This is a genomic window from Nesterenkonia aurantiaca, assembly GCF_004364585.1.
GTDB classification, from domain to species: domain Bacteria; phylum Actinomycetota; class Actinomycetes; order Actinomycetales; family Micrococcaceae; genus Nesterenkonia; species Nesterenkonia aurantiaca.
This window is the reverse complement of sequence record NZ_SOAN01000012.1, coordinates 1-51,006: the sequence shown is the minus strand read 5'-3', so window position 1 is coordinate 51,006 and position 51,006 is coordinate 1. Positions and strand designations below refer to the sequence as shown.

The 51,006-nt window shown below is 66.6% G+C and carries 54 protein-coding genes; 24 read left to right on the top strand and 30 right to left on the bottom strand.

The window, feature by feature from the left end:
• Positions 1 to 117 precede the first annotated feature (117 nt).
• From EV640_RS12840 to EV640_RS12830, 3 genes are all read right to left on the bottom strand, one after another.
• Positions 118 to 420, bottom strand: a complete 303-nt coding sequence (locus EV640_RS12840) for a histone-like nucleoid-structuring protein Lsr2 (protein ID WP_036476036.1) — start codon at positions 418 to 420, stop codon at positions 118 to 120.
• Between the two features lie 487 nt (positions 421 to 907).
• The gene (locus EV640_RS12835; protein ID WP_036476037.1) at positions 908 to 1,555 is read right to left on the bottom strand and encodes a response regulator; all 648 of its coding nucleotides are present in this window, start codon (positions 1,553 to 1,555) and stop codon (positions 908 to 910) included.
• Positions 1,552 to 2,709: a sensor histidine kinase gene (locus EV640_RS12830; RefSeq protein ID WP_036476038.1), complete on the bottom strand. Its 1,158-nt coding sequence runs from the start codon at positions 2,707 to 2,709 to the stop codon at positions 1,552 to 1,554. Before EV640_RS12830 ends, EV640_RS12835 begins: the two co-directional genes overlap by 4 nt.
• A gap of 161 nt (positions 2,710 to 2,870) precedes the next feature.
• Here EV640_RS12830 and EV640_RS12825 point away from each other — a divergent pair, with 161 nt between their 5' ends.
• Together EV640_RS12825 and EV640_RS12820 are read left to right on the top strand one after the other, a co-directional pair.
• Positions 2,871 to 3,395 (top strand): DUF6326 family protein, encoded by a 525-nt coding sequence (locus EV640_RS12825; protein WP_036476039.1) that lies wholly within the window; start codon positions 2,871 to 2,873, stop codon positions 3,393 to 3,395.
• A gap of 457 nt (positions 3,396 to 3,852) precedes the next feature.
• Positions 3,853 to 4,914, top strand: coding sequence for an NAD(P)-dependent alcohol dehydrogenase (locus tag EV640_RS12820; protein ID WP_243832326.1), 1,062 nt, complete (start codon positions 3,853 to 3,855; stop codon positions 4,912 to 4,914).
• 235 nt (positions 4,915 to 5,149) lie between these two features.
• Here EV640_RS12820 and EV640_RS13985 read toward each other — a convergent pair whose 3' ends face one another.
• Complete coding sequence (locus EV640_RS13985) at positions 5,150 to 5,935, bottom strand: LysM peptidoglycan-binding domain-containing protein (protein WP_133726630.1); 786 nt, start codon at positions 5,933 to 5,935, stop codon at positions 5,150 to 5,152.
• A gap of 475 nt (positions 5,936 to 6,410) precedes the next feature.
• Here EV640_RS13985 and EV640_RS12810 point away from each other — a divergent pair, with 475 nt between their 5' ends.
• Positions 6,411 to 6,884 (top strand): Lrp/AsnC family transcriptional regulator, encoded by a 474-nt coding sequence (locus EV640_RS12810; RefSeq protein WP_036476173.1) that lies wholly within the window; start codon positions 6,411 to 6,413, stop codon positions 6,882 to 6,884.
• 7 nt (positions 6,885 to 6,891) lie between these two features.
• Positions 6,892 to 8,124: a CynX/NimT family MFS transporter gene (locus EV640_RS12805; RefSeq protein ID WP_036476045.1), complete on the top strand. Its 1,233-nt coding sequence runs from the start codon at positions 6,892 to 6,894 to the stop codon at positions 8,122 to 8,124.
• A 4-nt stretch (positions 8,125 to 8,128) separates the two neighbouring features.
• Here EV640_RS12805 and EV640_RS12800 read toward each other — a convergent pair whose 3' ends face one another.
• The 6 genes from EV640_RS12800 to EV640_RS12775 form a co-directional block, all read right to left on the bottom strand.
• Positions 8,129 to 8,929 carry an ABC transporter ATP-binding protein gene (locus EV640_RS12800; RefSeq protein ID WP_084479607.1) on the bottom strand — a complete coding sequence of 267 codons (801 nt, stop codon included), beginning with the start codon at positions 8,927 to 8,929 and terminating at the stop codon, positions 8,129 to 8,131.
• Entirely contained in the window at positions 8,926 to 9,699 is a 774-nt protein-coding gene (locus tag EV640_RS12795; protein ID WP_200869320.1) for an ABC transporter permease, read from the bottom strand. The genes EV640_RS12800 and EV640_RS12795 overlap by 4 nt, the downstream gene beginning before the upstream one ends.
• Before the next feature lie 124 nt (positions 9,700 to 9,823).
• Positions 9,824 to 10,765: an ABC transporter substrate-binding protein gene (locus EV640_RS12790; RefSeq protein ID WP_036476050.1), complete on the bottom strand. Its 942-nt coding sequence runs from the start codon at positions 10,763 to 10,765 to the stop codon at positions 9,824 to 9,826.
• Positions 10,766 to 10,973: 208 nt separating this feature from the next.
• A complete protein-coding gene (locus EV640_RS12785; protein ID WP_036476052.1) occupies positions 10,974 to 12,620 on the bottom strand; it encodes a SulP family inorganic anion transporter in 1,647 nt (548 codons plus the stop codon).
• Complete coding sequence (locus EV640_RS12780; protein WP_036476058.1) at positions 12,617 to 13,003, bottom strand: ArsR/SmtB family transcription factor; 387 nt, start codon at positions 13,001 to 13,003, stop codon at positions 12,617 to 12,619. The genes EV640_RS12785 and EV640_RS12780 overlap by 4 nt, the downstream gene beginning before the upstream one ends.
• Positions 13,004 to 13,144: 141 nt before the next feature.
• The gene (locus EV640_RS12775) at positions 13,145 to 14,719 is read right to left on the bottom strand and encodes a CitMHS family transporter (protein ID WP_133726629.1); all 1,575 of its coding nucleotides are present in this window, start codon (positions 14,717 to 14,719) and stop codon (positions 13,145 to 13,147) included.
• Positions 14,720 to 14,923: 204 nt separating this feature from the next.
• Here EV640_RS12775 and EV640_RS12770 point away from each other — a divergent pair, with 204 nt between their 5' ends.
• The 3 genes from EV640_RS12770 to EV640_RS12760 all read left to right on the top strand — a co-directional run bounded on the left by EV640_RS12770 (position 14,924) and on the right by EV640_RS12760 (position 18,260).
• Positions 14,924 to 16,549 (top strand): ATP-binding protein, encoded by a 1,626-nt coding sequence (locus tag EV640_RS12770; RefSeq protein ID WP_133726628.1) that lies wholly within the window; start codon positions 14,924 to 14,926, stop codon positions 16,547 to 16,549.
• The gene (locus EV640_RS12765) at positions 16,546 to 17,280 is read left to right on the top strand and encodes a response regulator (RefSeq protein WP_133726627.1); all 735 of its coding nucleotides are present in this window, start codon (positions 16,546 to 16,548) and stop codon (positions 17,278 to 17,280) included. Before EV640_RS12770 ends, EV640_RS12765 begins: the two co-directional genes overlap by 4 nt.
• A 68-nt stretch (positions 17,281 to 17,348) precedes the next feature.
• Positions 17,349 to 18,260 (top strand): oxidoreductase, encoded by a 912-nt coding sequence (locus EV640_RS12760; RefSeq protein WP_036476063.1) that lies wholly within the window; start codon positions 17,349 to 17,351, stop codon positions 18,258 to 18,260.
• A gap of 58 nt (positions 18,261 to 18,318) precedes the next feature.
• Here the strand turns inward: EV640_RS12760 and EV640_RS12755 are convergent, their stop codons facing one another.
• The 3 genes from EV640_RS12755 to EV640_RS12745 all read right to left on the bottom strand — a co-directional run bounded on the left by EV640_RS12755 (position 18,319) and on the right by EV640_RS12745 (position 21,148).
• Positions 18,319 to 18,981, bottom strand: coding sequence for a class I SAM-dependent methyltransferase (locus tag EV640_RS12755; protein ID WP_133726626.1), 663 nt, complete (start codon positions 18,979 to 18,981; stop codon positions 18,319 to 18,321).
• 25 nt (positions 18,982 to 19,006) lie between these two features.
• On the bottom strand, positions 19,007 to 19,540 hold the full coding sequence (locus EV640_RS12750; protein WP_133726625.1) for a DUF805 domain-containing protein: 534 nt from the start codon (positions 19,538 to 19,540) through the stop codon (positions 19,007 to 19,009).
• A gap of 342 nt (positions 19,541 to 19,882) precedes the next feature.
• A complete protein-coding gene (locus EV640_RS12745; protein WP_133726624.1) occupies positions 19,883 to 21,148 on the bottom strand; it encodes a phospholipase D-like domain-containing protein in 1,266 nt (421 codons plus the stop codon).
• Positions 21,149 to 21,343: 195 nt separating this feature from the next.
• Between EV640_RS12745 and EV640_RS12740 the strand changes: the two genes are divergently transcribed.
• From EV640_RS12740 to EV640_RS12720, 5 genes are all read left to right on the top strand, one after another.
• A complete protein-coding gene (locus EV640_RS12740) occupies positions 21,344 to 21,757 on the top strand; it encodes a phage holin family protein (protein WP_166645925.1) in 414 nt (137 codons plus the stop codon).
• A 68-nt stretch (positions 21,758 to 21,825) separates the two neighbouring features.
• A complete protein-coding gene (locus tag EV640_RS12735) occupies positions 21,826 to 23,076 on the top strand; it encodes an ion channel protein (protein ID WP_243832325.1) in 1,251 nt (416 codons plus the stop codon).
• Between the two features lie 79 nt (positions 23,077 to 23,155).
• On the top strand, positions 23,156 to 24,646 hold the full coding sequence (locus EV640_RS12730; protein WP_133726621.1) for an NCS2 family permease: 1,491 nt from the start codon (positions 23,156 to 23,158) through the stop codon (positions 24,644 to 24,646).
• 101 nt (positions 24,647 to 24,747) lie between these two features.
• Entirely contained in the window at positions 24,748 to 25,260 is a 513-nt protein-coding gene (locus tag EV640_RS12725) for a flavodoxin family protein (protein ID WP_133726620.1), read from the top strand.
• A 115-nt stretch (positions 25,261 to 25,375) separates the two neighbouring features.
• Positions 25,376 to 25,795, top strand: a complete 420-nt coding sequence (locus EV640_RS12720) for a hypothetical protein (RefSeq protein WP_133726619.1) — start codon at positions 25,376 to 25,378, stop codon at positions 25,793 to 25,795.
• A 2-nt stretch (positions 25,796 to 25,797) separates the two neighbouring features.
• Here the strand turns inward: EV640_RS12720 and EV640_RS12715 are convergent, their stop codons facing one another.
• Positions 25,798 to 26,307, bottom strand: a complete 510-nt coding sequence (locus EV640_RS12715) for a DUF805 domain-containing protein (protein WP_036476092.1) — start codon at positions 26,305 to 26,307, stop codon at positions 25,798 to 25,800.
• 278 nt (positions 26,308 to 26,585) lie between these two features.
• On the opposite strand from EV640_RS12715, the gene EV640_RS12710 reads away from it, so the two are divergent.
• Both EV640_RS12710 and EV640_RS12705 read left to right on the top strand, forming a co-directional pair.
• Positions 26,586 to 26,936, top strand: a complete 351-nt coding sequence (locus EV640_RS12710; RefSeq protein WP_051501257.1) for a hypothetical protein — start codon at positions 26,586 to 26,588, stop codon at positions 26,934 to 26,936.
• A complete protein-coding gene (locus EV640_RS12705) occupies positions 26,912 to 30,316 on the top strand; it encodes a DNA polymerase III subunit alpha (RefSeq protein ID WP_133726618.1) in 3,405 nt (1,134 codons plus the stop codon). The genes EV640_RS12710 and EV640_RS12705 overlap by 25 nt, the downstream gene beginning before the upstream one ends.
• Here the strand turns inward: EV640_RS12705 and EV640_RS12700 are convergent.
• From EV640_RS12700 to EV640_RS12680, 5 genes are all read right to left on the bottom strand, one after another.
• Positions 30,234 to 30,815, bottom strand: a complete 582-nt coding sequence (locus EV640_RS12700; RefSeq protein WP_133726617.1) for a methylated-DNA--[protein]-cysteine S-methyltransferase — start codon at positions 30,813 to 30,815, stop codon at positions 30,234 to 30,236. The genes EV640_RS12705 and EV640_RS12700 overlap by 83 nt on opposite strands.
• Positions 30,812 to 32,458 carry a DNA-3-methyladenine glycosylase 2 family protein gene (locus tag EV640_RS12695; protein ID WP_133726616.1) on the bottom strand — a complete coding sequence of 549 codons (1,647 nt, stop codon included), beginning with the start codon at positions 32,456 to 32,458 and terminating at the stop codon, positions 30,812 to 30,814. Before EV640_RS12695 ends, EV640_RS12700 begins: the two co-directional genes overlap by 4 nt.
• Before the next feature lie 113 nt (positions 32,459 to 32,571).
• A complete protein-coding gene (locus tag EV640_RS12690; protein WP_051501260.1) occupies positions 32,572 to 33,519 on the bottom strand; it encodes a DMT family transporter in 948 nt (315 codons plus the stop codon).
• A gap of 77 nt (positions 33,520 to 33,596) precedes the next feature.
• Positions 33,597 to 34,064 carry a hypothetical protein gene (locus EV640_RS12685; protein WP_133726615.1) on the bottom strand — a complete coding sequence of 156 codons (468 nt, stop codon included), beginning with the start codon at positions 34,062 to 34,064 and terminating at the stop codon, positions 33,597 to 33,599.
• A gap of 90 nt (positions 34,065 to 34,154) precedes the next feature.
• Positions 34,155 to 35,303, bottom strand: a complete 1,149-nt coding sequence (locus EV640_RS12680) for an ATP-grasp fold amidoligase family protein (RefSeq protein WP_133726614.1) — start codon at positions 35,301 to 35,303, stop codon at positions 34,155 to 34,157.
• Between the two features lie 826 nt (positions 35,304 to 36,129).
• Here EV640_RS12680 and EV640_RS12675 point away from each other — a divergent pair.
• On the top strand, positions 36,130 to 36,906 hold the full coding sequence (locus EV640_RS12675) for an SOS response-associated peptidase (RefSeq protein WP_036476103.1): 777 nt from the start codon (positions 36,130 to 36,132) through the stop codon (positions 36,904 to 36,906).
• Complete coding sequence (locus EV640_RS12670) at positions 36,903 to 37,421, top strand: YybH family protein (RefSeq protein ID WP_036476105.1); 519 nt, start codon at positions 36,903 to 36,905, stop codon at positions 37,419 to 37,421. Before EV640_RS12675 ends, EV640_RS12670 begins: the two co-directional genes overlap by 4 nt.
• Here the strand turns inward: EV640_RS12670 and EV640_RS12665 are convergent.
• Complete coding sequence (locus tag EV640_RS12665; protein WP_051501261.1) at positions 37,399 to 38,151, bottom strand: ion transporter; 753 nt, start codon at positions 38,149 to 38,151, stop codon at positions 37,399 to 37,401. The genes EV640_RS12670 and EV640_RS12665 overlap by 23 nt on opposite strands.
• 121 nt (positions 38,152 to 38,272) lie before the next feature.
• On the opposite strand from EV640_RS12665, the gene EV640_RS12660 reads away from it, so the two are divergent.
• Both EV640_RS12660 and map read left to right on the top strand, forming a co-directional pair.
• The gene (locus EV640_RS12660; protein ID WP_036476109.1) at positions 38,273 to 38,584 is read left to right on the top strand and encodes a hypothetical protein; all 312 of its coding nucleotides are present in this window, start codon (positions 38,273 to 38,275) and stop codon (positions 38,582 to 38,584) included.
• The gene (map, locus tag EV640_RS12655) at positions 38,581 to 39,357 is read left to right on the top strand and encodes a type I methionyl aminopeptidase (RefSeq protein WP_036476111.1); all 777 of its coding nucleotides are present in this window, start codon (positions 38,581 to 38,583) and stop codon (positions 39,355 to 39,357) included. The genes EV640_RS12660 and map overlap by 4 nt, the downstream gene beginning before the upstream one ends.
• A gap of 85 nt (positions 39,358 to 39,442) precedes the next feature.
• Here the strand turns inward: map and EV640_RS13620 are convergent, their stop codons facing one another.
• The 6 genes from EV640_RS13620 to EV640_RS12630 all read right to left on the bottom strand — a co-directional run bounded on the left by EV640_RS13620 (position 39,443) and on the right by EV640_RS12630 (position 43,668).
• Positions 39,443 to 39,784 carry an SdpI family protein gene (locus EV640_RS13620; protein ID WP_036476113.1) on the bottom strand — a complete coding sequence of 114 codons (342 nt, stop codon included), beginning with the start codon at positions 39,782 to 39,784 and terminating at the stop codon, positions 39,443 to 39,445.
• Positions 39,781 to 40,014, bottom strand: a complete 234-nt coding sequence (locus EV640_RS13615; protein WP_036476114.1) for a hypothetical protein — start codon at positions 40,012 to 40,014, stop codon at positions 39,781 to 39,783. The genes EV640_RS13620 and EV640_RS13615 overlap by 4 nt, the downstream gene beginning before the upstream one ends.
• Positions 40,015 to 40,076: 62 nt before the next feature.
• Positions 40,077 to 40,706 carry a class I SAM-dependent methyltransferase gene (locus tag EV640_RS12645; protein ID WP_036476115.1) on the bottom strand — a complete coding sequence of 210 codons (630 nt, stop codon included), beginning with the start codon at positions 40,704 to 40,706 and terminating at the stop codon, positions 40,077 to 40,079.
• Between the two features lie 27 nt (positions 40,707 to 40,733).
• A complete protein-coding gene (locus tag EV640_RS12640) occupies positions 40,734 to 41,999 on the bottom strand; it encodes a WD40 repeat domain-containing protein (protein ID WP_133726613.1) in 1,266 nt (421 codons plus the stop codon).
• Entirely contained in the window at positions 41,996 to 42,868 is an 873-nt protein-coding gene (locus tag EV640_RS12635) for a cytochrome c biogenesis CcdA family protein (RefSeq protein WP_036476117.1), read from the bottom strand. The genes EV640_RS12640 and EV640_RS12635 overlap by 4 nt, the downstream gene beginning before the upstream one ends.
• Complete coding sequence (locus EV640_RS12630) at positions 42,868 to 43,668, bottom strand: DsbA family protein (RefSeq protein WP_036476118.1); 801 nt, start codon at positions 43,666 to 43,668, stop codon at positions 42,868 to 42,870. Before EV640_RS12630 ends, EV640_RS12635 begins: the two co-directional genes overlap by 1 nt.
• A 96-nt stretch (positions 43,669 to 43,764) precedes the next feature.
• Here EV640_RS12630 and EV640_RS12625 point away from each other — a divergent pair, with 96 nt between their 5' ends.
• The 4 genes from EV640_RS12625 to EV640_RS12610 are packed head-to-tail and all read left to right on the top strand — an operon-like array spanning position 43,765 to position 46,205.
• On the top strand, positions 43,765 to 44,352 hold the full coding sequence (locus tag EV640_RS12625) for a hypothetical protein (protein WP_036476119.1): 588 nt from the start codon (positions 43,765 to 43,767) through the stop codon (positions 44,350 to 44,352).
• Positions 44,349 to 44,726, top strand: coding sequence for a BlaI/MecI/CopY family transcriptional regulator (locus EV640_RS12620; protein WP_036476120.1), 378 nt, complete (start codon positions 44,349 to 44,351; stop codon positions 44,724 to 44,726). Before EV640_RS12625 ends, EV640_RS12620 begins: the two co-directional genes overlap by 4 nt.
• A 2-nt stretch (positions 44,727 to 44,728) precedes the next feature.
• Positions 44,729 to 45,730: a M56 family metallopeptidase gene (locus EV640_RS12615; protein ID WP_036476121.1), complete on the top strand. Its 1,002-nt coding sequence runs from the start codon at positions 44,729 to 44,731 to the stop codon at positions 45,728 to 45,730.
• A 52-nt stretch (positions 45,731 to 45,782) separates the two neighbouring features.
• Entirely contained in the window at positions 45,783 to 46,205 is a 423-nt protein-coding gene (locus EV640_RS12610; protein WP_036476123.1) for a DUF302 domain-containing protein, read from the top strand.
• Between the two features lie 12 nt (positions 46,206 to 46,217).
• Here EV640_RS12610 and EV640_RS12605 read toward each other — a convergent pair whose 3' ends face one another.
• Positions 46,218 to 47,042: a cytochrome c oxidase assembly protein gene (locus EV640_RS12605; RefSeq protein ID WP_084479614.1), complete on the bottom strand. Its 825-nt coding sequence runs from the start codon at positions 47,040 to 47,042 to the stop codon at positions 46,218 to 46,220.
• A 31-nt stretch (positions 47,043 to 47,073) separates the two neighbouring features.
• Positions 47,074 to 47,538 carry a DUF2243 domain-containing protein gene (locus EV640_RS12600; RefSeq protein WP_036476125.1) on the bottom strand — a complete coding sequence of 155 codons (465 nt, stop codon included), beginning with the start codon at positions 47,536 to 47,538 and terminating at the stop codon, positions 47,074 to 47,076.
• 78 nt (positions 47,539 to 47,616) lie between these two features.
• Here EV640_RS12600 and heR point away from each other — a divergent pair, with 78 nt between their 5' ends.
• Positions 47,617 to 48,462: a heliorhodopsin HeR gene (heR, locus tag EV640_RS12595; protein ID WP_051501263.1), complete on the top strand. Its 846-nt coding sequence runs from the start codon at positions 47,617 to 47,619 to the stop codon at positions 48,460 to 48,462.
• 38 nt (positions 48,463 to 48,500) lie between these two features.
• Here heR and EV640_RS12590 read toward each other — a convergent pair whose 3' ends face one another.
• Together EV640_RS12590 and EV640_RS12585 are read right to left on the bottom strand one after the other, a co-directional pair.
• Positions 48,501 to 48,785 carry a DUF1540 domain-containing protein gene (locus EV640_RS12590; RefSeq protein ID WP_036476126.1) on the bottom strand — a complete coding sequence of 95 codons (285 nt, stop codon included), beginning with the start codon at positions 48,783 to 48,785 and terminating at the stop codon, positions 48,501 to 48,503.
• A gap of 250 nt (positions 48,786 to 49,035) precedes the next feature.
• The gene (locus EV640_RS12585; RefSeq protein WP_036476128.1) at positions 49,036 to 49,290 is read right to left on the bottom strand and encodes a hypothetical protein; all 255 of its coding nucleotides are present in this window, start codon (positions 49,288 to 49,290) and stop codon (positions 49,036 to 49,038) included.
• Positions 49,291 to 49,524: 234 nt separating this feature from the next.
• On the opposite strand from EV640_RS12585, the gene EV640_RS12580 reads away from it, so the two are divergent.
• Positions 49,525 to 50,556 (top strand): aldo/keto reductase, encoded by a 1,032-nt coding sequence (locus EV640_RS12580; RefSeq protein ID WP_133726631.1) that lies wholly within the window; start codon positions 49,525 to 49,527, stop codon positions 50,554 to 50,556.
• The last annotated feature ends 450 nt before the right edge of the window (positions 50,557 to 51,006 follow it).

Here is a 51,006-nt window from a genome sequence, read left to right as displayed (position 1 = left end):
GTTCGTCATGATCTGACCAGTCTTCCCGCCCGAGGACTCGGGCAACAAGACGACTCTCACAACGACTGGATCTAAAAAACGGGGTCAGCCCACACTCACCGACGCGCTTGTCGCTGGCTAGCGCTTCTTGGCGTTGCGATAGGCCTCCACGACTTCCCGATGCAGCCGGCCTCTCGAAGAGACCTTGAAACCGTTGTTCACCGCCCACTCACGAATCTGACGAGCCTCGTTCTGCGGTGACGGAGGGGCAATGACCCGACTCTTGCTGATGTACTGCTTCAACGACTCACGCAGCTCCTTAGCGTGCTGATCGCTGAGATCAATTTCGTAATACCGAGCATCCAGACCAAAAGTCACCGTCTCCTTTGCTTCACTGCCGTCAAGATCATCGACAAGCACCACTTCGATTCTCTGAGCCATATCCAAACACCTCATTGCCTCACCGACGATGAGGAAGCAACTGCCTCACCTGTCGTACCGACTTCTGCAAGTGAAAGTCATGCAGAAGGTATAGCTGATAGTGATTACGCCGGGGATGCGTCCAGCGTTCAATCGTGTTGCGAATAAAAATACGTTTCTGAAAAACAAGGGGATGGCCGGCCCTGCGTAACCCGGTGCGAGCTGTGGTTCCGTGGGAGCCGAACAAGGACGCTGACGAACCTGTGGAATCAGCTATACGCCCGTTGTATCGGCGAGGCGGACTGCCCGACCTGTGGCTGTAAGGAACTGGTCAGCGACCCGCTGACGGAGCTTCACCCTAGGCAGCGCTGGAGACAGCCCAGCGATTCGGACAGGTCTTATGCATTCCCGCAGGATTGTTATCGCCTTTCTGGAGTGGGTATTCGCTCCCTCCGCGGCGCCTGGGGGCGCGGGCTCAGGGCCAACCCTGGCGGGGCCCTTCACAGGCTCAGATGCGGCCGGTCTCGTGGGCCCACATGGCGACCTCGACACGATTGCGGGCGCCGAGCTTGCGCATCAGGCTGGCGAGGTGGGCTTTGACGGTGCTCGGGGTGATGTAGAGCTCGCGGGCGATCTCATTATTGGTCCGGCCTTGGGCTACCGGCAGCAGGACCTCCTCCTCGCGGGCGGTGAGCGGTTCTATCGGCTGCCTCGGTGGCGTGGTCTGTGCATCGGCGAAAGCTGCGAGCAGTCGGACCGTCACGCTGGGTGCGATCAGCGCGTCTCCATCGGCGGCGGCATGGATGGCCTGGGTCAACAGGGCGGGTCCGGCATCCTTGAGCAGGAACCCGCGGGCGCCGGCCTTGAGAGCCCCGTGCACGTACTCGTCGAGGTCGAAGGTGGTGATGACGACGATCGGCAGGGGGTCCGTGACGTCGGGGCCAGCGAGGCGCCGGGTGGCTTCGATGCCGTCCATCAGCGGCATGCGGATGTCGAACAGGCCGACGTCGGGGCGCAGCTGGCGCGCCAGGCGGACTGCCTCGCGCCCGTCTGCGGCCGCGCCGACCACTTCGATCCCGGGTTGCGCCTCGAGCAGCATGCTCAGCCCGGTGCGCACGATGGGCTGGTCGTCGGCGATCAGGACCCTGATGCTCATCCGGGAGCCCCGTTTCGGGGCAGAACCGCCTCGACCCGCCAGCCCCTCGCCGCGGGGCCTGCCTGGAAGCTGCCGCCGAGCAGTGAGGCGCGTTCCCGCATGCCGATCAGCCCGTAGCCCACCAGACCGTAGCCTGCTGGGGCGCGGCCGCTGACGGGGGCGCCGTCGTCGTCGATGGTCAGCCGCACCTGGTCGGCCTCGCCCGTGACGGCGACGATGACCCGGGTCGCGTGGCGGGCATGCCGTCGGGCGTTGGTGACGGACTCCTGGGCCAGGCGGTAGATCGCGGCCCTGACCGCTGGGCTGAGGTCGTCGAACTCTCCGGAGAGGGTCACCGTGACACTGGGCCGTGTCTGCGCGTCGGTGGCCAGCTGCTGGATCTCAGCCATGCCGGGCTGCGGCGCGAACTCGGTGTCCTGCGAGGCGCGAAGCACGCCGACGATGTCGCGCAGCTCGGTGAGCGTCCGGGTCGCTGCGTCCTCGATGGTGACCAGGGCCTCGATGGCACGTTCGGGGTGGGAGGCTGCGATGGCGCGTCCTGCTTGGGCCTGGATGGCGATGCCCGAGACGTGGTGGGCCACGGTGTCGTGGAGTTCACGAGCGAGCTGTTCGCGTTCCCGGGCCTTGGCCTGGTCGACGTCGCGGATGTGAATCTTCGTGCGATACCGGATCGCGGCGCCCAGCGCGGCGGCGAACAGGAAGAACCCATATCCGGCGACTGCTCCCCAGAGGCTGACGGGGTCGGCGACGTTGGTGATGGGCAGCCAGAGCAGGATGATGCCGAGGCCGCTTGCGGCCTCTCGACCGGAGCCCCACCGGAACAGCGCATATGCCAGGATCAGCGCCGCCGACATGCTGTTCAGCATGCCGCCTTCGGATCCGGTGAGAATTCTGACGGAGTCGACCACGGTCCACGTGCCGAAGCAGGCGGCGACTGCGAGGAGCGGGTGCGCGCGTCTCCACAGCAGCGGGCCGAGGACTGCGAGCACCGCGAGCAGCAGCAGCGCCAGTGGCGCCAGGTCCTCGCGAAGCGCGACTTCCACCACGGACCAGCAGAACAGCGCGGCGACCAAGGCCCAGTCCCGCGACCCCCGGGCCGGGGCGTTCGTGGGTCGAGGTTCGGCCCACAGCGAGCGGAGCGCGTTGGTCGCCATCTGATCAGCCTAGACAGCCCGTGGGCTCGGTGCATCCGCCGAAAGTACCAGAGCCCGACTGTGCCAACGGCCAGGTCGATTCAGGCTCCACGGCTGATGTGCCCGACGCAGGTATCCGAGACGCTGGAAGCCCCCACCCGATCCAGCCAAGGAGCATGGTGATGAGAACACCTCAATCCCCCGCCACGATGAAGAATCCGTCGTCCGAGAGCCCGCTGGAACATCTGCGCATGCCGGTGCAGGCCACACTCGCAGCGGCATGGACCAGCGTCATGTTCCTCTACATCTACGTCGACTACCTCGCCCTGTACAAGCCGGGCGTCGTCGACGACATCCTGGCCGGCGTCGTCCACGAGTTCGACACCGGCCCCGCCTTTCTCGCCCTTGGGCTTACGCTCATGGCCATCCCGAGCCTCATGATCCTGCTCTCCATGACACTGCCCGCGCGGACCAACCGCACCCTGAACCTGGTCGTCGCAACGCTCTTCATCCCCGTCTCGATCTATAACGCGGATGGGGAGTCCTGGGCCTACTCCTACTTCTACGGCCTCTCGATCGGCCTCGAGGTCTTGATCCTGGCCTTCATCCTGCGCATCGCCTGGACCTGGCCCCGCCGCACCGCCTCACCGGCGCCCCTGGCGGTCAGCGTCGAGGGCGAGCCGGTCCGCACGCCCCGGCAGGCATGACGGTGCGCACTGCGCAGCAGCCTTCGCCCACACCGCCTCCAGGCACGGTCAAGGGTTGTCCGGTCCGCGGTCCTAGCGGTCCCGCACCGGAGACAAGTACGTTTGCAGGAGTCCCCTCGGGCAGCGCATCCACTCACGAAGAAGAGCCGGACTGTTGCGCCGATCAGGAATGTTGGCGGTTATCGGGACCCACGGCATGTAAGCGGGCTCGAGCACACCTGCACGCTCAACCAACCCATCCAACGCGCACACCGCGGGGCACATCCGAAGCCGCAGGGCATCGTGGTCACCGCCCATGCACTGCACGCCGGCGCGGCGAGCCCGTCGCTGGAGACCGCGCCCCGAGGTCATCCAGCACCCAGCATTCAGCAACCCCGCCACCCGGCTCTGGCGGGTCAGGGCCAAGTCGGTCAGACCACCCCAGCGATCGTCCCACTACCAGTGATGGGAGAACGGCATGACATCGCAGAGGCACCACGCCACCACGAGCGGCGAGCCGCACGCTTCGCACCGGGAAGGCGTCTTGATGCAAGCCATGGTGCAGAAGGGGTACGGCTCCACGGAAGTCTTCGACCTCGCAGAGATCGAGCGCCCCAGGATCGCCGAGGACGAAGTACTGGTGCGCGTTCGCGCAGCGGGCCTCGACCGCGGAACCTGGCACATGATGGCTGGCCGACCATACTTGCTCCGGGTGATCGGTTTCGGCTTTCGCAGACCAAAGAACCCCGTGCCGGGAATCGACGTCGCCGGAACAGTGGCTGAGGTGGGTTCCGCGGTGACCAGGTTCGCTGTCGGTCAACCGGTCTACGGGATGTCCCGAGGCTCCTTCGCCGAATATGCTGCCGTTCTGGAGACCAAGCTGGCCGAAAAGCCGGCGAACCTGACTTTCGAACAGGCCGCCGTCGTTCCCATCTCCGCCGGCACAGCCCTCCAGGCGCTGAGCGACTCTGGCCGGGTGGAGCAGGGCGAGAGGGTGCTGGTACTGGGTGCCTCCGGCGGTGTCGGCAGTTTCGCCGTGCAACTGGCCAAGGCATTCGGCGCGGAGGTGACGGGCGTCTGCAGCCCCGGCAAGCAGGACTTCGTGCGATCCCTCGGCGCTGATCATGTCATCGACTACACCCGGGAGGACTTCGCGGACGGTTCGAACCACTACGACCTGATCCTCGACATCGCCGGCAATCCCCCTCTCGCTCGGCTGCGGCGCGCCCTGGCGCCCAACGGGACCGCCGTCGTCGTCGGCGGTGAGGAAGGCGGTGACTGGACCGGTGGGTTCGGGAGAAGCCTGCGGGCGCCGCTGCTCGCGCGATTCGTGAGGCAGCGGCTCACAATGCTTGCGTCCAAGGAACGCGGAAGTGACCTGGAACGGCTCGCGGAGCACTTCAAGAACGGCACGGTCACGCCGCGTGTGGACCGTACCTTTCCCCTGGCGCAGGTTCCAGAGGCGATGCGGCATCTCGAAGCCGGAGACGTGCGCGGCAAGATCGTGATCACCGTGGTCACCGACGAAGCACGCTCATAGCCGCTTCTGGCCCAGGACAGGAACGAGCGATATCGCCATCGAGAAGCTTCAGGATTGCTGCCATCGCACGGCTGGGGCAAGTGTCGTGACGCCGCGAGAGCGCCGTCGCGCTCTGGTCTCGAGGGCAGATCTGCGGTTCTTGCGTGATGAATCTGGTGCCAGTGGACACACTACTAGGGGGCGTCAGCTATGCGCTGACGCCCCCTAATGGTGTGCCTGCTGGCACAAAGTTGAATCAGCCTGCTGCGGGCAGCTTCAGCTGATCGCCGACGAAGATCAGGTTGGGATCCTGGACGGTGTCGGTGTTGGCGTTCCAGATGTCTTTCCAGTCCAGGCCGAGAGCGTTGGCGATGCTGGAGAGCGAGTCGCCTGCCTGCACGGAGTAGGTCTCGCCGGAGGTCTGAACCTCAACCTGCTGCGGTGCCTGCTCGACCGGAGCCTGCTCCACGGGTGCTGGCTCAGGGGCGGGTGCCGGTGCTGGCTCAGGGGCCGGTGCAGGCTCAGGGGCCGGTGCAGGCTCGGGTGCCGGTGCGGGCTCAGGAGCGGGTGCTGGCTCAGGGGCGGGGGCCGGTGCAGGCTCGGGGGCCGGTGCGGGCTCAGGAGCGGGTGCTGGCTCGGGGGCCGGTGCCTGCTCCTGGGGAGCGGACTGCGCGGGAGTGGTGGAGCCGCCGCCGCCCGGGTTGCCGGAGAGGCCAAGCTGCGAGGTGCAGGAAGGCCATGCGCCCCAGCCCTGGATCTCCCAGAGCTGGTGTGCGCGGCTGATCTGCTCGGACTTGCTGGCGTCGCTGGGGAGACCGGAGCCGCCCACTGCCTGCCAGGACTGCTGGGAGAACTGCAGGCCGCCGTAGTAGCCGTTTCCGGTGTTGATCGACCAGTTGCCGTTGGACTCGCACTCGGCGAGCTGGTCCCACTGGCCGGAGGCGCTTGCGGCAGGAGCCTGTGCGACGACGGCTGCGCCGGCGAGCGTGGCAGCTGCGAGGCTTCCGCCGAGAACCTTTTTGAAAGTCTGCTTGGTCTGCATGAGAGTTGAGTCCCGAAGTCCCTGCACTCGTGACCCTCCCGGGCCGTCCTCGTGTCACCGTCCGCCTTCATGTATGTGTAGCGGTCAAGTTTCACCTGGGTCAGCGTGGACGGTGGTGGGTGGCTGACTCGGGTGCTTCCTGAATGCCGTGTGTGGGTCTGGGAACGGAGACCCAGTCGTCACAGCGGAATCACGGAAGATGTCCGTTAACCAGTAAAAGGTCTCGATTTGATTGCGTCAACCGGGGTTCGGGTGACTTCGAACACCCAAAAACCCCGGAATCGCGCGGAAATTGCTTCGTTACCTGGCCGTTATCAACGTTCCTGTGAATAACATGTGAGTGATGTAACCGTGATGCGCCAAGGGTGTGGAATTGCGACTGAGCCCTGGCTCGGCCCAGAGGAGCGGCTTCCACCATGTGGGAATTTTGGTGCGCGAACCGCCAAAGTATCGAATCCGGTGCAAGAATCAGATGATGGACGGTGTGGATCGCGCAATCATTTCTGCGCTGCGAGAAGACGGACGGATTCCCAACGCGGCGTTGGCCCAGAAGGTCGGACTCACCGCCGGGCCCTGCCTGCGCCGAGTCCAGCGGCTCGAGGCTGAGGGTGTCATCTTGGGTTATACCGCTGACATCAACCCCGAAGCCCTGGGACAGTCCTTCGAGGTCGGTCTGGACATCGAGCTCAAATGGGGCGACCGGGAGACCGTGGAGCGGTTTGAGGACACCATGGCGAGCTACGAGGAGGTCCTCGAGCTGCTCCGGCTCTTCGGCTCGCCGGACTATTTCGCTCGCGTCGCGGTGGCGGATCTGCATGCCTACGAGCGGTTCCTCACCAAGAAGGTGCTGACCATTCCCGGGGTTCAGGGCACAGACTCCGCCTTCCCGATGAAGATCATCAAGAGCCAGCGCCCGCATCTGAACACCGGGAAGTCCTTCGACGAGTGAGTCGCGCATGAGCGCGGCCGAGGAGTCCTCGCCTCGGGGTCTGCCGCAGCTGCTGATGATCGTCACGGTCCTGATCGTGGCGGCGAATCTGCGTCCGGCGATCACCGCCGTAGGTCCGCTCATCGAACGGATCGGTGAGGACACCGGTCTCGGTCCGGCAGCCCTTGGACTCCTCGGCGCCATCCCGGCCCTGGGATTCGGCGTTGTCGCGCTCTTCATCGCGGCGCTTGGGCGTCGCTGGGGGCTCGAGCGGACCATCTTCATCTCGCTGCTGCTGCTGGGACTCGGCACGCTGCTGCGGTCCATGCCCTTGGGGGCCTTCTCGCTCTTCGCCGGCACGATCATCCTCAGCGCCGCCATCGGGGTGGGCAATGTGCTGGTCCCTGCGGTGGTCAAACGTGACTTTCCCGCCCGGGTCCCGGTCATGACCGGGCTCTACACAGCGGTGCTCGTCGGCTGCGCCGCGGTGGCCTCCGGCACAGCGGTGCCGGTGGCCGCGGCCAAGGGCTGGGAGTTCACACTCGGGGTCTCGGCGATCTTCGCGCTGCTCTCCGCCGCCCTCTGGGGAGTCCGGCTCAAGGGGAGCCGGCGGACCGGCTCCGCCACGGCCTCCCGCGGGCTCGGCACGATGGTCCCCGACCCAGCGCCGCCCGCTTCGGGCTCCCACGGTGGCACGATGTGGCGCTCCGCGGTCGCCTGGCAGGTCACCGCCTACTTCGCACTGCAATCGGGCATCTTCTACCTGATGCTCACCTGGTTCCCCGCCATCCAGACCTCCCATGGCGTGACCGAGGCCGCCGCCGGCTTCTGGCTCGGCGCCTATCAGGCCATCGGGATCCTCGCGAGCCTGGTGGTGGGACCGATCATGCAGCGTGCCCAGGACCAGCGCGCGGTCATCGTCGTGCTGGCGGGCATCATGTTCCTCGGGGTGCTCGGGATCCTGTTCTTCCCCGTCGCCATGCCCGCCTGGGCGCTGATCGTGGGCTTCGCCTCCGGCGGCAACCTCCTGGCCGGACTGACCCTGATCAGCATGCGCGCCAGGACCTCCGGGGAAGCAAGTCGTCTCTCCGGAATGGCCCAGGGCGTGGGGTACCTGCTGGCCGCCGTGGGTCCGCTGCTGGCCGGCACGCTGTTCGAGTTCACGGGCTCCTGGTCCCCGGTGCTGTGCATCATCGCGGTCGCCGTCGTCGTGATGGCGGTGGTGGGACTCTTTGCCGGACGCAGGGTCGACGTGCTCTGATCAATCACGCCTGCGCGTGGACCTCCTGTGAGATCAGGCGCTCCAGATCGGTGAACTCGACGCTGGTCGGGTCGCGATCTGTTCCGAGGGTGACATCGAAGATGCGTCGGATGTGACCAGGAATCCCATGGGACAAGCCGCCGGTCATGATGACCACGCGATCAGCGAGTCGCACCGCCTCTTCGATGCTGTGCGTCACGAACAGGACGGTGGTCCCCACGGAGCGTCTGATCCGGGACAGGTCCGACTGCATCTGTTCCCGAGTGAGCGCGTCCAAGGCCCCGAAAGGCTCGTCCATGAGCATCACCGTGGGCCTGTTCGCCAGGACTCGAGCGATCGCCACCCGCTGCTGCATGCCGCCGGAGAGCTGATGCGGGTACTTGTCCCTGACTCGGCCCAGCCCCACCAGATCCAGGTACTGCTCGACCAGACCGCGCCTCTCGACACGGGGAAGTCCCTTCTCCTTCGGTCCCAGCTCGACGTTCTCCGCGACCGTGAGCCACGGAAACAGGCCATAGTCCTGGAAGACGAATCCACGGTCAGGGCCGGGGGAGGAGACGTGCTTGCCGTCGAGCGTGATCTCGCCCTCGGAATGCGACTCGAACCCGGCGATCATCCGGAGCACGGTGCTCTTTCCACAGCCGCTCGCACCCACGATGGCGACCAGCTCACCGGGACTGACCTCCAGGTCGAATCCCTGCATGGCGAAGGGTCCTTCGCCGTATCTCTTGCCGACATTGGCGAATGACAGTGCGCCGGTGGTGGTCTGGTTCGCGCTCGATGTCGATTCAGCTGTCGTGCTCATGAGATCTCCTGGAGGACGGGGCGGTTGCGGGAGATGACCTTCAGTGCAAGGACCAGGAACCGGTCGGAGAGGAACCCGAGAATTCCGATGATGATCATTCCGGACATGATCAGGTCGATCTGTGACACGACTCGGCCTTCCATGATCATCGCGCCCAGTCCGATGTTGACGCCGGTCATCTCACCGACCACCAGCAGTGCCCACGCCAGACCGAGGCCCACCCTGAGTCCACTGAAGATGCCCGGAACCGAGGCGGGCGCGACGACGTAGATGAGCCGCTTCCAGGGCTTCATGCCCAACATGGCGGCGGCCTCCAGAAGCCGCGGGGGCACCTGGGCAGCGGCGGCCGATGTGCTGATCAGCATGGGGAAGAAGGCCGCGAGGAAGACCAGGAAGATCGCCGAGCGGTCGCCGATCCCGATGACGATCAGCGCCAGCGGCGCCCAGGCGGTCACGGGTATGGGGCGCACGATGTTGATCAACGGTTCAAAGAGCTGAGTGACGGTCCTGGATCGTCCCAGCAGGATCCCAAAGGGCACGGCGAACGCGGCCGCGAGGGCGAATCCGCTCCCTGCACGAACAAGTGAGGCCCAGATGTGTCTCCAGATGTCCCCGCTGTAGGGTCCGGGGACCAGACCGCCGAAGAAGAGGTCCGCGAGTCGAATACCCACCTGAGACGGAGTGGGCAGCTGTGCCATGCGAATGCCGAAGGGCAGATTCCAACCGAACTGGACTCCCAGGCTCCAGAACACGAGCACTGCGAGCGGCACCGGGAGAGCCAGCAGAAGCGCCCTCGGTGACCACCGCCGACGTCTGGGAGTCGCCGGCTCGTGTCTCGGCGGAGCTTCTCGTACATCTGGGGAGGTCGTGGGTGCGATGGCTGTCATGACGGCCTCACTCCATCTCGGTGACGACGTCATCGGCCACGGGTGCCTCAGAGATGATCTCGAGCTCTTGCATCTGCAGAGCCAGCTCGTCGATGTTGCCGCGATACTCCTCGTCGATGTCTGAACGCAGCCAGATGTTCTCCACCGCCTGCTCCAGCACCTCGTTCTCGAAGGAGAACTGCCCCTGGACGGCTTCTATCCACTCGCTGGGGTTGGCCTCGAGGTGAGCCGTCGCCTCCTCATGGATGCCGAGCAGCTCATTGACCAGCTCGGGATTCTCTTCGGCAAGCGTTCCGGTGGTCGCCAGGCCGATGTTCACCGGACCAAGGGGCGTGGTGTAGATGTCCTCGACCGGTTCGGCTCCATCCAGGAGCGAGAGCGAGACGCCGACCTCGGCTCCCGCGAAGGCGTCGATGTCGCCGCTGCTCAGGGCTTCGTGCATATCGGCGTACCCCAGGTTGACCATGTTGATGTCGGTGTCAGGGTCCAGTCCGGCTTCTTCTGCGAGGAGCCGGAACGCCATCTCCTGTGAGGAACCGGGGACATACCCCACAGTTCTGCCTTCGAGGTCGGGGACCCCCTCGATCTCGGCATCACCGATCAGACCGCTGCCGCCGTCGGCGCCGGAGGCGATCAATGTGATGTCGGACCCCTCCGAGACCCCCGTGATCACCGTCGGGACACCCATGAGGGCGAAGTCCACGTCACCGGAGAGCAAAGCGGTCATCTGGTCGGTGGAGGTGTCCATCGGCACTACTTCGATGGTCGTGCCTTCGGGTGCGAAGTCTTCGTAGGCGTAGGGGGCATACAGGTGTGGCTGACGCTGGGTGGCGATGCTGATGACGTCGTCATCTTCTCGGTCGGGTTCGCCGGTGCATCCGGTCAGGGCCAGAGCGGAGGTCATGACGACGGCGGTGAACGTAGTCGTCCGCAGAGCAGTGATGTTCATGGTCCCATTTCCTGAGGCTGAATCTTCTGAACGTGAATGGAGTGGTCTGCGCAGGACGGAGAGCACCCGGAGACGTGTGTATCCGCAGTTGTGGACGCGGTCGTATACACGTTTTGAAGCCTAGGGAGCCGGTGTTTCAGCGGCATTACTCAGCGGTGAAGGGGTCGTGTCCGCGAGCTCACCACGCCGCGTGTGGGCCAGGCGAGGCTTACTCGGGAGTCGGTTCGTGGTCACGCCGCACGTGACTGCGGGCATGCTCCACCGCAGGTGCCAGCTCGGCGAAGAGGTGCTTGTGGTGTCGCAGGGACTCGAGCACTCCGACCCGTGTGACCAGCGCGAGGTGCCGGTCCTGGATGCCTTTGATCAGCACCGTGATGCCACGCCGTTCCAGCGCGGTGACCATCTCAGACACCACGCGGGCACCGGTGGCGTCGAGAACCTGCAGCTGAGACATCCGGATGATCACCACATCGACGTTCTGGATCTCGGTGACCTTCTCCAGAACCCGCTCGGCGGCGCCGAAGAAGAGCGCCCCGTCCAGACGAAACACCGCGATATGGCCATCCCCGGAGTGCGCCGGTCCGGGAATCACCTCCCGGTGCACCCCACTGGTGGCGACCATCGAGCGCAGCGCGAAGAACGCAGCGACGAGGACGCCGATCTGCACCGCCTCGATCAGATCCAGCGATACTGTGATCACGGCGGTGACCAGGAAGACCAGGGCGTCTGCCCGGGTGGAGCCCACGATCGCGCGGACAGTGGCCCGCGAGACCATGCGCACCGCGGTGACCATCAGCACCCCGGCAAGGGCTGCCAGCGGGATCTGGGACACCGGGCCGGTGGCCAGGTAGACGACGCCGAGCAGCACCGCTGCGTGGACGATGGCGGCCAGCCGGGTGCGCGCGCCGGAACGGATGTTCACCGCCGTGCGGGCGATCGCTCCGGTGGCCGGCATGCCGCCGAAGAAGCCCGAGGCCACTGATGCCAGGCCTTGCCCGACGAGCTCGCGGTCCGCGTCATAAGGGCCGGTGTCGGAGATCGAGGTCGCCACTCGCGCCGAGAGCAGCGACTCGATCGCTGCCAATGCGGCGATGGTGGCCGCCGGAGCGGCCAGCGCCAGGAGGGTGGCGCTGTCGAACTCGGGCAGCATCGGGGCCGGAAGCGAGTCCGGCAGTGCGCCGATCCGGGCAGTGGGCAGGTCCAGCAGCGCCGCCAGTACGGTGGCGGCGATGATCGCCAGGATCGAACCGGGCATCTGCGGGTGGATTCGAGGCGCCCCGATCATGATCACCGCGACCAGCACGACCAGTCCCACGGGTGCGGCGATCTCCGGCCACGGGACCGTGGCAAGACTCTGGGCGGCGGATACCGCGGCGTTCGCGCTGGGGCCCGCGAGCACTCCGAAGGCGGCGGGCACCTGTTGCAGGAAGATGATGACCGCGATGCCGAGGGTGAAGCCCTCGATCACCGGCCAGGGCAGGAAGGTCACCACCCGGCCCAGCTTCAGCGCCCCCGCGGTGATCACCAGGAGCCCGGCCAGCACGGTCACCACGGCCAGGGCGGCGATGCCGTGGGCGGCGATCACCGGGCCCAGGACGACCACCATGGCGCCGGTGGGGCCCGAGACCTGCACGTTGGACCCGCCGAACACCGCGGCGATGAACCCGGCCACCACGGCAGTGATCAGACCGCTCGCCGCCCCGGCCCCTGAGCTGACCCCGAAGGCCAGCGCCAGCGGAAGCGCCACGATGCCTACGGTGACCCCGGCGACCAGGTCGCCTTTCCAGGTGCGCGGGATCGCGGCGTAGTCAGACCGCCTGGGCAGCAGCGCCCGGATGGACGCCACGGCCTTCATCGGTTGCCAGTGACAGTGGCGGAATCCGCCGGTGACTCTGCGGCCAGCGCGTTGGCGAGATTCCGCTCGGTGCTGCGCAGGATCTCCTGGAGCAGCGCCTTGGCCACCGCCAGCAGCTCGGCCACCTGAGGGTGGGCCAGTGAGTAGAACATCTGCAGTCCGCGTCGATGGGACACGACCAGATCGTAGCGTCGCAGCACTGCCAGATGCTGGGAGAGATGTGAGGCCTCCAGCGAGGTCTCGGCGAGCAGATCGGTCACCGAGACCTCCGGCTGCTCGGCGAGCAGCTCCAGCACCCGGATCCTCACCGGGTGGGAGAGGCCCTTGAAGAGGTTCGCTTTGACCTGGTTCAGGGGGCCTCGTCCATCGACATGATCGTCCACGATCGTCTCCTCAGAGCTGCCAGATAATTTATTGATTTATAAACTCATCATATAGCGCTGGGGGAGGAGGGTCCACGGCCGCTCTCCTTCCACCTGTACGGCCGGGTCGATGGATGGGTTCGTCACCGCTGCCTGGCCAGGTCAGCTCCAGGGGATCAGCCCCAGCACCAGAGCCAGCACCAGGGCGACCACGGAGAAGATCCACATCGGCACGAAGGAGTAACGGATGTGTTTGCCGATGTCACAGCCGGCCAGTCCGAGTGCCAGCCACAGGGCCGCGGAGAAGGGGCTGATGAAGGTGCCGATGATGTTGCCCACCAGCACCGCGTAGACCACCGCGAGGGTGCTCACTCCGGCCTGGGTGGAGACGCCCTCCACCACGGGCAGCAGCGCGAAGTAGTGGGCGTCGGTGCTCAGCAGCAGCTCCAGCGGAAGTCCGAAGACCCCGACGATCAGGTGCAGGTAGGGGATCAGTGCGGCAGGCAGGATCGATACGGCGTCGGTGGCGAGGGATTCCAGCATGCCGGATTCCTCCAGAATGCCCAGGAAGCAACCGGCGGCGAGCACGATCGCGCCGGTGGTGACGGCGGCGCCCCCGTTGATCTTCAGCGCCTCCATCTGGTCGCTGACCTTGGGATAGTTGATCACCAGGGCGCCGCTGAGGCCGAGCATGAAGGCCAGTGGGGAAGGCAGGATGTCCGAGATCAGCAGGGCAAGCATGCCGAGGACCAGGATGGTGTTCACGATCATCTTCCACCGCGGGGTTGCCACGGCGTTCTCCGTCCCGCCCCAGAGATCATCGGCCTCGCCGCTGTAGGCGTCCGTCTTGGCCGCGCTCTGGCCGTCCCGGTCAGAGCCGGTGGAGGTGGTGGAGCTTCCGCCGGTGCCGGTGCCGGTGCCGGTGGCGTTGGCGGTGGCGGTGCTGCCCGTGGTGGCGCCTGCGGTGGTGCGGCTGGTGACGCCGCGGTTCGCAGAGGTGGCGGAGACGAGCTCGCGCTCCTGGACCCGATCCCCTGCGGGGCCCTCGACCTGCGCGTCGACCTGTTCGTCGAGCTGCTCACCGGACTGCGCCTCAAGCTCGGCAGCTGCCCTGGTGCGGGCAGCGATCCGGCGCTGCTCGCGCAGACCCAGCAGGACCGCGGTGATCACGAGCATCGCCAGGCACAGGATCTGCACCGGGATCAGGCCGCGCCAGAGGTCGATCGGATCCATTCCGACGACGGCGGCCGAGCGGGCCACGGGTCCGCCCCATGGCAGCATGTTCAACACGCCCATGCTCATGCCTGCCAGCAGCAGCAGCAGGTACGGGCTCATGCCCAGGTGCCGGTACAGCGGGAGCAGGGCTGGAATCACGATCAGGAATGTGGAGGCGCCGGCGCCGTCGAGGTGGCAGACCGCCGCCAGCAGCACCGTTCCCACGCAGATCGCGATCACGTTGCCGCGGGTCAGCCGCACGGTGAGTCTCACCAGCGGGTCGAAGAGTCCTGCGTGGTTCATGATCCCGAAGAACAGGATGGCGAAGATCAGCATCACCGCGACGTCGAGCACCGAGCCGATGCCCTCGCCGAAGAAGTCGCCGATCTCGGTGAAGGTGAAGCCGGCCAGCAGTGCTCCCGCAAAGGGAATCACGGTCAGTCCGACGATGGGGGCGATGCGCCCCATGATCAGCAGCGTCGTCATGGTGACGATCACTGCCAGGCCGATTAGGCTGAGCATGATTTTTCTCCTCGATGCGGGTGTGGGGATCGATCAGCGGCAAAAATGTGAGCCACGTGACAGCATGGAACGCATGTGACCGGGCCCACAGTTTTGTGCATCTGCGCGCAATATTGGTCATATTGGTCTCGATCACGGCATTGCGCGGCGAATGATCCGTGAACCATCAGCCCAGACCCGCAGCATCAGGAGGCAGCAGTGTCCGTGCGGTCATCACAGGCGCCCACCACTGGTGAGGTCTCCCTGGTCCGTCGGCTCTTCCGCTGGAACATCATGCTGCTCATCGGCGCGGTGACCCTGGTCAGCCTGCTCTGGGGGGTGCACCAGTATCTGGAGGTCCGCGCACAGTACGCGGAGCGGGTGCTGACCATGGCGGAATCGGTCTCCGTGATGGACACGGTCCAGGACGCGCTGCGCACCGAGAACCCCGCCGAGATCCTGGCCCCCTGGGCCGAGACGCTGCGGGCCGCCAGCGGGTATGAATACATCATGATCGCCGATGCCGATGGCATCCGGCAGTCCCACCCCGACCCGGCGGCCATCGGCGGGCGCCCCGAGCTGGATCCGGCACCGGTGCTGGCCGGAGAGACCTGGACCGGGGTGGAGCACGGCCACGCCGGGCTCACCATGCGCGCCCGAGTGCCGATCACCGAGGACGGGGGTGAGGTCATCGGCTTCGTCTCAGTGGGTATCCTCGCCTCCGAGGTCCGCCTCGCCTCCTTCCAGGAGCTCCCGCTGATCCTGGGGGCCGCGGCGCTCGCCGTAGGCATCGGCGCGATCGGCGCCCGGATGCTGGCCCGAAGGCTGCGCGCGGACACCCACGGCCTGGAGCCGCGGGAGATCACCGCGCTGCTCGATGGTCGAGAGGCGCTGCTGCACGCCATCGGTGAGGGCGTGATCGGCCTGGACCGGGAGGGCCGCGTGGTGCTGGCCAACACCCCGGCCCGGCACCTGCTGCGCCTGCCGGTGGATCATCTCGGGCGCACGCCCGCACAGCTGGGACTCAGCGCCGAGGCGCAGGCGGTGCTGACCGGGCCCGAGCCGGGGGAGGATCTGCTGCTGAGCGTGGACGGGCTGATCCTGGTCTGCAACCGCAGGCCGGTGCGCCTGCGCGAGGACGACGGCGGCGTCGTCGTCACCCTGCGTGATCGCACCGAGCTCACCCGGCTCAGCGACCAGCTCGACGGCGCCCGCACCGTCACCGACGGGCTGCGGGCCCAGCGGCACGAGTTCGCCAATCGGCTGCACACCGTCGCGGGGATGCTGGAGCTCGGCGGCGTGGATCAGGCCCAGGACTACCTCTCCGAGCTCTCCCTGGCCACCTCGGGTGCCGATGCCCAGATCGCCGCCCGGATCCAGGACATGACCGTGGCGGCATTGGTGCTCGCCAAGTCCGTCCAGGCCGCCGAACGTGGGGTGCAGTTCAGCCTCTCCGAACTTTCTCAGCTGCCCGCAGACCAGCCCCACGACCTGCGCGATGACCTGCTGCTGGTGATCGGAAACCTGATCGACAACGCCATGGACGCCGCGATCTCGGGCCCGCTCGCGGAGGCACGGGTGGAGCTGATGGTCCGGCACCACGGTGGGATCACCGACGGGCTGGTCGAGGTGCGGGTGATCGACTCGGGCCCCGGCCTGGACCCTGAGATCGCCGCAGAGATCTTCAGCGTCGGACGCTCCACCAAGGACCAGGCAGGTCGCCGCGGCCTGGGCCTGGCGCTGGTGCACCAGGCCTGTATGCGACGCGGCGGCTCGGTGAGCGTGGAGCATGAGGACGAGACCACCTTCTGCGCCTACCTGCCGGTGCGAGCCGAGGTGATCAGCGCATGAACGCCCCTGCTGGGACGACCTCCGGCGGGCCCGGAACCCCCGCCCCGATTCCGGTGCTGATCGTCGACGACGACGTGCGTGTGGCCCGGAACCATCGTGAGCTCGTCGACTCGATGCCCGGCTTCACCGTGGTGGCCAGCGCGCACACCGCCGCCGAGGCACTGGAGGCGGTGCGCCGACACCGTCCCGGTCTGGTGCTGCTGGACCTCTTCCTGCCCGACCGCACCGGTCTGGCGGTGCTCGAGGAGCTCCGGAGCGCGACCTGGCTGCGGGAGGTCGGCGTCATCGACGTCGTGATGATCACCGCGCTGCGCGACGTCGAACATGTGCGCACGGCCATGGCGATGGGTGCGCTGCACTACCTGATCAAACCCTTCCCGCTGCGCCAGCTGCGCGACCAGCTCGAACGCTACGCCGCGGCGCGCAAGCGGATGGCCGCGATGTCCACCGTGACCCAGAACGACGTCGACGCGCTCTTCGGCATGATGCGCCCGATGGCGTCACGCTCCATGGCCAAGGGGCTGACCCCGGCCACGGCTGAACGGGTGGCGGAGGCGCTGCGCTCGAGAGAGGGCGACGTCTCCGCCGTCGAGGTCTCCGAGGCCACCGGGATCGCCCGGGTCACCGCCCGGCGCTACCTGGAGCACCTGTGTGCAGAAGGCCGGGCCGAGCTGACCCTGCGCTACGGACAGGCCGGGCGGCCGGAGCACCGCTATACCTGGGTGCCCTGAGCGTGTCGCCGGGGTCGATCTCGCGGCACAAGTGACGGATCCGAGATCGGACTGACTAGGCTCGGGCCATGAACAAGCAGAGCTGGACCGCGGCAGATCTCCCGGTGCTTCACGGTCGCACCGCGCTGGTCACCGGAGCCAACAGCGGCGTCGGGCTGGCGACGGCGACCGCACTGGCCCACGCTGGAGCTCATGTGGTGCTCGGTGTGCGGGACACCGCTCGCGGCCGCGTGGCTGCGGCGACCATGTCCGGCAGCACCGAGGTTCGTCGACTGGACCTGGCGGACCTGGCCTCGGTGAGAGCCTTCGCCCAGTCCTGGACCGGCCGGCTCGATCTGTTGATCAACAATGCGGGGGTCGCCGGTGGGCGGGGCGCGGTGACCGAGGACGGATTCGACCTGCAGTTCGGCACCAACCACCTGGGGCACTTCACGTTGACGAACCTGCTGCTTCCGCATCTGAGCGACAGGGTGGTCACGCTGGCCTCCGGAGCGCACCGGGCCGGTGACATCTTCTTCGAGGACCTCGCGCTGCGCACCCGCCGGTACTCGCTCGCCGAGGCCTATGGGCAGTCCAAGCTCGCGAATCTGCTGTTCACCCTGGAACTGGAACGTCGACTGCGGCAGTCCGGCTCTGCGGTGCGCTCGCTGGCCTCGCATCCCGGGTACTCCGCCACCAATCTAGGAATCCGTGGGCGCAGCAGACCGCTGGTCGCCACCGTGAACCTCGCAGGACGGCTTCTGGCGCAGACCAGCCAAGAAGGTGCTGTGCCCACGCTCTTCGCCGCCACCCAGGACCTCCCAGGGGCCAGCTACGTCGGCCCCGACGGCCGGTGGGAGCTGCACGGCAGCCCCAGCCTGGTCGGACGCTCCGCCAGGGCCAGTGACCCTGTGCTGGCGCAGCGGCTCTGGGAGGCCTCCGAGGAGCTCACCGGGGTCCGCTTCGGGCTTGACCTGGGGAGGTCTGCCGCAGACCGCTGATCTCAGTCAGCTGGGCCTTGTGGGTCCTGCGATCTCCTGCAGCGCCTGCACATGCGCCTCAATGACGCACCGGTCGGTCCTGGTCAGTCAGAGCCAGGTGATCTGCCGTGAGTCCCGGCCCCCGCTGCGCGATGATCGAGACGTGGGCTCGACGCCCAGGGTCCTCTCGGTCCTCGGCATCGAGAACCGTGAATCCAACCCCCTCCAGCCGCTGACGCATCGCCGCGGTCGACCAGGAGTGCGCTGCGCTGACCTCATGGGCGAACACCGCTGCGTCGGGCCCGCCGAAGAAGCCGATCAGCAGCCTCCCACCTGGCCTCAGGGCTCGGTGGAGTTCCTGAAGAAGCACGGGCAGGACCGGGAGGGGAGTATGGATCAGGGAGTACCAGGCCAGGATCCCGGCCAGCGAGCCATCGGGGACCTCCAGCGCAGTCATCGACCCCACTCGGAACGGCACGCCGGGGAACCGGGCCCGCGCATGGCCGATGAACTCTGGCACCAGATCCAGGCCCGAGATGTCGGCGCCGAGCGAGTGCAGGTGGGCGGTCCAGTGGCCCGGACCGCATCCCGCGTCGAGGACCGGACCGGTGGAGAGCTCACCGGCCCACGCTGTGATCCTCTCGCGATCACGGGTATCCATCTGTGTGACGGTGCCCAGCAGGGAAGAGTACTCGGCGGCCCGCCGGCCATAGGCGACGCGCAGGTCCTCTTCACCGGTCATCACGAGCGATCCTGAGCGTGACGAATCAGGGCCGCGCGATCTCAGGTGCGTCCCACTCCGGGCGACGCTTCTCCGGCTTGGATCCGCGAGCCATCAGGATCAGGAAGATGATTCCGCCGAGGACTGGCATGAACGAGATGAAGAACATCGGGCCGGGCAGTCCGGTGTCGTGGAAGCGACGCCAGGTCACGGCCAGCAGCGGGGAGATGGTCGCGGCCCAGATCAGCAGCATCAGGAATCCTGCGATGGCGACGATCGCGCCGGCGGTGCCTTCGAACCAGATCTGGTAGGAGAACTCCGGCTGGCCTGCTGGGTTGTAGGCCTCGGTGACGATGTCGTCCGAGAAGGACGTGGAGACGAGGATCGCGGTGGCGATGATGATCACCCACTGGATGAGGAAGAGCATCAGCCAGGGCCACCAGAACTCTCCGCGAGTGGAGTAGCCCTTGAACTGCGTGTAGTTCTTGAAGAACGCCGCGATGCAGGCCTTGGGACCACCAGGAGACGGGCGCCCGGTGACAGGTGCATTCGGTGGAGTGTCATACGCGTAGTCAGTCATGGGGTCTCCTGAGCGGCCGGTCGGCGGGGACGGGGAGTGGCGGCGTCGAACAATTCTTCACGCGCCTGCAGGAGAAATCCCTGACCGCGCATCAGCGTCGATGCGATTCAATGCCATCGAGGCTGGTCTGACCTGCAGGTATGGGGGATTTTCAAGATCCACGATTACCGAAACTAGCCTGAACAAAAGGTGCGCGTCAACAGGATCCGTGCGCCACGCCTGGGTCTCGGCGATGGTGGAACGGCCGCGGTGGGCCTGCATCCCTGCCATGACGCGGATTGAGGCAGTTGCCCTGCGCAATTAAAATTTCTTGCGCGAAACGGGGTGTGAACTCTCCGAAGCTCAGAGCACCGGGCGCAGCGGGATCAGCGCCCACTCCGTGGCGCGCGCCATCGGGTGGCGTTCACGCCAGGTATCGGCACTCACGACCTCACAGTGCTCACGGTCGCTCTTGAAGACCTTCTCCATCTCGGAGGCGAACCCTGGATCGATGACCTCGACATTGGACTCGTAGTTGAACGACAGGGACAGCCTGTCGATGTTGGCGGTGCCGATCGTCGACCACTCGCCGTCGATCGTCGCGGTCTTGGAGTGCATCATGCTGCTCGCGTAGAGCAGGATGGAGATGCCCGAGTCGAGCATCTCCCTGAAGAAGCCGCGGGACACCCAGTCGGCGAGGACGTGGTTGGAATCCTTGGGCACCATGACCTGGACATCCACGCCGCGCTCCGCGGCCAGCTTCAAGGCCCGCAGGATCTGTTGGTCCGGGATGAAGTAGGGGGTCGAGATCCAGATCCGCTCGTTGGCCCGTTCGATGGCCTTCAGATACATGTTCCGGATCGGGTAGACCAGGTCCACCGGCAGGTTGGCGACCACGCGGACCGAGGGATCCCAACTGTCCGGGGCGATCCATGGGATCTGATCCTCTACGGCGCGATCCTCGTTCCACAGCCGAGCGATCGTCTGGCGGAGTCCCCAGACGGCGGGGCCCACCTCGCGCAGGTGGGTGTCGCGCCACTTCTTCGCGTAGAGCGAGCCGATGTTGTACCCACCGACGAAACCGACCTCGTCGTCGACGACCAGGATCTTGGAGTGGTTGAAGCCGGTGGACCGGATGGGCGCCTTCCAGAAGCTTCTTCCTGCCGCTGGCATGCGGAAGACCTGGATGTCAGCATCGAGCTGCGCGTAGAAGGAGTGTGACACCACCAGATTGGCGAATCCGTCATAGATGATGAAGACCTTCACCCCGCGACGAGCCGCCGCGTTGAAGGCATCGATGAACTGCTGACCGACCTCATCGTTCTTCCAGATGTAGGTCTTCATCAGAATCACGTCTTCGGCCGATTCGATGGCTTCGAGCATGTCCCCATAGAGCGATTCACCGTCGGTGTAGATGCGCATCGGGGACTCTTCGACCTCGGTGTCGAACGTTCCTGGGCGCGGCGCGTTCCGCTCCTTGCGCTGGCCATGCTTGAACAGGTCCAGCGCCACCACCGAGAGGGCAGCCAGCGTCGGAACTGCCAAGGCGGAGGCCGCGACCGCAAGTGGCAGCGTCTTGCGCGGAGATCGGGGGCCGCCCAGGTGGCGCTTGTGCATCAGGAAGCTCATGGGGCCACTCTAATTGGCCGCAGGCTCTCCAGGCGTGGTGCCCGCGCCACGCATGGTGACCCATCAGCCGACATCTCTTGACCTGGTGCCCGCCAGGGTCTCTGATGGAGTCATCGACTGGGTCCGTGTCACCTTCTCCACAGCAGGGTTCCGGCCAGTGGGATCCAGACGGCCGCACCCGAGAGAGAGCCTGTCATGGTTCGCATGTTGCTTCAGGCCGCGATCAATGTGGTGATGGCCGCCGTTGCGATGCTGGTCGCCGGAACCTTGATCGACGGCGTCACCCTCGAACCGGTGGGATTCGTCACCGCCGTCGTCGTCTTCGTCCTGGCGCAGGCCGTCCTGGGTCCATTCGTGTTCAACATGGCCCGTCAGTACGCCTCCGCAATCCTCGGCGCGGTCGGCCTGGTCTCCACCCTGCTGGCCGTCTGGGTGGCGACCCTTGTGACGGACGGTCTTACGCTCTCCACCCCGATGGCCTGGATCTTGACCCCCCTGGTGGTCTGGATCGTCACGGCCCTGGGGACCTGGGTCCTTGGGTACCTGGTGCTCAAGCGCTGGTGGGACAAGCGCACTGAGGAGAAGAACATCCGGCAGGCTCTGCGCTGATCCCGATGCTGTCGTTGACCAGCCACACCGGTGATCCTGGATAGAAGGACGTCACGACGATGCCTGGGATGAACGGACAAGAAGCCCCGACCGTCGCCGGGCTTCTGCGATTATCGGTCCCGGCGATCCTGGTCGGCGCCGTTTCGGCCCTGAGCCTGTTCCTGGTGGAGGAGACCGCGCATCTGTTGGAACACGTCCTCTGGGTGGACCTCCCCGGACTCTTCGGCCTCGATCCAGACTCGGGCTGGTGGATCTTCGCGGTCTTGAGCGTCACCGGACTTGCGGTCGGAGCCGTCTGCACGTTCGTCCCAGGTCGTGGGGGACGCGACTCCGCGACCGTGGAGCTCCTGGCCCCGCCCCTTCCGCTGTCCGCCGTGCCTGGGCTCCTCCTGGCGAGTCTGCTGGTGCTGGCCGGCGGCGTCAGCCTCGGCCCGGAATCACCCATCATCGCGATCAACACCGCGATCCTGGTGGCATTGACCGTCCGGTTCTGGCCGCGCATCGAGGTGAAGCTCGTGGTCCTGATGACGGGTGCAGGCACCATCGGGGCACTGTTCGGCACGCCCGTGGCCGCCGCACTGGTGCTGACCGGTGTGGTGGCCGCGGCCGCAGGCGGGGGCGCGCTCTGGGACCGGCTCTTCCTGCCGCTCCTCGCCGCGGCGACCGGCTCGCTGACGATGCGGATGCTCGACGGCCCGCAGTTCGGACCCACCGGGATAGAACCGCTCGGGGCGCCACAGCCCTCGGACCTGCTGCTCGGCGCCGTGGTCGCCTGTGCCGCCGCGCTGATCATTCTCGCCGGAGCAGCCGTGTTCACCCCGCTGCATGCGAGCTTCCGCAGACTGCGCAGTCCGTTGCTCTACACCACCCTGGGCGGAGTCCTGCTCGGTGGTCTCGGCGCCCTCGGCGGCCCGGTGACCCTGTTCAAGGGCGGCCAACAGATGGCCGATCTCATCCGAGACGCGGGGGACCTCACCACCACAGAGCTGCTGCTCATCGTGGCGGTCAAACTGTGCGCGCTGCTCGTCGCGGCCACGGCTGGCTTCCGCGGCGGCCGGATCTTCCCGGCGACCTTCCTCGGGGCAACGGTGGGGCTTGTGGCGCAGTCGCTGCTCCCCGAGCTTCCGCTGAGCCTCGCGCTCGCCTGCGGGGTGCTCGGAGCCGTGCTCGCCGAGAGCCGCGACGGGTGGATCGCACTGTTCATCGCCGTCGTCGTGGTCGGGGACATCTCGGTCCTGGCCGTCCTGTGTCTGGTGGTCCTGCCCGTGTGGCTCCTGGTCATGGGTGCCCCGAAGATGCTGGTCCGCGCGGAGGAATAGCCGGTCTCGGCGTGACTCCGGTCTCGTCTGGTGAAGTCCGTTGGTCGGAACAATGCACGGGGCAATAAGGTAGTGCTCCGTGAGCACTCAGATCCCCGCCTCCCAGACTTCCGCACCCCGGCAGCTCGGGAGCCTCGACCGGTATTTCCATATCACCGCCCGCGGCTCGAGCATCGGTCGGGAGGTGCGCGGCGGGCTGGCCACCTTCTTCGCGATGTCCTACATCATCGTGTTGAACCCGCTGATCATCGGCGCCTCAGCCGACTCCACCGGCAACTTCCTCGGCGGCGGCTCGGAGCCGAACCTGCCCGCCGTCGCGGCGGCGACCTCGCTGATCTCAGGTCTGATGACCATCCTGATGGGCGTGATCGGCAAGTTCCCTATGGCGGTCTCCTCCTCGCTGGGGCTCTCGGCCTTCATCACCTACGGCATCGTCGTGCTGCCCGGTATGACCTGGGCCGATGCCATGGGGCTGGTGGTCATCGAAGGCGTGATCCTGCTGGTCCTGGTGCTCACCGGGTTCCGCTCCGCGATCTTCAACGCCGTCCCTGGCGCGCTGAAGATCGCGATCAGCGTCGGCATCGGGCTGTTCATCGCCCTGATCGGCATGGTCAACGCCGGCTTCATCCAGAACAACGGCAGCACCGGGCTGGAGCTCGGCGTCGGCGGATCGCTCTACGGCTGGCCGATCTTCATCTTCCTCATCGCGATGTTCGCGCTGTTCGCCATGTGGGCGGCCAAGGTCCGCGGCGCCATCCTCTACTCGATCGTGGGCGCCACGGTGCTCGCGATCACCCTGGAATCGGTGTTCCGGATCGGTCCGCAGACCGCCGCAGACGGCACCGAGAACCCCTACGGCTGGGGTCTGACCGTGCCGACGTTGAACCAGGACTGGCTGACCATGCCGGACCTGAGCCTGATCGGTGACTTCAACCTGCTGGGCTCCTGGCAGAGCATCGGCGTGGTCGCGGCCACCCTCGCGATCTTCACCCTGCTGCTGGCCAACTTCTTCGACCTGCTGGGCACCATGGTGGGCGTCTCCAACGCCGGCGGGATCAAGGACGCCGACGGCGAGATCCCGCACTCGCGCCGGATCATGGTCGCCGACGCGGTCGGCACCATCGGTGGCGGTGTGGGCTCGACCTCGGTGAACTCCGGATTCATCGAGTCCACCGTGGGCGTGGGCGACGGCGCCCGGACCGGTCTGGCCAACGTGGTCACCGGCGTGCTCTTCCTGGCCACCATCGTGCTGGCTCCGCTGGCCGCCGTGATCCCCACCGAGGCTGCCTCGGCCACGCTGGTGCTGGTCGGCTTCCTGATGATGCAGCAGATCGTGCGGATCGACTGGACCGATGTGGAGATGGCGATCCCCGCCTTCATGACCATCGTGGTCATGCCGTTCTCCTACTCGATCACCAACGGCATCGGCGCCGGATTCATCAGCTACGTGGCCATCAAGGTCTTCCGCGGCAAATGGCGCGAAGTGCACCCGCTGATGTACGTCACCGCCGCGCTGTTCGTGCTCTACTTCGTCTCAGGACCCATCCAGGAGGCCCTCGGGGTCGGCTGACCCGCAGGGTTTCTGCAGCCGTCGCCGAATAAAGGGACTTAAGGTCCTGGCGCACTCCCCAGCGGCGGCGAGAAGATGGCCCCTGAAAGGAGCGTGACGTCATGGATGCTGTGATCGTCTACGAGTCCGCGTGGGGAAACACCAAGATCATCGCCGAGGCGGTGGCGGAGGGACTGGTCTCGGCCATTGATGTCGGAATGATCCTCGACGTCAGCTTCGCTCCGCCCGCTGACACCATCACGGCTGATCTCCTCGTCCTCGGCGCCCCGACCCACGCCTTTGGGCTGAGCCGACCGCAGACTCGCGAAGAGGCCGCTCGACGGGGCGGGCACCCCGGGGACACCGGACTTCGGGAGTGGATCGGTGCCGCCGGTGACCTCCACCTCCCGGTCGCGGTGTTCGACACCCATGTCCGCCACCCGAACCTTCCGGGTGCGGCCAGCAAGAAGGCCGCGAAGCTGCTGCGCAGCCACGGTGCCTCGCTTCTTGCGAAGCCGGAGAGCTTCTACGTCGAGGGGTACGAGGGGCCGGTGCTGCCCGGGGAGATCGAACGAGCCAGGAAATGGGGTGCCGAGCTCGCCCAGCGGCTGCCGGAGAGCTCCCGTGTGGCCTGAGCGGGCGGCTGCTCGCGGCCTTCGCGCCGCTGGTGCTCCTCGCCTCGAGGCCAACGGCCTCGCCTCAGCTGTGGCTCCGCGCTGGCCCAGGTGCGTCTCGGCGGTGGCAGGCGCCATGATGCTGGATGGCGCAGCGATCAACACGGTCCTGGTCACCGTGAGGCCTGGGGTCTACCCGATGCTCGGGACCTGGCTCGCGGACCTCTCCCCGTGGCGGTTCGGCGTGCTCCACGATCTGTGGGACCGCACCTTCGGGACGCGCCCGCGGGTGTGGGGCGCCGTGGTGGGCGTGGGCTGTGAAGCTGCGATCGGGGTGCTGGCGCTCTCCCGCAACCCACGCCGCAGGCTCCTGGGCCTCAGCGGGATCGCGCTCTTCAAGCTGGGGCTGCTTGCTCTGGGACTGTGGTTCTGGGCCCTGCCGTGGCTTGCCGTGCTCATCCCGACGATCGTCCTCACCGCCCGCTCGTCGGTCCGATCGCCGGCCCGCTCGCCGATCCGGGTCAGGGCTCAGGCCAGGTCCATGCCGGGGCGATGACGTCAGTACCAGGAAGTTGAGAACTCTGCATGGTGCTTCTCCGGGGCGGAGGCCCGCATGAGCAGGATCATCACCACGAACCATCCGATGATCGGAATGAACCCGAGGAAGAACATCGACCCCGGGAGCCCGGAGTCATGGAGCCGGCGCCAGGTGACGGCGAGCAGCGGGGGAATGGTGAGCACCGCGATGAGCAGGTGCAGGCCGAGGATGGCGGCGGCGAAGACCGCGCCGAAGCCCTCGAGCCAGACACTGGGGGAGAAGCCCGTGATCCCGAACAGGTCCTGCGCGTCGGCCACCATATCCTCGGCGAACAGCGTGCTGAGGGTGATGATGGCCGTCATCCCGATGGCGGCATGGACGAGGGTCAGGAACAGGAAGGGCCACCAGAACTCCGAGCGGGTGGAGTAGCCCCTGAACTGGACGTAGTTCTCGAAGAAGGACGAAAGCGCCGCGTCTGGCCCGTAGACATCACCCACTGGCCATGTGGTCTCACCGGCGTATGACTGCATTGCATATCCTCGATCTGATCACACGCACGGATGGGTCAAGAGGCCATATCTATTAAGCACACTCTGATCGCTTTTCGTCGTGAAATAAAGAGTCTTTGGTCCTATCGAACTCCTGACGCCATCTCAGGCGGGCCCACCGACGTGCAGTCATCCGTGTCCGTGCCCCACCCTAGGCTCACCTCTGTTGCTATCGAATGTATGTTCGAATACGATGAGGCCTCCGGGCTTCCCATCGGCTTCGTCATATCTCTTGGAGACATGAAAGAGGGAGCTTACCCATGCCCACTGTTATTCGCCCCGAAGCCGACCGAGCACCTCGCCGCGGAGCGGTGACGCTCACTGAATCCATTGATATTGAATGTGACGAGCAGTTCCTGCCCCATCGGGTGATCTGGAAAGAGCGGAGGCATCTCGTGGTCGAAGCCCCTGTGCGCTGGTATCAGCGGCGCAGCTGGTGGCTGGAGGAGCCCCGCGCCGAGCGGGGGCGCCCCGGGCTGGTGGCTCATGAGATCTGGCGGCTGCAGGTCCAGCTCGAAGCCACCTCTCGCACCGAGACCGCCGAGGTGCACACCATCGATGTCAGTCGACACCTGGCCTCTGGGCGTTGGCGTCTGGTGCGGGTCCATTGACCTTCACCCACCTGAATGTGGCCAGCTCGTTCAGCAGCCATTACGGCACCAACCGCCCTGAGGAGCTGGTGGCCGCGGCTGCAGCGGATGGCATGACGGCGCTGGCCATCACCGATCGGGACGGACTCTACGGGGCGGTCAAGCACCTCGGTGCGTGCATCGACCTGGGCATCGCCCCGATCATCGGGGTCAGTCTCGTCGTGGAGGACCGTGGTCGGGCCGTGGTGCTCGCCAGCAACGCCTCCGGTGGGTATGCGGCGTTGTGTCAGCTCATCTCCCGCGCCCACGAACGCCCACAGGGCGAGGCCGCCCGAGTGAGTCTGCAGGAGCTGGCCGAGTGTGCGGCCCCGGGGCAGGGCGAGGTGCGTCGTCGTCTGTTCGTCCTCGCCGGGCCGGAGAGCGAGATCGGTGTCGCCGCGGCCTCTCGGGACTACCGCGGCACCCGAGCGCTGCTGCGCCAGTGGCGCGAGGCGCTCGGCGAATCGCTGCGAGTGGAGGTGGTGTCCCATCTGGCACCTCCAGGGGAGGCGCTGTCCACCGCCCATGCGGTCCGAATGCTCAGCGCGGCTCAGGTCAGCCGGGTGGCCCCGGTGCTGACCAACGCGGTGCGACTGCTGAGCACCGACGAGGCAGCCACCGCGGATGTGCTCGACGCGGTACGGGTCCTCTCGGACCTGCACAGCACCACTGCACTCCAGCCCACCGATCAGGGCTGGCTGAAGCCGGCCGCGGCGATGAAGGCCCTGGCCGCGGAGATCTGCGCGGCCAGCACCACACCGATACCGGCCCAGGAGCTGCTGACCAACACCGAGGCGCTGGGCCGCCAGTGCCAGCTGGATCCGGTCGCTGATCTGGGCTGGGGCCGGCCCAAGGTGCCTGAGACCTCCGTGATCGGGATCGAGGGCGATCCGGATCAGGAGCTGCGCGCCCGCTGCGAAGCAGGCCTGGCGGAGATGCTCGCCCAGGAGGGCGCGGCTGGAGCGAGCGCGACCCAGGAGGATCCGGAACAAGGGGAGCCGGACCAGGAGTATCCGGACCAGGAGGGCGTGGGCGGAGAGGGCGGGGCAGAGCAGGACAGCGAGGCTCCGGCCCGGGCGCGTCTGGAACACGAGCTGAGCATCATCGCAGATCTCGGCTTCGCCCCCTATTTCCTGACCGTGGCCGAGGTGGCCCGGCTGATCCGCGAGATGGGGGTCCGCGCCGCGGCCCGCGGCTCGGCGGTCTCCTCCCTGGTGGTCCACGCACTGGGGATCAGCCCCATCGATCCGCTGCAGCACGGACTGATCTTCGAGCGCTTCCTCTCCCGCCGACGCTCCACCCTGCCCGATATCGACATCGACGTGGAGTCCTCCGAGCGGCATCGGATCTATCGGGCGGTCTTCAAGCGCTTCGGCGCCCAGCGGGTCACCTTGATGAGCATGCAGAACGCCTACCGGATCCGTGGCGCGGTCCGCGACGCCGGGCTCGCGCTGGGGCTCCCCGAGGAGGAGATCGACCAGCTCGCGGAGATCATGTGGCGCTTCCCGGCCCGGGAGTTCCGCCGTGCGTTGAAGGAGAAGCCCGAGCTCCAGAGCCTGGCCGAGCGGATCGAGACCGAACGCGGCTCTGGGCGTCAACAGCTGGACCTGTTGGTGGACCTCTCTGAACGCCTGGACCGGCTGCCTCGGCACATCTCCACCCACCCCTGCGGCGTGATCCTGGGCAACAACAACCTGCTCACACTCACCCCGGTGGAGCGCTCCGGGGTCAACGGGCTGCCGATGAGCCAGTTCGACAAGGACGATATGGACCCGATGGGGTTCATCAAGCTCGACATCCTGGGCGTGCGGATGCAGTCGGCGATCGCCTACGCGCTCACCGAGCTCGAACGCACCACCGGGGAGGTGATCGACATGGTCAAAGACGTGGACTATGCCGATCCCGCGACCTTCGCGATGATCCAGTCCACCCACACCCTGGGCTGCTTCCAGATCGAGAGCCCCGGGCAGCGCGAGCTGATCGGCAAGCTGGTGCCCAAGACGCTCAATGACCTCGTGGTGGACATCTCGCTGTTCCGCCCCGGGCCCATGGGCTCCGGCATGGTCAAGCCCTACCTGGAGCGCCGCCACGGCTACGAGACCGTGGGTTACCCGCACCCGGATCTGGCGAAGATCCTCGATGAGACCTACGGGGTGGTGGTCTTCCACGAACAGGTGCTGCGGATCTTCGACACCATGACCGGCTGCGGCCTGGACGTGGCCGATGAGCTGCGCCGCGCGATGAGCAAGGACAGGTCGGGGCCGGTGGAGACCTTCTTCCGCGCGGAGACCGAAAGGCGCGGCTACTCCGCTGCGGTGATCGACCGGGTCTGGGAGATCCTGCTCAGCTTCGGCAGCTTCGGCTTCTGCAAGGCCCACGGGGCGGCCTTCGCGGTGCCCACCTACCAGTCGGCCTGGCTGAAGACCCACCACCCCGCGCATTTCCTCTGTGGACTCTTCGAACATGACCCCGGCATGTACCCGCTGCGGCTGCTGGTCTCCGAGGCCCGCCGGCTGAAGATCCCGCTGCTGCCGATGGACGTCAACCGCTCCACCAGCAGCTATCACGTGGAGGCGACCTCGGTGGCGGGGCTGCCGGTGTGGGGGATCCGGATGTCGTTGATCGGGTTGAAGGGGATCTCCAAGGCCGAGCTGCGCCGGATCGAGGCGGAGCAGCCCTTCGCCTCCCTGGCGGACCTGCGCGACCGGGCCCGGCTGAAACGTTCCACGCTGCGCGATCTGGCCAAGGTGGGTGCCCTGGACTGCCTGCTGCCCGAGGGCCGGAAGCACCGCAAGGACCTCATCCAGTGGGTGGAGTCCACCAACCTGGAGTACGCCAAGAAGCCGCCGGCCCGGCAGGTCCAGGGGCAGCTGGCCCTGCCCATCGGTGATGTTGAGATCGCGAACATGCCCACCGGGGCGGGGGAGCTGGCGGCCCGGGAGATCGTCACCACCGAGCTGGACCTGACCTCCCTGGACACCAGTGGCCACGTGATGGACTTCCATCACCCGGTGCTGCAGGCTGCCGGAGTCACCTTCGCCGAAGACCTGCTCTCGCTGCGCAACGGCGCCACCGTCCGGGTGGCCGGGATTCGGGTGGCCACCCAGACCCCGCCGATGGCTTCGGGCAAACGGGTCGTGTTCATCACCCTCGACGACGGCACCGGCTGCGTGGACCTGAGCTTCTTCGAGGAGGCTCAGCGCAACACCGGGGAATGTCTCTTCGCGGCGAAGATGCTGATGGCCGAGGGCACCATTCGGCGCACCGGACCCCGAGCGGTCACCGTGCAGGCGACCCGCGCCTGGGATCTGCGTGGGGAGACGGTGCCGGGACGGACTCCCGCCGCAGCAGGCTCTCTTTGATCTGCACCCCGTAGCGGAAGCCGCCGAGCCCACCGTCGGTGCGGACGATCCGATGGCAGGGCACGAACAGCGCCGCCGCGTTCATCGCGCAGGCACCGGCCGCGGCCCGGATCGCGCTCGGGCGGCCTGCGCGGGCCGCGTACCCGGCATAGGTCACAGGCGCGCCCGGCGCGACCTGGCGCAGCGCCTCCCAGGCCTGTTCGCGAAAGGGCCCGGAGCGCTGCCTCACCGGCACACGGTCCACGGCGGTGACGTCACCGGCGTAGTAGGCCGCCACCGCCTCAGCCGCCTGGTCCAGCACCGGATGCGGGTCAACCTCCGAGCCGGCCCGGACCTCTGACGCGGCTCCGCGGAGGTCAGGGTGGATCAGTTGAACCAGGGCGCCGATGTCCCAGGTCCAACCAGAGGCCAGGACGTGATGCTCATCAGCCACCACACTGAAAGGTCCATCAGCTGTGGTGAAGCTGACGTGATTCAGGTTGTAGTTGCGAGTTGTCATGATCTACCGTCCTTTTGAGTCTGCTCGGGCAGGTCGGTGGCCGCCTGCCAGAGGTGCATCGCAGCATAGGACCGCCAAGGCGACCAGCCTCGGGCATGAGATTCCAGAGCTCGATGTGCGGCCGCCTTCTTCAGCTCCGGGTCCAGCAGGCCGAGCCGCTTGGCACCGTTGAGCAGAACGACGTCGCCGGTCATCCAGACATCCGGGTCGCCGAGGACGCGCAGCATCAGGTAGGAGGCGGTCCACTGCCCGATCCCCGGCATGGCGGTGAGCTGGTCATGCAGCACCCGGGTGTCTGCACCCTGGTCCACGGTGAGCTCTCCGCTGGCCAGGGCTGCCGCGGCGGCGCGCACCGTGGCGATGGAGCGTGCGGGCAGTCGCAGCGGCCGTTCCGGATCCAGGACCGGTCTCGGACCGGGACCGGTGCGCGCCGGCGGCGCGGGGACCCCGGTCACGATCTCTTCCGAGGTGGGGAACAGTCGGGACAGCCCCGGGAAGGAGGACACATGTTCGGTGCCCAGCGCATCGACGAGCCGGCTGAGCTGGGTGCGGGCGGCCGACACCGAGATCTGCTGGCCCACGACGGCGCGGACCAGGTACTCCGGACCATCGGCGGTGCCTGGGATCCGCAGCCCGGGAGAGCGGGCGACCAGAGGTGCCAGCACCGGGTCCTCCGCGAGGGCGGCACCGACGGCAGCCGGGTCCGCGTCGAGATCGAAGAGCCGGCGCGCCACCGCCACCATCGCCGGGATGTCCGCCCAGGCGCTGAGCTCACATTCCAGGTGCAGCCGCCAGCGCACGGACTGCGGCTCAGCCAGGCCCTCGGTCGGAGTCGCCGTGACCTGGAGGGCCGCCGGCCCATGGGCCAGCCGCAGGGTGCGCGCGTAGGTGAGCGCCTCGTCGTCGAGCCTGGTGGCCTCGACACCGGGGATCGCACGCTCGGCCAGGAAGGTGAAGAGCTCCACCGCGTTGAAGGGCTCCCGCACCGGCAGAGCCAGACGCAGCGACAGCTGTTGAGCTCCAGCTGAGTCACAGACTCCGCTTGCCAGGGGAGCGGCGCTGATCCCGGGTCGGTGCTGCGCACGCATCCTGATCTCTCGGGGCGTCGCACCGAGGACAGCCCGCGCGGTCTCATTGAACTGACGCACCGAGGAGAACCCGGAGGCGAACGCGATCTCGGTGATCGCCAGCGACGTGCCGACCAGCAGACTGCGGGCCAGGTGGATCCGGTGAGCCCGGGCCAGGGCGAGCGGCCCCGCACCCAGCTCGGCGCTCAGGGTCCGGTGCAGGTGCCGGCTGCTGTAGCCGAGCTGGGTGCTCAGGGCTGCTACGCCGCCGTCGTTCATCGTGCCTTCGCGGATGAGCCGCATGGCCCGGCCGGCCAGATCCTGCCGGGTGTTCCACTCCGGGGTGCCCGGGGCGGCCTCGGGCAGGCAGCGTTTGCAGGCCCGGTAGCCGTGTTCGTGGGCGGCGGCAGAGGTGGAGTAGAAGGTGACATTCTCCGGCTTCGGAGTCTGGGCGGGGCAGGAGGGTCGGCAGTAGATCTTCGTGGAGGACACCGCGGTGTAGAACTGCCCGTCGAAGCGGTGGTCCCGAGACTTCACCGCCCGGTAGCGGCGCTCGAAGACTTCGTCCTGATCCATGTGCTCCATTCCACATCTCAGTCGCAGAGAAAGCTAGCGGGAATCGGACCTGGCCGTCGCCCTGCCCAGCCCCGCGGCGAAGGGCAGGGTCAGGCCGAGGGCCGCGTGTGCTGTCAATTTCTCAGGGTCTCATTCGGGCTGCTGGGGTGGGCTGATCCAGGAGCTGGGCTTGGCCGAGGCGAGGGTCGCCGACCTGCCCGAGTGGTGATCGAGACCCCCAGCACGACGACCAGCGCGCCCGTGACCTTGGCTGGTGTCAGTTCGGCATCGAGCCACAGCACCGCTCCGGCCATGGTGGCGACCGGGAGGAAGTTCAAGAAGCTGGACGCCCGGGCGGCACCGAGCTGTTGGACCGCGCGGTTGTAGAAGAGCAGCGCGAGCAGTCCTGGAAAGACCCCCAGGTAGAGCAGACCAGGAAGGTGCTCGGTCGGGCTGAACGCCGGAGGCCCGAGCACCATCCACTCGAGGGCCACCAACGGCGCCAGGATCATCGCAGCGAGCCCGGTCATGACCAACAGCACGCCGAAGGTGGGAAACAGACTGAGGTATCGGGTGACAGCGATGGAGTAGACCGCCCAGGAGGCGACCGCTCCGAGCATGATGCCATCGCCGATGTTCCACTGCAGCTGCGTCACGGCGAAGATCTGCCCATCGGTGATCACCCAGAGCGCCCCGAGGATCGACAGCGCCAGGCCGCTCCACTGAAGGATCCGCAGCCGCTCGCGCAGGACCAGGGCGCTCAGCGCGAGGGTCAGTGCGGGGATCAGGGTCTCCAGCACGGAGACATTCGTGGAGGAGGTGAACTGCAGGGCCGCGTAGATGAAGGTGTTGAAGAACGCGACACCGGTGAGGGTGAGCAGCAGCAGCGGCTTCCACTCGTGGAGGAACAGTGCTCGGGACCGCCAGGCGGTTCGGGCTGCCAGCGGCGCGAGGCACAGGAACGCGACGGCGAGCCGCGCGAACGCGATGGTCAGCGGCGGGAGGTCATTGAGCGCCTCACCGACCAGAATGTTCCCCGCGTAGAAGATCACGACCATGATCATCAGCAGGTAGGGAAGCATCAGTGGAGTTCCTGGTCGATGGTCAGGGGCGTCTCGTCCTGGACGCAGGGGGAGGTCTGCAGGTCAGACGGCGGTGGTCAAAGCAACGAGTTCGCGGCCGCGAGGTGTCGGCGAATCTCCTCCACCGTTCGCTGAGAATCGCGGACGCTCAGCAGATAGGTCTTGCCTGAATCACGAACCTCGACGCTTGGACCACCGACCAGGAGTCCCACCTTCCCGCCGGGGAGAATCCGATAGCCGGCCCCTTCCAGGACCCCGGTCTCGGGACCCTCCTGGACCGAGAGGATCTCGTCCCACGCGAAGCTCACGTGGAAGATTCCCATGCACCGGGCACTCAGGCCCGTATCACCGGCGACGATCTTGACCCGGGAGAACGCGACCGCAGCGCCGATCACTCCCACCAGCGCGAGCACGCTGACACCGACCCCGAGGGGGGCGAAGAGGAGTGCGGGCAGCGCGCCGAGGACCAGGAGCACGAACAATGGAATCGAGACGCGCCGGCTCAGACCGGCCTCGGAGATCGACTGTTCTGTGGGATGTGTCATTGTTTCAAGCCTATAGATCTCTCCGGTGGGAAGATAGATCTCGACGAGATCGGCATATCCTGTCCGCGGTCAGGCCGGAGCTGCCGTGGACTATTTGCGGAGCCTCCTCTTGACGCTCCGCGTGACCTTGCGCAGGGCCGATGGAATTTGAGGTCGTCGAGCCAATGCCCGGCGACCTGCGGACTTATGTGCCTGAGCGAGGTACTCATTGACCGCGGCGTCTCCACCCTCTTCCAGCAGCTTCTCTTGAGCACGCGCCAGCCGAAATCCACCGAGACTGCCTCGGGTATAGAGGAAGTCGGCGATGCGCTGATAGCGCGCGGGGCTGATCCGTGGGTGTGAGGCCAGCACCTCAGCGTTGGTGGACTGCAGCAATGTGCTCCAGTTCTGCGGTGGTTCGACGGCCTCTCCCCGGAGGGTCTTCTCCGCGTCGGCGAACAACGCATCGAAGTAATCGAGCACCTCGTCGCTGTAGGTGACGGTCTTCTTGAACTCTGCCCCGGAGGAGAACGTGAACTCACCGAAGTAGGGGCCGTCTTCGGTGTCGTAGAGGTCGACACGCACGAACGGGGCGTCGGTCATCTTGGCAAGTTCGATGGCCCACCGTGAAAGCATGACCGCCGAGCGCGGGACCACCGGCACTCCGGGTTGGATGTCCGAGGGCCGGAACTTGTAGTCCCGCCCGGGGACGAATGGCTTCAGGTCCCCGTCCAGCTTCACCATGCGTGGAGGTGAGAAGTTCCGGTCGATCTGGGCGACCATGCCGATCTGTCCCTGAAACATATAGAACTTGTAGTCGAAGGGCACCGCACCGGGCTGCATCCCACGGAGCAGCTCTTCCACGATCCATTCGGCCTTCTTCCCGGGAAATTTGGCCGCGACCGCGTCCTGCTTCCCGCGAATACCTTCGAGGGTCCATTCACGCGACGCCATGTGGTCGTAATAGCGGTCATCGCCGAGGCGCTCAAGCAGCATGACGCCTTTGGCCGACCAGCCATTGGCGAACTTCAGTGCGATGCGGGCACCGAGCAGCTCCGCGGTGATCTGTGCAGTGGAGGTCAGCACTGCGTGCTGCTGAGGCAGTCCGATTCGTTCTCCGCCGAGCGTCTTCTCCGAGAGCAGCTGGTGCACGTAGGTCTTGTTCGAGAGGTCGCGGCGATGCTGGGAGCCGCGTCTACGAAATTCGGCCGCTACGAAATTGAGGAAGGGAGACTTCGTATCGGGTGTGGCGGATGTCATGAAGGGATACCAGTTCTTCGTGCGTCGTGATGAGTCAGCTCGGAGGGCTGCTGGTCGATTTCTACCGATTCAGTGGTGAAAGGGGCCGTGGTCTTGCCTGGGGCTGGTCGGAGCATCGGTTTCTAGAAGGTCAGATGCTGCTGCTCCGCTTTTTTCGCAGTCTCAAAGGTATATGCGCGTGGGCTTCTCTGGAGTTCTGTGACGCCCAAGTGCCCCCATGGTTGCGCCAGCGCACCGGCGAGAAGAATTGCATTGGAGCTGAACGTTGTCCGGCGTTTATCGCACGGCTATGCCATGTCCCATCGCTATGGACGGAAATATCGATGGGACATGGCATAGCGATGCGACAAACTGCTTCAACGACGGCGCGCGATCCGATCCGCGAGCTTGCTGCTGCGCCGATGAAGCCTCGCCCAGCGGGGTCCTGACCTGACCAGCATCACCCCTGGACCTGGTCCAGCTCGGACTGAGGATCCTTGAACACTCCCAGACACGAGCCTCGCGGAAGCAGCAGTTCTGGACCACGTGGCAGTCGTTCGTCGCCATCCCGGCAATCCTGCACATCGGATGGATGCTGCTGGCTCCGGAGGACCTCCGGCTGTCAGGCGGACACGTCTTCCTGGTCTGGCTCGCAATCTTCGCCCTCGGGGCCCTTGCCGGTTTCGTCCGACTCAAGCGGAGGCCCGACCGCTGACAAGGTACTGGATCCTCGGGAAGATGACGCGCCGACTCGGTGCAGCGCGGACGGGTGAGACGGCCGCGTCGCGCCGGAACTGCAGGGCCCAAGCCGATTGCCCTGCACCCCCGCGTCTGCCAAGCTCAGACCATGTGTGGACGCTATGTCATGGCCAAGGACACCGGTGACCTGGCCGATGATTTGAACCGGGCGCGCCTGGGACCCGTTCAGCCACCGGCCTTCGAACTCAAGCCCAATTGGAACACCGCCCCGACCTCTACGGTGCCGATCCTGGTGGAGCGCTATGACGACTCTGGGGCGCCGCTGCGTGAACTCCACCCAGCCCGCTGGGGGCTGCTGCCGGTCTGGGCCAAGGACATGAGCTTCAGCTCCCGCACCTTCAACGCCCGCTCCGAGACGGTGGCGTCCAAGCCCAGCTTCCGATCGGCGGCGAAGGCGCGGCGCTGCGCGGTCCCCGCCGAGGCGTACTACGAGTGGAAAGCCGGTGGAGCGAAGAAGCGGCCGCACGTGATCCGTTCCGCCGATGCTTCCCCCCTGATCTTCGCCGGACTCTACGAGTGGTGGAAGGACCAGGAGGCCGAGGCCCGCGGTGAATCCGACCCCTGGATCCTGTCCTGCACCATCCTCACCGGCCCATCCCCAGAGATTACCGAGGACGGCGTGCTCAGCGAGCTCGGGGCGCTGCATGACCGCATCCCGCTGGCCATGACGGCGGAGTTCGCGGCGACCTGGATCCACCCGGGGGAGAAGACCCCGGAGGAGCTGGAGGTCCTGCTGGAACAGCTGCGCGGCGAGATCACCGAGGTCGCCTCCGCCTGGGAGATCTACGAGGTGGATCCTGCGGTCGGCAATGTGCGCAACAACGGAGCGCAGCTTCTCGAACCCGCACCCACCTTGTGGGAATGATGATGACCCGGAAGCACCTCGGCATCAACACCCCCGGCGGCATCGCGGAAGGCTTCGCCGAGGCCTGGAACAGGGCCGACGCCGAGGCTCTGGCCGCGCTGTTCGTCGAGGACGCTGACTTCGTCAACGTGGTGGGGCTCTGGTGGACCAATCGCAGACGGATCCGCACCGCCCACGAATACGGATTCGCGAAGATCTTCGGCGGCTCGCAGATGCAGCTCGACCAGGTCCGGGTGCGTGATCTGGGGGAGAGTGTCGCCGTCGTTCATGCGCTGTGGACGCTCACCGGTCAGACCCCCGCGCCCCGGGAAGCCCCGGATACAAGCCCGGGCCCCCGGCAGGGGGTGATCAGCTTCACCCTCCAGCGTCAAGCCCCAGAGAACGGCGACGGCAATTGGCTCGCTGTGAGCGCGCAGAACACCGATCGTGTGCCGGGGGCCGAGACGTTGAGGGCCTCCGGCGAATCGCTCGAACCCACGGCCTACCAGGACCTCAGCGGAACTCCGCGTCGCTGAGCTCGGTCGAGCCCTGTTCGTCAGCGGCTGGCTCCTCCTGGGTCGAAGGAAGCACCGGCGCCTCACCGCGCAGGAAGTACGCGCCGACGGAACCGGCGAGCGTCGCGAACACGCCCACGGAGTACACCGCGAGCACCAGCTGGACCACCTTCGAGAAAGGGTCCTGGGTGCTGATCCCAGTGCCGGTGACGGTCGCCAGGGCCGCCTCATAGAGCGCACTGGTGTAGTCGCTGTGGGATTCAAAGGCGTAGAGCAGCTGGCTCGCGGCCAGCACGACGACGGCGGTCACAGCCGCCAGCCAGCCGATGCGGCTGGTGAGCAGCCGTCCGGCGGACCGGGAGCCGCGGACCCCGGCAGAGAGAATCCCGCCCACCCGGGCGACCCGCGTCAGGCGGAGCACCCGTACGGCCTGCAGCGCCCGGACGAACCGCAGGAACGGCACCAGGAGGAAGATCACCTGCCACCAGTTGCGTCGCCAGAACGCCTTCTGGAACCCGGCGACGTAGGCGCGCAGCAGGAACTCCGCGACGAAGACGGACCAGAATATCCAGCCGGCGGCGCTCAACGCGCGGCTCCAACCCGGCTCCGTGACGAGCATCTGACCCAGAAAGACGAACAGGAACAGGATGCCGAGCATGCCCATGGGACGATCCAGCCGTGCTGCGAGGCGTTCTGCGGCGTTCTCCCGCTCAGCCTGTTGCGCGGGTGCGCGCTTGGGTCGGCTGCTCACGGTCTGCGGACCTCCATAGGTGCTGCGGTGTATTCCATCCCGCTACTCTACGAGTGCGGCCGCAGCTGCTCGGACTGACGTGAGGATTGACTCAGGCAACCTGGGGCGATGGAATGATCCGATGGAGCTAATCGCGATCATTCTGTGGGTCATAGCCGCGGTGCTGTTCACCGCGTCCTTCGACATGCTCCGGAGTGTGAATCCTGACACTCGACTGCCGTTCTTCTTCGGCAGGCCGCCGAACAACCCTCCTCAGGTCGCGGTGCTGCGGCTCCTGGCCTTCATCCTGTTCTTGGCCAGTGCCTGGGTGTTCAGCGACGCCTATGGTCGCGCCGCGGGTCCGTTCTTCATCGTGCTGGGCGCGCTCCCGGGGTGCCTGCGCAATTATCTGCATAATCGCCGGGTCGCGGCAGCCTCCGAGGGTGGCTCATGATCGAGATTCTCAACCCCGCAGGGGTGGCTCGCGGCCGGGTCACCGGCGCGCTGGTCGCTGACATTCTGCAGACCATGAAGCGCCGCGCCGTGGTGGGGACGAACCTGCTGGAGATCAACGCCTGGACCAAGGAGATGATCTTCGAGGCACGGGCCACCTCCTGCTATGTGGCCTACGAGCCATCCTTCGGACGGGGACCGTTCGGCCACTACATCTGCACCTCGGTGAACGACGCGGTGCTCCACGGCAAGCCTCATGACTACGCCCTGGCCGACGGCGACCTGCTGACCCTTGACCTTGCAGTGTCCTTGGACGGGGTCGTCGCGGACTCGGCGATCAGCTTTGTGGTGGGGGACTCGCCGCAGCCCGACAGCGTGGCGATGATCGAGGCCACCGAACGGGCGCTGGCGGCGGGAATCGCCGCCGCGGGCCCGGGGGCTCGGATCGGGGATCTCTCGCACGCGATCGGCACGGTCCTGCGCGATGCTGGGTACCCGATCAACACCCAGTTCGGCGGGCACGGAGTGGGATCGACCATGCACCAGGACCCGCACATCGTGAACACCGGGCGACCCGGTCGCGGATATGAGCTGCAGCCCGGACTGCTGCTCGCCCTGGAGCCCTGGGTCATGGCTGACACCGATGCGCTGCGCACCGACGCCGACGGCTGGACGCTGCGCAGCGCCACTGGATCCCGCACCGCACACAGCGAGCACACCATCGCGATCACCGAGGACGGAGCCGAGATCCTCACCCTGCCGACACCCGGGTGAGGTGGCTATCGCGGGTGCGCCGTCGCGCCATGGTGCGCGTGGGCAGTTGATGCGAGCCCGGCGAAGAGGGCGACGCCCGGACCGTTCAGGCGGATCCGTCGTTCGCAGCGGCCTGGGAGGCGACGACCGACGCGCCGATGATGAAGCCCAGCAGCCAGAGCGTCCCGGCGATCACGGCGAGTCCGCTTTCGTCGCCTTGAAAGAGGAGAAGCGTCCCAGAGAACACCGGACCTGCTCCGGCGATGGCAATCCAGCGCCAGGCCGCGCGGTGCGCGCGAACCCAGGTCTCGGCATCGGCGGTAGTGGACGGGATACGGATGCCCACGAACGCATTCAGTGGCAGCGTTCCTCGACGACACGCGAACGCCAGCAGCGTGGTCAGCACACCGGCGCTGATCAGTACGATTCCGAACACCAGCGCCGTCACGCCGAGGGCCTGCCGGCCTCTGCCCCGTCCGGGGGAGTGAGGGCTCTGCTCCTCCGTGCCGACCCGCCGATGCTCCACATGATCGCGCCGAACGGGATGATCCACAGGCTCCATGCCATCTCGCCCAAGGACCGGTCGTGCCCGAGCAGATGGCGCACCGCTTCCGAGACCACCAGCACGGCCAGGCCGAAGGTGGCCCCCAGCAAGACGTCCTTCTCCCGGTGCGTCATTCACGCCCCCCTGTTCAGCGGTATGGGCCCGCCTCTGAGCTGGATTGAAGCACCAGACTAGTTCATCTGTGCAACCGCTTGGCCAGGATGACCAGATCTTTGAGGGTGGCGTCTTCACCATGCGGTCCCCTCGCAGACCGTTCCCGCAGCTCACCGACCTGTATCTGCCAGGCGTCCCGGGGCACCAGGGCGGACAGGTCGCCCTTGAGGGTGGGCATCTCGTCAGGTCCGTGCCGGTGTGTTGACCACGGCGGCGCGGTCGCATGGGAGACCAGCGTCAGGTGGCCGCCCACCGCGACCCGATCGGCCGCCGCCTGCAGGATCCGCTGCCGGTCCAGCGCCACCGGGGACTGCAGGAAGGAGGCACTGATCAGATCGAACGGTCCCTCTGGCATGCCTTCCGGGAGGTCTGCGGAGCGGAACGTAGCGCCGCCGGCTCCCAGGTCACGCGTCTCGGCCTGGGCCTGCCCGCGCGCCACAGCGGTGGCTGAGATGTCTATGCCCATCGCCTGCCACCCTCGAGCTGCCAGCCAGAGCACGTCAGCGCCTTCCCCGCAGCCCAGGTCCAGCGCGCGTCCTGCAGGCAGGTCAGCGACCAATGAGCTCATTGTGGAGTTGACCCGACCGGACCAGATCCGCTCCGAGTCCGCGTAGCGGCTCTCCCAGAAGTCCTTCGGGCTGTCATCACTCACGGTGGCACCTCTCCTCGGTTGAATTCTCTATGGTCTCTCATCGGAGAGTTCGCTCTCTGCCGCAGCATCTTCCGGAGGACCTGGCTCGTCGGTCACCAGAACCAGCTCGGTCCCCGTATCGACGACTGTGGCGCCGGTGTCTGTGAATGCCAAAGGGATGGCCGTGGCGCCGTCGTCGAGCGGATCGTAGATCCGGGCCGTGTTGCCGGTGACCACGTTGTAGATGTCGAGGTGCTCTCCGTCGGCAAGGACATATGCCATGACCCCGCCCACGCCGAGGATCTCGGGTTCAGCATCGAGGCCCAGGGACCAGAGCTGCCCACCCGCGGCGTCGAATCCGGCGAGTTCATCCTCGCGGATCGCGACCCAGGTCTCGGACATCAGGTCAAACATGGCGTCCTGAATCCCCTCCGCCAGGAGCTCGCCGCCGGTGAGGTCCCAGAGATCGTAGCCAGCCGCGGAAGAGCCGATGAGTGCCGTCCCAGGCGGAAGCCGGTTCGTCGCAGGGCTGACGGGGGCCTCTGGGTCAGGAGTGGTCGAGGTGTTGGAGGAGGGCGCGCGCCACAGCTGACCCTCGCTGCCGCTGGCGATGAACTCTCCATCGCGGGCGGTGACCGTGATTCCGAAGAACTCCCCGACGACATGGCCGCGGTCGGGGATGCGTTCACCGGTCTCGGGATCGAGGGCGACGCGCTGATCGGTTCCGCCCATCGGTTCCTCGTGAGGTTCGGCGAAGACCAGACCGGGTCCCTGATGTGGCCCCGGGACTTCTACGGGACCCCAGACGGGTTCCCCGGTGTGCAGATCATAGGCGGTCGCGGTGGTGGTGATCGAGGTGTCATCTGGGGAGTTCTCGGGGTCCACATCGGTGAGTACCGCCAGAGCCCGGTCACCGGCACTCGTGAGTGCAAATCCGGTGCAGCTCAGCGGACGCTGCGCAGTCCACAGCAGGGTCCCATCGGCGGACACGGCGCTGAACACCAGTCTGCCCTCCTCTTCTCTGGGGCCCAGGAAGACGCCGTCGTGGACCTGAGGAGGAGTGTCCCACCCGGGGTCGACGCTGACGAGGTCGGTCAGGTGCACGGGAAGCCGGATCGCGTCCAAGTCCACCTCCTCGGCCGGTGACTGGACCGGGACCGGGTCGGGGTCGAGGGAGCCCGGTGAATGGGTCGACTCGGCCTCGGCGGAGGGATCCTGATCTGGTGGCGCCGCACAGGCTCCCAAGGTCAGTCCCAGGACGCCCAAGACCACGCCTCCTCGGAGGAGCAGGAGAGCAGGTGGTTCGGCGCTCATCGAGGAGACTCCTTCCCCGGGAGGTCTGCGCGGTCAGCGGTGCGGCCGGTCCGGCGCCGGGTCAGCGTCCAGATGAGCAGCAGCGCCGCGGAGCTCCCCAGGATCAGGAGAACGTCTGCGACCGGACCAGCCGCCGAGGAGGCCATCGTCTGCAGCGACCCCTGGGTCCCGCTGGGGACCAGGGAGGGAGCGGTGAGAAGGCCGTTGGTGGTCCAGAACAGGACGCCGACGCCGAGGATCAGCGCGCCGGCAAGGACCGAGGTGGTGTGGAGCTCGCGGCGGAAGAGGGTGAAGCCGCGTCCGCGGAGAAGCTTCATGGACCTGGGGCCGATGCGTCCCCACAGTGCGGCAAGGATCATCAGCGGCAGGACCATTCCGGCGGCATAGACGGCAAGCATCAGGCCCGCCTGCGGGATGCTTCCCTGGGCCACCGCCAGGGTGAGGATGGCCCCCAGGATCGGCCCCGCGCAGAACCCGGCCACGCCACTGGCGGCGCCGAGCAGGAATGTCCGGATCAGACCCTTCTCGCTGTGGGCCCGTTGCTGCAGCCGATGAGTCCCGGGAAGCGCCTTGGAGAAGTCGAAGCCCCAGCCGAGCATCTGGGCCAGGCCCAGCAGGATCAGGAGTCCGGAGGTCGCGGCGATCAGTGCCTGACGGTGGTCGATGAACAACGTCCCGACCGCGCCCAGACCCAGTCCCAGGGGGACCAGCGTGAGGACCAGACCCAGATAGAAGGTGCCTCCGTGGACCAGCAGAGTGAGGCGAGCCCCGATGGTGGAGGCGAAGAACGCCGGCAGCAGCAGTGCGCTGCATGGACTCAGCAGCGCCAGCATTCCGCCGAGGAAGGCGGTGATCAGGCTGATCTCCATCAGTTGCCCTCGGCCAGAGCGTCATCGACCGCGGAGACGAACACCTCGGTGGGCTGGGCGCCTATGATCGGTTCCCCTGCCACGATGAACGCAGGCGTGGAGTAGGCCCCGATGTCGAGGCCTTCCTGGGCGTTGGAGGCGATCTGCTCGGAGACCTCCGGCGAGTTCATGTCCTCTTGGAACTGCGCGGTGTCGAGTCCCACCTGTTCAGCAAGGTCGACCAGTCCTTGCTCCGTGAGCCCGGCCTCAGGCCGAGTTTCCCCACCAGCGAAGAGCAGGCCCTGGTACTCCATGAATTCATCCTGCATCGCGGCGGCGTAGGTGGCCCGGGCTGCCCGCTCGGAGGCTTCGCCGAAGACGTTGACATCCCGCCATTCGATGCGGAGCTCCCCCGCGTCGACGTATTCCATCATGGTGGGCAGGGTCTGCTCGTGCCAGGTGGCACAGAAGGGACACTGGGCGTCGCTGAACATCACCATCGCCACGGGGGCGTCCGCGGGGCCGAGGGAGAGAAGATCATCAGGATCCCGGCGCTCGATGTCACTCATATCCTCCTGCTCAGGCTCGGCTCCACCCTCAGGCACCGCAACCGGCCCTTCAGCCTGAGAATCTGGGCCGGGAGCATCTGGCTCGGCAGTGTCCTGTCCCACGGCGTCCTGCGTGGATTCGGGCGCGTCATCGGCGGCGTTCTGCCAGATCACGAAGCCGATCAGCGCGGCCGCGATGAGGATCACGAACAGCGGCAGCAGGGTGTTTCTTCGTGGACGGATCGTGGGGGTTGCGGGGGAGGACAGAGACATCGGAACCTTTCTCAGAACGGCCATCTACTACGGATCATAGTAACTACCTAGCATAGTAACTATGCAAGATAGTAGATCTGCGGCATAGTTGGCCCCATGGCTCCTCTCTCGATTCAGCTCGCCCGGTGGAGAACATGCAGCGTGCTCGCGGTCCAGGCGCTGCGCTCCTGGACGCCTCGCCAGATCGTCATCGCCACGATCGCCTCTGGAGTCATCGGTGTGCTGGTAGGCGTCGCCACTGTGCTGATCCCCAACTCGTTCTTCGCCCGGGACATCCCGCCGGTGTGGTGGAACTACCCGGTCTGGATCCTCACCTCGGTGCTCAGCGGCATGCTGATGGCGACCTACGTGCGGCCCTCGCGCCCAGAACGGACGATCCCCGGCACCCAGGATCGCGCCACCGCGAGTGAAGCAGAGGATCGGAGCTCCGCCTCCGAGGATCGGCGCACCAGTCGCTTCGGGATGATCGGGATGGTGCTGGCCTGGTTCGCGGTGGGCTGCCCGGTCTGCAACAAGATCGCGCTCATCGCCCTGGGATATTCCGGGGCGATCACCTACTTCACCCCGCTGCAGCCGATCCTGGCCCTTGGGGCGCTGCTGCTCACCGGCCTCGCGCTGATCTGGCGGCTCAAGGGCCAGGTGGCATGTACCGTTCGACCCAGGAAGGAGCTGGTCACAGCATGAGTGAGGAACGTCAGACCGAGATGCCCGCTGAGCGACTCGGTCCGCTCGAGCAGCAAGTCATGGATCTGCTGTGGGATCACTCCGGGCACACCGTGCGTGAGGTGATGGACCAGCTGCCCAGCCGCCCGGCGTACACCACCATCGCCACCGTGATGGGCAACCTGGAGCGCAAGGCTCTGGTGACGCCCACACGGGAGGGTCGTTCCGTGCGCTACCTGCCGCAGCGCACCCGCGAAGAACACACCGCGGGCTTGATGCGCCAAGCACTCGGTGTCAGCAGAGACCGCACGGCGTCCATACTGCACTTCGTGGACACCATGCCGGAGGATGAGCGGGACCTGCTGCGCACCTACCTCGAGAACTCCCAGGACTGAGCATGAATCCGCTGCTCATCTCCTTGCTGATGGTCTTCGCCGTGTTGACGGCAGCCGTGCTCGGGCGTCCGCTGATCCGCGCCGCAGCGCCCGTGCTGATCCGGTTCCCGCGGCTGGCGGTGGTGTGTCTGGGATCCAGCCTCGCGCTCTGGCTGGCCTCGGTCATGGCCGCGGGACTGTTCCTGGCCTGGTCACTGAGTGGCCCGAATCCGCTTCCGGACTCGGTGGCGAAGGTCTGTCAGAGGTGCCTGGAGGCCTCGAACCCCTTCTCCGCCGGGTTCGTCATGGAGACCGGGGTTCCCTCGGCCGCGTTCCTCCTGGCCCCCGCCGGGGCAGGGCTGCTCCTGGTGGCTCTGGGGCTGCGCGCCGTGGTGCAGCGGCGGCGATCGCTTCAGCAGACCTGCCGCTCGCTGCTGCCAGTGGGTCATCGGCGGGTCATCGACGGGCACCTGGTCACCGTGGTCGAGGATCCCCACCCCTCGGCGTTCGCGCTCGGCCGGGACCGGTGGGGGATCGTCGTCACCACGGGACTGCTGGCCGCGCTGGATCCGCAGGAGCTGCGTGCGGTGCTGGCTCATGAGGCGGCGCACCTGCGGGAACGCCACCATCTGGTCCTGGACCTCATCGGGAGCATCACCGGGCCGCTGCGAAGAGTCCCCTTGGCCGCCGCCATCGCGGACGCCGTTCCGCACTATCTGGAGGTCTCGGCGGACAACGCGGCGAGGCGCCGCGCGGGCACCCGAGCGCTCGCCTCGGCCCTGCTGATCATGGGCGAGGCGAGCAGCGTGCAGCGCACGGCCAGCGACCGGACCGGGTCACAGCGCGTGCTTCTGGCCGCAGGACCCGAGCGGGTGCGTCAGCTGGTCGCCCCGGAGAACCCTCGACATGGCATGCTGGGAGCGCTGGCGATGACCGCGATCATGGCTGTGCTGATTCTCACCAGCGCCACCGCCCACGGTGCCGCACTGAGCGCAGTCGTCTCCGGGTGTGTCATCGGAGCCTGAAGAACACGCTGACCCCTCAAGGTCAGCGCATTGTGAGTCGAAGGAGCAGTTCATGAGCTACACCCATACGATCACTGTCCCGATGTCCTACGCCCAGGCGGTGGAGGCCACTCGCGCGGCCCTGGCCGAGGAGGGCTTCGGGATCCTCACCGAGATCGACGTCAAGGCCACCTTCACCAAGAAGCTCGGCGCCGAGTCCGGCGAAGCCGTCGGGGACTACGTCATCCTCGGCGCCTGCAACCCCTCATTGGCCAGCAAAGCCCTGGCCGCCGAGCCGCAGCTCGGCGCGCTGCTGCCCTGCAACGTCGTGGTGCGTCGCGGCGCCACCGAGGACCACGCCACCATCGACGCGATCGACCCGCAGACCATGGTCCAGCTCAGCGACTCAGCCGCGGTCCGAGAGGTCGCGGAGGATGCGGAACGGCGGCTGCGCGCGGCTTTGGACGCGGTCGGGGTCGCCTCGAAGCACGCATGAGAACGCCAGGCCTCACCGCGAGGTGACCGCGTCGTGCTGCCGGTTGCGCGGACGCGTGGCGGAGTACCAGCCGGCGAAGAGCAGCACGAGCAGCGCGATGTCCACCACGTCTCCGCCGTAGTACATCAGCTGTGCCCCTGTCTTCCCGTCCCCAGGTTCCACCCCCAACGGGGGATGTGCGTAGAGCCATTTGGCCAGGATCGAATGTGCCGCGATGAACAGGATCAGCACCGCTGCGCGCACCGGCATCGACGCCCGGTGCGGGTTCGGATCCACCCCGATCAGTGATGCCGTGAAGACATAGCCGGCCACGAAGATATGCAGATGGACCAGTGCATAGGCCACCGGAGAGACATGCATGACCCGGAACAGGTCCGTGGTGTAGAGCAGCCAGAGCCCGCCCGCATTCAGCACCGCAGCGACCACCGGGTGGGTGAGCACCCGGACGCCAGGACTGCGCAGCACGCGAGTCAGGCCTCGGGCGGCCTGGACCGGCAGGGCCCGCAGCGCGAGCGTGACCGGTGAGCTGAGGACCAACAGCAGCGGCGCGACCATGCCCAGCAGCAGATGCCCGAGCATATGCGCGGTGAAGCTGGTGTGCGCCGCCGTGGCCACGGGCCCGAGCAGCCCGCCGGCCGCGCAGATCAGCCCGAGGTGGAAGAGGAGGCTACGGTGCCGGGGCCACGGGCTCCGGCGACGCGCGGCCCATAATCCGCCAGTGTGAAAGCACATGGCGGCCAGCAGCAGCAGGACGACGACGACGTCGAGCCCCGCCCAGATCAGCGGGTCCGCCGGCTCCAGACCGAGACCCTCGAAGGGTTCGCCGTGGTGATGCATCAGCTATGTCTGGACAATGCGGGATCGAGGGTCATGCAGGCACCTGTGCTGGCCGGGTGCGGCGCAGGATCAGCAGCCCGATGATCAGAAGCACGACGGCCGAACCGATCCAGGTGAGGTCGTATACGAAGAGGTTCACCCCGTACCGGATCTGGTGGATCCCGAGCAGCTTATGGAAGACGACGCCGTCGAAAAGCTGGAAGAACCCGACTCCGGTGAGGACCGCGCCGCTCCAGCGTGCCCAGTGCACCTGGGCACGGCGTCGGACGTCCGCGAGCAGAAACAGGCCCCAGACGGTGATGAACCAACCGAAGGCGTGGAAGAACCCGTCCGCCGTGAGTGCGACCTCGCTGGTGGAGAGATCGTAGAAGTGGTGCCACTGCAGCGCCAGGTGGAAGATGAACAGGTCGATCATCGAGGCGGCGATCCCGCACCCGAACAGAACGCCGGAGAGCACGGTCCGCCGAGAAAGCACCTCGCTAGAGGGAGTATTCACAGGACCCAGCCTAGCCCCGCAGGTCGGAGAGCCGAAGGGGTCTGGTCAAAGTGTCGGAGCGGGACGAGACTGGTATACATGAGCGCCTATCCGTTAGAGCTTCACACCATCTCCGTCGACGTACCCGCACCGGTGGCGCGACGGCTGCGGATCTTCAACCTGGTCATGGGCGTGCTGCATCTCGTCTCTGGCTCTGCCATGCTGGCCCTCAGCAACGATTTCAGCCTGCAGGTCTCGACCTTCGCGCTGAACGGTCCCCCTGGAACACCGGTGTCCCAGGGGGTCGCCAATCTCGTCTTCGACGTTCCGCTGGGATTCGCGACGGCATCCTTCCTGCTGCTCTCCGCCCTCTTCCACTTCCTCATCGCCTCACCCTGGGGTTTCCGGCGCTACGTCGGCGAGCTGTCCAAGGGACGCAACCGTTTCCGCTGGGTGGAGTACAGCCTGTCCTCCACGCTGATGATCCTGCTGATCAGCCTGCTGCTGGGGATCTCTGACATCGCGGCGCTGATCGGCCTGGGGCTGGCCAATGTGGCGATGATTCTCTTCGGTTGGCTGATGGAGATGAGCAACAACGGTCTGATGCATGGGGCCTCCGGGCGTTCGGTCCGGGGCGGGCGCGCTTGGTGGACGCCATTCTGGTTCGGCTGCATCGCGGGGATCGGACCGTGGCTGGCCGCGGCGGTCTATCTGATCATCAACGTCGGCATCGAGGGCGGGGAAGGTCCGCCCGGGTTCGTCTACGGCATCATCGTGTCGCTGTTCGTGTTCTTCAACAGCTTCGCCGTCAACCAGTGGCTGCAGTACAAGCAGGTCGGCCGCTGGAGCAACTACCTGACCGGGGAGCGCGCCTATATCGTGCTCAGCCTGATCGCCAAGAGCCTGCTGGCATGGCAGGTGTTCGCCAACGTGCTCGTGGGGTGAGTAGCGCTGGGCCCGGCCCGGAGCGGGCCGGGTAGATCTCAGCGGTGGGTGTAGGTGAGGCAGTCCGCGTCGTCGAGTCCCGGCCCGACACGCACCTCGGATGCACTGCACATCAGGTGATCGTTGTGCACGCATTCGCTGCGCTGGCAGGCTCCGACGCCGGCCAACACCTTGGGCAGCCCGCCGTGGACGCCGATGTCGATGAAGGTCGCGCAGGATGCGTGGTCTTCCTGCCCGCCCACGGTGATCGCAGCGGCATTGCAGTGGGAATGATCGTTGAACGAGCAGGCTTCGACGCTGCATTCCGAGACTTGGGTAGTCATGACTAGGATCCTCCTAGGTTCAGCCGCCCGACCGGGCCGCTCCATGTCTCCACGGTAGGCCTGATCACGCCAATCAAAAAGGACCAGTTGTGTGACCTAATCGGGCTCTGTCGCGGGCTGCCCGAGGGCTGCCGGAGCATCGCGCGCGGCTCCTCGGCGGCGGTCCGGTGCAGATCGCTGAGGTAGATCTCGTGGTGCTCGCCCGTCGGGCGTAGACCTTGGCGCGGGATGAAGTCATGATGCATCCGCTCTATCGACCTGGGCCTCTCTTCGTACGGACTGCGGTGACTGCCGCATCGAACATCTCGCGCTCACTGGTGAACTTCAGCGAATACGCCAGGGGACACAGCGATGTCAGCGCGGCGGCGTATGCGGGCGAGGTGTTCGGATCACCGTGTCCGTCGATCATCAGAGACTGCATGTCGGGCAGCTCGATGATCTGGCAGTGGCCGGGCCTGGCCTTGCACCGGGGCGACGTCTTCTTGAAATCGATCTTCTCGGTCACAGCCTGATCGCTTCCGGATGCGGCGATTATCCAACATTAAAATCTTCTTGGCCTGCAACTCTCAAGACCTCGCTGTCAGGTTATGGCCAGCTGACAATATGTTTTTGATAGGGAACCACTGTTGAAGTCATAGAGCCAGAGGTCGGGCTGTTCGAGCCGACCAAGGTCGTCGGTCGCCCTATCTCTGGGGCGTGACGCACTCTCTCAGAAGGACGGGACATGACTCAGGCTTCCATGAATTACAGAACGCTGGGACGCAGTGGAGCAGTCGTCTCTGCCCAGGCGCTGGGCACGATGACGTTCGGGGCGGAGGCCGACGAAGTGGCATCCCATGCCATTCTGGACGCCTATGTCGCAGGCGGCGGCAACTTCATCGATACGGCCGATGTCTACACCGCAGGCACCAGTGAGGAGATCATCGGACGTTGGATCGCCTCCCACCCGACCGAGGCGCGGCAGATCGTCCTGGCGACGAAGGGTCGCTTCCCGATGGGGCAGGGCCCCAATGATCTCGGAACCTCCCGTCGACACCTCCGTGACGCGCTCGATGCGTCTCTGCGGCGGCTTGGCGTTGATCATATCGACCTGTACCAGCTGCACGCCTGGGATGCGATCACCCCGCTGGATGAGACGCTGCGATTCCTCGACGACGCCGTGACCGCAGGCAAGATCGGTTACTACGGATTCTCCAACTTCACCGGGTGGCAGCTCACCAAGGCGGTCCACCTGGCGCAACGGCACGGCTGGTCGCTCCCGGTGACCTTGCAGCCTCAATACAATCTCCTCGTGCGTGGTATCGAGCACGAGATCGTCCCGGCCGCCCTGGACGCGGGGATCGGCCTGCTGCCGTGGTCCCCACTGGGCGGGGGGTGGCTGAGCGGGAAGTACCGCCGGGATGAGTCACCCACGGGCTCGACGCGCCTGGGGGAGGACCCGACGCGCGGCATGGAGGCCTGGGAGAAGCGCAATGCCGAGGAACGCACCTGGCAGGTCATCGATGCGGTCTCTACGGTGGCCGACGAGCACGAAGCCACCCCCTCTCAGGTGTCGCTGGCCTGGTTGAGCGCCCAGCCCGCCGTGACCTCGGTCATCCTGGGGGTTCGTACGCTGGAGCAGCTTCGCGACAACATGTCAGCAGACTCGCTCGAGTTGAGCGCCGATCAGCTCGATCGTCTGACTGCGGCCAGTGAGCCGGAGATGGAGGACTACCCCTACGGATCGGCCGGGGTCCAGCAGCGACATCGCAAGCTCGCCGGTGGGCGATAGGTGCGTGGGACTCGAAAAGGGAGATCCGGACCGCACCAGGTGCTATGGCGAGCAGATGGCGCTCACCGCGCGCTCACGGAGTGATTCAACGACGGCGGGGTCGACGTGTCTTGAGCGCCGTGCCGTGGGAAGTCTCGAGCGTCTCAGGCCGAGCCAGGGCAACTCATCGGCTCGATTCGATCAGATCGCTGACTTGGGGGAACCGCGGCCGAGATTCGATCAGTCGGGCGCCGAACAGCAGGTAGTCGATGTCATCAGCTGACATCCACTACCTGCTGCCCAGTGCCTGGCGAGCGGTCAGGTGCAGCCCGAGACGATCCCGCGGAGCGTCATCACGTTGACCCAGAGGGCGTTCACCAGGGCGGGTCCGCAGCCGATACCGCAGGCCCGCCCTGGCGCACCACGTGTCAGCTGCCCCGCACGTCCTGCGCCGAGGACTTCGCGGAGTCT

Bases quoted from the DNA above. Each gene is read 5' to 3' on its own strand.
- EV640_RS12840 (WP_036476036.1), bottom strand. From the start codon at position 420: ATGGCTCAGAGAATCGAAGTGGTGCTTGTCGATGATCTTGACGGCAGT.
- EV640_RS12835 (WP_036476037.1), bottom strand. From the start codon at position 1,555: ATGAGCATCAGGGTCCTGATCGCCGACGACCAGCCCATCGTGCGCACC.
- EV640_RS12830 (WP_036476038.1), bottom strand. From the start codon at position 2,709: ATGGCGACCAACGCGCTCCGCTCGCTGTGGGCCGAACCTCGACCCACG.
- EV640_RS12825 (WP_036476039.1), top strand. From the start codon at position 2,871: ATGAGAACACCTCAATCCCCCGCCACGATGAAGAATCCGTCGTCCGAG.
- EV640_RS12820 (WP_243832326.1), top strand. From the start codon at position 3,853: ATGACATCGCAGAGGCACCACGCCACCACGAGCGGCGAGCCGCACGCT.
- EV640_RS13985 (WP_133726630.1), bottom strand. From the start codon at position 5,935: ATGCAGACCAAGCAGACTTTCAAAAAGGTTCTCGGCGGAAGCCTCGCA.
- EV640_RS12810 (WP_036476173.1), top strand. From the start codon at position 6,411: ATGGACGGTGTGGATCGCGCAATCATTTCTGCGCTGCGAGAAGACGGA.
- EV640_RS12805 (WP_036476045.1), top strand. From the start codon at position 6,892: ATGAGCGCGGCCGAGGAGTCCTCGCCTCGGGGTCTGCCGCAGCTGCTG.
- EV640_RS12800 (WP_084479607.1), bottom strand. From the start codon at position 8,929: ATGAGCACGACAGCTGAATCGACATCGAGCGCGAACCAGACCACCACC.
- EV640_RS12790 (WP_036476050.1), bottom strand. From the start codon at position 10,765: ATGAACATCACTGCTCTGCGGACGACTACGTTCACCGCCGTCGTCATG.
- EV640_RS12785 (WP_036476052.1), bottom strand. From the start codon at position 12,620: ATGAAGGCCGTGGCGTCCATCCGGGCGCTGCTGCCCAGGCGGTCTGAC.
- EV640_RS12775 (WP_133726629.1), bottom strand. From the start codon at position 14,719: ATGCTCAGCCTAATCGGCCTGGCAGTGATCGTCACCATGACGACGCTG.
- EV640_RS12765 (WP_133726627.1), top strand. From the start codon at position 16,546: ATGAACGCCCCTGCTGGGACGACCTCCGGCGGGCCCGGAACCCCCGCC.
- EV640_RS12760 (WP_036476063.1), top strand. From the start codon at position 17,349: ATGAACAAGCAGAGCTGGACCGCGGCAGATCTCCCGGTGCTTCACGGT.
- EV640_RS12755 (WP_133726626.1), bottom strand. From the start codon at position 18,981: ATGACCGGTGAAGAGGACCTGCGCGTCGCCTATGGCCGGCGGGCCGCC.
- EV640_RS12750 (WP_133726625.1), bottom strand. From the start codon at position 19,540: ATGACTGACTACGCGTATGACACTCCACCGAATGCACCTGTCACCGGG.
- EV640_RS12745 (WP_133726624.1), bottom strand. From the start codon at position 21,148: ATGAGCTTCCTGATGCACAAGCGCCACCTGGGCGGCCCCCGATCTCCG.
- EV640_RS12740 (WP_166645925.1), top strand. From the start codon at position 21,344: ATGGTTCGCATGTTGCTTCAGGCCGCGATCAATGTGGTGATGGCCGCC.
- EV640_RS12735 (WP_243832325.1), top strand. From the start codon at position 21,826: ATGAACGGACAAGAAGCCCCGACCGTCGCCGGGCTTCTGCGATTATCG.
- EV640_RS12725 (WP_133726620.1), top strand. From the start codon at position 24,748: ATGGATGCTGTGATCGTCTACGAGTCCGCGTGGGGAAACACCAAGATC.
- EV640_RS12720 (WP_133726619.1), top strand. From the start codon at position 25,376: ATGATGCTGGATGGCGCAGCGATCAACACGGTCCTGGTCACCGTGAGG.
- EV640_RS12715 (WP_036476092.1), bottom strand. From the start codon at position 26,307: ATGCAGTCATACGCCGGTGAGACCACATGGCCAGTGGGTGATGTCTAC.
- EV640_RS12710 (WP_051501257.1), top strand. From the start codon at position 26,586: ATGCCCACTGTTATTCGCCCCGAAGCCGACCGAGCACCTCGCCGCGGA.
- EV640_RS12700 (WP_133726617.1), bottom strand. From the start codon at position 30,815: ATGACAACTCGCAACTACAACCTGAATCACGTCAGCTTCACCACAGCT.
- EV640_RS12695 (WP_133726616.1), bottom strand. From the start codon at position 32,458: ATGGATCAGGACGAAGTCTTCGAGCGCCGCTACCGGGCGGTGAAGTCT.
- EV640_RS12690 (WP_051501260.1), bottom strand. From the start codon at position 33,519: ATGCTTCCCTACCTGCTGATGATCATGGTCGTGATCTTCTACGCGGGG.
- EV640_RS12685 (WP_133726615.1), bottom strand. From the start codon at position 34,064: ATGACACATCCCACAGAACAGTCGATCTCCGAGGCCGGTCTGAGCCGG.
- EV640_RS12680 (WP_133726614.1), bottom strand. From the start codon at position 35,303: ATGACATCCGCCACACCCGATACGAAGTCTCCCTTCCTCAATTTCGTA.
- EV640_RS12675 (WP_036476103.1), top strand. From the start codon at position 36,130: ATGTGTGGACGCTATGTCATGGCCAAGGACACCGGTGACCTGGCCGAT.
- EV640_RS12670 (WP_036476105.1), top strand. From the start codon at position 36,903: ATGATGATGACCCGGAAGCACCTCGGCATCAACACCCCCGGCGGCATC.
- EV640_RS12660 (WP_036476109.1), top strand. From the start codon at position 38,273: ATGGAGCTAATCGCGATCATTCTGTGGGTCATAGCCGCGGTGCTGTTC.
- map (WP_036476111.1), top strand. From the start codon at position 38,581: ATGATCGAGATTCTCAACCCCGCAGGGGTGGCTCGCGGCCGGGTCACC.
- EV640_RS13615 (WP_036476114.1), bottom strand. From the start codon at position 40,014: ATGACGCACCGGGAGAAGGACGTCTTGCTGGGGGCCACCTTCGGCCTG.
- EV640_RS12640 (WP_133726613.1), bottom strand. From the start codon at position 41,999: ATGAGCGCCGAACCACCTGCTCTCCTGCTCCTCCGAGGAGGCGTGGTC.
- EV640_RS12635 (WP_036476117.1), bottom strand. From the start codon at position 42,868: ATGGAGATCAGCCTGATCACCGCCTTCCTCGGCGGAATGCTGGCGCTG.
- EV640_RS12630 (WP_036476118.1), bottom strand. From the start codon at position 43,668: ATGTCTCTGTCCTCCCCCGCAACCCCCACGATCCGTCCACGAAGAAAC.
- EV640_RS12625 (WP_036476119.1), top strand. From the start codon at position 43,765: ATGGCTCCTCTCTCGATTCAGCTCGCCCGGTGGAGAACATGCAGCGTG.
- EV640_RS12620 (WP_036476120.1), top strand. From the start codon at position 44,349: ATGAGTGAGGAACGTCAGACCGAGATGCCCGCTGAGCGACTCGGTCCG.
- EV640_RS12615 (WP_036476121.1), top strand. From the start codon at position 44,729: ATGAATCCGCTGCTCATCTCCTTGCTGATGGTCTTCGCCGTGTTGACG.
- EV640_RS12610 (WP_036476123.1), top strand. From the start codon at position 45,783: ATGAGCTACACCCATACGATCACTGTCCCGATGTCCTACGCCCAGGCG.
- EV640_RS12605 (WP_084479614.1), bottom strand. From the start codon at position 47,042: ATGCATCACCACGGCGAACCCTTCGAGGGTCTCGGTCTGGAGCCGGCG.
- heR (WP_051501263.1), top strand. From the start codon at position 47,617: ATGAGCGCCTATCCGTTAGAGCTTCACACCATCTCCGTCGACGTACCC.
- EV640_RS12590 (WP_036476126.1), bottom strand. From the start codon at position 48,785: ATGACTACCCAAGTCTCGGAATGCAGCGTCGAAGCCTGCTCGTTCAAC.
- EV640_RS12580 (WP_133726631.1), top strand. From the start codon at position 49,525: ATGAATTACAGAACGCTGGGACGCAGTGGAGCAGTCGTCTCTGCCCAG.